Source organism: Microlunatus flavus, assembly GCF_900110855.1.
Classification (GTDB): domain Bacteria; phylum Actinomycetota; class Actinomycetes; order Propionibacteriales; family Propionibacteriaceae; genus Microlunatus; species Microlunatus flavus.
Genome location: NZ_FOFA01000010.1, coordinates 121,862 through 179,532, shown reverse-complemented (window position 1 = coordinate 179,532; position 57,671 = coordinate 121,862). Strand labels below are relative to the sequence as shown.

General features: G+C 73.7%; 51 protein-coding genes and 1 riboswitch (1 of these 52 cut by a window edge). Of the genes, 32 read left to right on the top strand and 19 right to left on the bottom strand.

Going from position 1 to position 57,671, the window contains the following annotated elements; all coding sequences use genetic code 11:
* The 4 genes from BMY04_RS19800 to BMY04_RS19785 all read left to right on the top strand — a co-directional run.
* Window positions 1-269, top strand: partial view of an SGNH/GDSL hydrolase family protein gene (locus tag BMY04_RS19800; RefSeq protein ID WP_170854234.1) — the final stretch only. It extends 901 nt beyond the left edge of the window; 269 of the gene's 1,170 nt are visible here — the last part of the coding sequence; its start codon lies beyond the left edge, outside the window; it ends in the stop codon at window positions 267-269.
* Window positions 270-431: 162 nt separating this feature from the next.
* Window positions 432-845: a YciI family protein gene (locus BMY04_RS19795; protein WP_091185627.1), complete on the top strand. Its 414-nt coding sequence runs from the start codon at window positions 432-434 to the stop codon at window positions 843-845.
* On the top strand, window positions 842-2,035 hold the full coding sequence (locus tag BMY04_RS19790) for an RNA polymerase sigma factor (protein WP_232506529.1): 1,194 nt from the start codon (window positions 842-844) through the stop codon (window positions 2,033-2,035). The genes BMY04_RS19795 and BMY04_RS19790 overlap by 4 nt, the downstream gene beginning before the upstream one ends.
* Window positions 2,036-2,149: 114 nt before the next feature.
* Complete coding sequence (locus BMY04_RS19785) at window positions 2,150-6,013, top strand: ExeM/NucH family extracellular endonuclease (protein ID WP_091185620.1); 3,864 nt, start codon at window positions 2,150-2,152, stop codon at window positions 6,011-6,013.
* Between the two features lie 117 nt (window positions 6,014-6,130).
* Here BMY04_RS19785 and BMY04_RS19780 read toward each other — a convergent pair whose 3' ends face one another.
* On the bottom strand, window positions 6,131-6,553 hold the full coding sequence (locus BMY04_RS19780; protein ID WP_091185616.1) for a hypothetical protein: 423 nt from the start codon (window positions 6,551-6,553) through the stop codon (window positions 6,131-6,133).
* Between the two features lie 27 nt (window positions 6,554-6,580).
* Window positions 6,581-7,099, bottom strand: coding sequence for a hypothetical protein (locus BMY04_RS19775; RefSeq protein ID WP_198410294.1), 519 nt, complete (start codon window positions 7,097-7,099; stop codon window positions 6,581-6,583).
* 113 nt (window positions 7,100-7,212) lie between these two features.
* A riboswitch (SAM riboswitch) is annotated at window positions 7,213-7,324 on the top strand.
* Window positions 7,325-7,340: 16 nt separating this feature from the next.
* On the opposite strand from BMY04_RS19775, the gene thrC reads away from it, so the two are divergent.
* Window positions 7,341-8,627 carry a threonine synthase gene (gene thrC, locus BMY04_RS19770; protein ID WP_091185611.1) on the top strand — a complete coding sequence of 429 codons (1,287 nt, stop codon included), beginning with the start codon at window positions 7,341-7,343 and terminating at the stop codon, window positions 8,625-8,627.
* Window positions 8,624-8,899 carry a ubiquitin-like small modifier protein 1 gene (locus tag BMY04_RS19765; protein WP_091185608.1) on the top strand — a complete coding sequence of 92 codons (276 nt, stop codon included), beginning with the start codon at window positions 8,624-8,626 and terminating at the stop codon, window positions 8,897-8,899. The genes thrC and BMY04_RS19765 overlap by 4 nt, the downstream gene beginning before the upstream one ends.
* A 61-nt stretch (window positions 8,900-8,960) precedes the next feature.
* Here the strand turns inward: BMY04_RS19765 and BMY04_RS19760 are convergent, their stop codons facing one another.
* A complete protein-coding gene (locus BMY04_RS19760; protein WP_091185605.1) occupies window positions 8,961-9,875 on the bottom strand; it encodes a GRP family sugar transporter in 915 nt (304 codons plus the stop codon).
* A 128-nt stretch (window positions 9,876-10,003) separates the two neighbouring features.
* On the opposite strand from BMY04_RS19760, the gene BMY04_RS19755 reads away from it, so the two are divergent.
* Complete coding sequence (locus tag BMY04_RS19755) at window positions 10,004-11,122, top strand: ROK family protein (protein WP_091185600.1); 1,119 nt, start codon at window positions 10,004-10,006, stop codon at window positions 11,120-11,122.
* Between the two features lie 12 nt (window positions 11,123-11,134).
* Here the strand turns inward: BMY04_RS19755 and BMY04_RS19750 are convergent, their stop codons facing one another.
* From BMY04_RS19750 to BMY04_RS23590, 3 genes are read right to left on the bottom strand one after another with little or no spacing between them, the layout of a single operon-like run.
* Entirely contained in the window at window positions 11,135-11,929 is a 795-nt protein-coding gene (locus BMY04_RS19750) for an oxygenase MpaB family protein (protein ID WP_091185596.1), read from the bottom strand.
* Window positions 11,930-11,970: 41 nt separating this feature from the next.
* A complete protein-coding gene (locus BMY04_RS19745; protein WP_091185593.1) occupies window positions 11,971-12,471 on the bottom strand; it encodes a pyridoxamine 5'-phosphate oxidase family protein in 501 nt (166 codons plus the stop codon).
* Between the two features lie 60 nt (window positions 12,472-12,531).
* Window positions 12,532-12,666, bottom strand: a complete 135-nt coding sequence (locus tag BMY04_RS23590; protein ID WP_269766239.1) for a hypothetical protein — start codon at window positions 12,664-12,666, stop codon at window positions 12,532-12,534.
* A 9-nt stretch (window positions 12,667-12,675) separates the two neighbouring features.
* On the opposite strand from BMY04_RS23590, the gene BMY04_RS19740 reads away from it, so the two are divergent.
* A complete protein-coding gene (locus BMY04_RS19740) occupies window positions 12,676-14,730 on the top strand; it encodes a RecQ family ATP-dependent DNA helicase (RefSeq protein ID WP_091185589.1) in 2,055 nt (684 codons plus the stop codon).
* A 151-nt stretch (window positions 14,731-14,881) separates the two neighbouring features.
* Here the strand turns inward: BMY04_RS19740 and BMY04_RS19735 are convergent, their stop codons facing one another.
* Window positions 14,882-16,357, bottom strand: coding sequence for a glucose-6-phosphate dehydrogenase (locus BMY04_RS19735; RefSeq protein ID WP_198410293.1), 1,476 nt, complete (start codon window positions 16,355-16,357; stop codon window positions 14,882-14,884).
* An 84-nt stretch (window positions 16,358-16,441) separates the two neighbouring features.
* Window positions 16,442-17,944 (bottom strand): MFS transporter, encoded by a 1,503-nt coding sequence (locus tag BMY04_RS19730; RefSeq protein WP_198410292.1) that lies wholly within the window; start codon window positions 17,942-17,944, stop codon window positions 16,442-16,444.
* 33 nt (window positions 17,945-17,977) lie between these two features.
* Between BMY04_RS19730 and BMY04_RS19725 the strand changes: the two genes are divergently transcribed.
* Entirely contained in the window at window positions 17,978-18,421 is a 444-nt protein-coding gene (locus BMY04_RS19725) for a DUF1810 domain-containing protein (protein WP_091185585.1), read from the top strand.
* A 6-nt stretch (window positions 18,422-18,427) separates the two neighbouring features.
* Here the strand turns inward: BMY04_RS19725 and BMY04_RS19720 are convergent, their stop codons facing one another.
* On the bottom strand, window positions 18,428-19,939 hold the full coding sequence (locus BMY04_RS19720) for an LLM class flavin-dependent oxidoreductase (RefSeq protein WP_198410291.1): 1,512 nt from the start codon (window positions 19,937-19,939) through the stop codon (window positions 18,428-18,430).
* Between the two features lie 53 nt (window positions 19,940-19,992).
* On the opposite strand from BMY04_RS19720, the gene BMY04_RS19715 reads away from it, so the two are divergent.
* Window positions 19,993-20,376, top strand: a complete 384-nt coding sequence (locus BMY04_RS19715; RefSeq protein WP_091185581.1) for a VOC family protein — start codon at window positions 19,993-19,995, stop codon at window positions 20,374-20,376.
* Window positions 20,377-20,621: 245 nt separating this feature from the next.
* On the opposite strand, the gene BMY04_RS19710 is transcribed toward BMY04_RS19715, so the two are convergent.
* The gene (locus BMY04_RS19710) at window positions 20,622-20,870 is read right to left on the bottom strand and encodes a RuvC family protein (RefSeq protein WP_091185577.1); all 249 of its coding nucleotides are present in this window, start codon (window positions 20,868-20,870) and stop codon (window positions 20,622-20,624) included.
* 72 nt (window positions 20,871-20,942) lie between these two features.
* Between BMY04_RS19710 and BMY04_RS19705 the strand changes: the two genes are divergently transcribed.
* On the top strand, window positions 20,943-21,743 hold the full coding sequence (locus tag BMY04_RS19705) for an HAD-IIA family hydrolase (protein ID WP_091185574.1): 801 nt from the start codon (window positions 20,943-20,945) through the stop codon (window positions 21,741-21,743).
* On the opposite strand, the gene BMY04_RS19700 is transcribed toward BMY04_RS19705, so the two are convergent.
* Window positions 21,668-22,981: an MFS transporter gene (locus BMY04_RS19700; RefSeq protein WP_091185569.1), complete on the bottom strand. Its 1,314-nt coding sequence runs from the start codon at window positions 22,979-22,981 to the stop codon at window positions 21,668-21,670. The two genes, BMY04_RS19705 and BMY04_RS19700, sit on opposite strands and share 76 nt — an antisense overlap.
* A 53-nt stretch (window positions 22,982-23,034) precedes the next feature.
* Here BMY04_RS19700 and BMY04_RS19695 point away from each other — a divergent pair, with 53 nt between their 5' ends.
* Window positions 23,035-23,370, top strand: a complete 336-nt coding sequence (locus BMY04_RS19695; protein WP_198410290.1) for an ArsR/SmtB family transcription factor — start codon at window positions 23,035-23,037, stop codon at window positions 23,368-23,370.
* 22 nt (window positions 23,371-23,392) lie between these two features.
* On the opposite strand, the gene BMY04_RS19690 is transcribed toward BMY04_RS19695, so the two are convergent.
* Window positions 23,393-24,859, bottom strand: a complete 1,467-nt coding sequence (locus BMY04_RS19690) for an MDR family MFS transporter (protein ID WP_232506528.1) — start codon at window positions 24,857-24,859, stop codon at window positions 23,393-23,395.
* Window positions 24,860-25,017: 158 nt separating this feature from the next.
* On the opposite strand from BMY04_RS19690, the gene BMY04_RS19685 reads away from it, so the two are divergent.
* Together BMY04_RS19685 and groL are read left to right on the top strand one after the other, a co-directional pair.
* Window positions 25,018-26,355 carry an MFS transporter gene (locus BMY04_RS19685; protein ID WP_232506527.1) on the top strand — a complete coding sequence of 446 codons (1,338 nt, stop codon included), beginning with the start codon at window positions 25,018-25,020 and terminating at the stop codon, window positions 26,353-26,355.
* 355 nt (window positions 26,356-26,710) lie between these two features.
* A complete protein-coding gene (groL, locus tag BMY04_RS19680) occupies window positions 26,711-28,333 on the top strand; it encodes a chaperonin GroEL (RefSeq protein WP_091185558.1) in 1,623 nt (540 codons plus the stop codon).
* A gap of 211 nt (window positions 28,334-28,544) precedes the next feature.
* Here the strand turns inward: groL and BMY04_RS19675 are convergent, their stop codons facing one another.
* Both BMY04_RS19675 and BMY04_RS19670 read right to left on the bottom strand, forming a co-directional pair.
* Window positions 28,545-29,927 carry a hypothetical protein gene (locus BMY04_RS19675; RefSeq protein ID WP_091185556.1) on the bottom strand — a complete coding sequence of 461 codons (1,383 nt, stop codon included), beginning with the start codon at window positions 29,925-29,927 and terminating at the stop codon, window positions 28,545-28,547.
* Window positions 29,928-29,950: 23 nt separating this feature from the next.
* Complete coding sequence (locus tag BMY04_RS19670; protein WP_170854233.1) at window positions 29,951-31,150, bottom strand: MFS transporter; 1,200 nt, start codon at window positions 31,148-31,150, stop codon at window positions 29,951-29,953.
* 202 nt (window positions 31,151-31,352) lie between these two features.
* Between BMY04_RS19670 and BMY04_RS19665 the strand changes: the two genes are divergently transcribed.
* Complete coding sequence (locus BMY04_RS19665) at window positions 31,353-32,846, top strand: right-handed parallel beta-helix repeat-containing protein (RefSeq protein WP_091185551.1); 1,494 nt, start codon at window positions 31,353-31,355, stop codon at window positions 32,844-32,846.
* Window positions 32,847-32,913: 67 nt separating this feature from the next.
* Here BMY04_RS19665 and BMY04_RS19660 read toward each other — a convergent pair whose 3' ends face one another.
* Entirely contained in the window at window positions 32,914-33,666 is a 753-nt protein-coding gene (locus BMY04_RS19660; RefSeq protein ID WP_091185546.1) for a DeoR/GlpR family DNA-binding transcription regulator, read from the bottom strand.
* 202 nt (window positions 33,667-33,868) lie between these two features.
* Between BMY04_RS19660 and BMY04_RS19655 the strand changes: the two genes are divergently transcribed.
* From BMY04_RS19655 to BMY04_RS19595, 13 genes are all read left to right on the top strand, one after another.
* Complete coding sequence (locus BMY04_RS19655; RefSeq protein ID WP_139210011.1) at window positions 33,869-35,221, top strand: ABC transporter substrate-binding protein; 1,353 nt, start codon at window positions 33,869-33,871, stop codon at window positions 35,219-35,221.
* 5 nt (window positions 35,222-35,226) lie between these two features.
* Entirely contained in the window at window positions 35,227-36,183 is a 957-nt protein-coding gene (locus BMY04_RS19650) for a carbohydrate ABC transporter permease (RefSeq protein ID WP_139210009.1), read from the top strand.
* Window positions 36,180-37,088, top strand: a complete 909-nt coding sequence (locus BMY04_RS19645) for a carbohydrate ABC transporter permease (RefSeq protein WP_091185535.1) — start codon at window positions 36,180-36,182, stop codon at window positions 37,086-37,088. The genes BMY04_RS19650 and BMY04_RS19645 overlap by 4 nt, the downstream gene beginning before the upstream one ends.
* A complete protein-coding gene (locus tag BMY04_RS19640; RefSeq protein WP_091185531.1) occupies window positions 37,085-38,509 on the top strand; it encodes a family 4 glycosyl hydrolase in 1,425 nt (474 codons plus the stop codon). Before BMY04_RS19645 ends, BMY04_RS19640 begins: the two co-directional genes overlap by 4 nt.
* Window positions 38,506-39,711 (top strand): SIS domain-containing protein, encoded by a 1,206-nt coding sequence (locus tag BMY04_RS19635; protein ID WP_091185527.1) that lies wholly within the window; start codon window positions 38,506-38,508, stop codon window positions 39,709-39,711. Before BMY04_RS19640 ends, BMY04_RS19635 begins: the two co-directional genes overlap by 4 nt.
* On the top strand, window positions 39,708-40,712 hold the full coding sequence (locus BMY04_RS19630; protein WP_198410289.1) for an N-acetylglucosamine kinase: 1,005 nt from the start codon (window positions 39,708-39,710) through the stop codon (window positions 40,710-40,712). Before BMY04_RS19635 ends, BMY04_RS19630 begins: the two co-directional genes overlap by 4 nt.
* Window positions 40,713-40,761: 49 nt before the next feature.
* The gene (locus tag BMY04_RS19625; RefSeq protein ID WP_232506526.1) at window positions 40,762-41,952 is read left to right on the top strand and encodes a dipeptidase; all 1,191 of its coding nucleotides are present in this window, start codon (window positions 40,762-40,764) and stop codon (window positions 41,950-41,952) included.
* Window positions 41,949-42,680, top strand: a complete 732-nt coding sequence (locus BMY04_RS19620) for a copper homeostasis protein CutC (protein ID WP_091185517.1) — start codon at window positions 41,949-41,951, stop codon at window positions 42,678-42,680. Before BMY04_RS19625 ends, BMY04_RS19620 begins: the two co-directional genes overlap by 4 nt.
* A complete protein-coding gene (locus tag BMY04_RS19615; protein WP_091185514.1) occupies window positions 42,677-42,946 on the top strand; it encodes a DUF4031 domain-containing protein in 270 nt (89 codons plus the stop codon). The genes BMY04_RS19620 and BMY04_RS19615 overlap by 4 nt, the downstream gene beginning before the upstream one ends.
* 217 nt (window positions 42,947-43,163) lie before the next feature.
* Window positions 43,164-43,424 carry a UBP-type zinc finger domain-containing protein gene (locus BMY04_RS19610; protein ID WP_091185510.1) on the top strand — a complete coding sequence of 87 codons (261 nt, stop codon included), beginning with the start codon at window positions 43,164-43,166 and terminating at the stop codon, window positions 43,422-43,424.
* A 13-nt stretch (window positions 43,425-43,437) separates the two neighbouring features.
* Entirely contained in the window at window positions 43,438-45,207 is a 1,770-nt protein-coding gene (locus tag BMY04_RS19605; protein WP_091185507.1) for an NAD(P)/FAD-dependent oxidoreductase, read from the top strand.
* 61 nt (window positions 45,208-45,268) lie between these two features.
* On the top strand, window positions 45,269-46,783 hold the full coding sequence (locus BMY04_RS19600; RefSeq protein WP_232506525.1) for an ATP-binding protein: 1,515 nt from the start codon (window positions 45,269-45,271) through the stop codon (window positions 46,781-46,783).
* Window positions 46,784-46,862: 79 nt separating this feature from the next.
* Window positions 46,863-47,363: a MarR family winged helix-turn-helix transcriptional regulator gene (locus BMY04_RS19595; RefSeq protein ID WP_170854232.1), complete on the top strand. Its 501-nt coding sequence runs from the start codon at window positions 46,863-46,865 to the stop codon at window positions 47,361-47,363.
* Between the two features lie 95 nt (window positions 47,364-47,458).
* Here the strand turns inward: BMY04_RS19595 and BMY04_RS19590 are convergent, their stop codons facing one another.
* Entirely contained in the window at window positions 47,459-49,537 is a 2,079-nt protein-coding gene (locus BMY04_RS19590) for a HelD family protein (protein ID WP_091185503.1), read from the bottom strand.
* Between the two features lie 148 nt (window positions 49,538-49,685).
* On the opposite strand from BMY04_RS19590, the gene BMY04_RS19585 reads away from it, so the two are divergent.
* Window positions 49,686-50,261: an NUDIX hydrolase gene (locus tag BMY04_RS19585; RefSeq protein ID WP_269766238.1), complete on the top strand. Its 576-nt coding sequence runs from the start codon at window positions 49,686-49,688 to the stop codon at window positions 50,259-50,261.
* 69 nt (window positions 50,262-50,330) lie between these two features.
* Here BMY04_RS19585 and BMY04_RS19580 read toward each other — a convergent pair whose 3' ends face one another.
* From BMY04_RS19580 to BMY04_RS19570, 3 genes are all read right to left on the bottom strand, one after another.
* A complete protein-coding gene (locus tag BMY04_RS19580) occupies window positions 50,331-51,986 on the bottom strand; it encodes a DNA repair helicase XPB (RefSeq protein WP_091185499.1) in 1,656 nt (551 codons plus the stop codon).
* An 86-nt stretch (window positions 51,987-52,072) separates the two neighbouring features.
* Window positions 52,073-54,301, bottom strand: a complete 2,229-nt coding sequence (locus BMY04_RS19575; RefSeq protein ID WP_091185495.1) for a helicase-associated domain-containing protein — start codon at window positions 54,299-54,301, stop codon at window positions 52,073-52,075.
* Window positions 54,302-54,305: 4 nt separating this feature from the next.
* Complete coding sequence (locus BMY04_RS19570) at window positions 54,306-55,292, bottom strand: hypothetical protein (RefSeq protein ID WP_091185492.1); 987 nt, start codon at window positions 55,290-55,292, stop codon at window positions 54,306-54,308.
* 282 nt (window positions 55,293-55,574) lie between these two features.
* Between BMY04_RS19570 and BMY04_RS19565 the strand changes: the two genes are divergently transcribed.
* The 3 genes from BMY04_RS19565 to BMY04_RS19555 all read left to right on the top strand — a co-directional run bounded on the left by BMY04_RS19565 (window position 55,575) and on the right by BMY04_RS19555 (window position 57,502).
* Entirely contained in the window at window positions 55,575-55,958 is a 384-nt protein-coding gene (locus tag BMY04_RS19565; RefSeq protein ID WP_091185487.1) for a cold-shock protein, read from the top strand.
* A gap of 2 nt (window positions 55,959-55,960) precedes the next feature.
* Window positions 55,961-56,863, top strand: a complete 903-nt coding sequence (locus BMY04_RS19560; protein ID WP_232506524.1) for a DUF3027 domain-containing protein — start codon at window positions 55,961-55,963, stop codon at window positions 56,861-56,863.
* A 99-nt stretch (window positions 56,864-56,962) separates the two neighbouring features.
* Complete coding sequence (locus tag BMY04_RS19555) at window positions 56,963-57,502, top strand: MarR family winged helix-turn-helix transcriptional regulator (RefSeq protein WP_198410288.1); 540 nt, start codon at window positions 56,963-56,965, stop codon at window positions 57,500-57,502.
* The last annotated feature ends 169 nt before the right edge of the window (window positions 57,503-57,671 follow it).

Below are 57,671 nucleotides of genomic sequence, written 5' to 3'. Positions count from 1 at the left end.
TCGCCACGGGCGACCCCGCCGAGGTCGCGGCGGGCAAGCTCACGCTCGAGGTGATCCGGCGCGAGCTGGCGTCGCTGGTCGAGCGGCGGTCGGCGGACCCGCACCTGCACTACCTGGACGGGTTCGAGCTGTACGGGCCGGCGGACGCGGAGGCGCTGCCGCTGCCCGACGGGCTGCACCCGGGGCCGGAGGCGCACGTGCGGATGGGGGAGCGGTTCGCCCGGCTCGCGTTCGGGGAGGGTGGGGTGTTCGCCGAGGTTGTCGGCTGAGGGCTGCGGTTCGGCAAGAACGCTGACCTCTTCGAGGCCCTTCGACGAGCTCAGCGAGCCTTCTCCAAAACCGCATCCCCTACCGTGTCGAGGACGCTGAACCGGCTCCGTCTCCTCGGCGAAGGGCCGCGAGAGGCGTGGCCAGCACGAAGGAGCGACGAGATGCCCAAGTACCTGCTGCTCAAGCACTACCGCGGCGGCCCCGAGCTGCCGACGCCCGTGCCGCCGATGCCGGAGTGGGACCCGGCCGACATCGAGGCGCACATGGCGTTCCTCGAGCACGTGAACGTCATGCTCAAGGAGCGCGGCGAGTGGCTCGACGCCCAGGGCCTGTCGATGGACCAGGAGTGGATCCGCTACGGCGGCCCGGGCGCGGCGCCGGTGCGCAGCGACGGGCCGCACCCGGAGACGGGTGACCTCGTCGCCGGCTGGTACGCGATCGACGTCGACTCGTACGACCGCGCGGTCGAGATCGCCGCGTACGTCTCCTCCGAGCCCGGACCCGGCGGCAAGCCCCTCTACGAGTGGATCCAGATCCGCCAGATCATGGAGGCCCCTCCCTCCTACGCCGAGTGAGTGAGGTGATGGACGAGGGCCTGCTGCGGGCCCTCGTCCCCCAGGTGATCACGGCGCTGCTGCGGCGCGGGGCGGACTTCGCGAGTGCGGAGGACGCGGTGCAGGAGGCTCTCGTCGACGCGCTGCGGACCTGGCCGACGGGCCCGCCGCGCGACCCGCGGGCGTGGCTCACCAGGGCGGCGGTGCACCGGCTGACCGACGCCGTCCGCAGCGAGGCCGCCCGGCGTCGTCGGGAGGAGCGGGTCGACGAGGAGCCGGAACCCGGCCCGACCGAGCAGGCCGACGACACCCTGCTGCTCCTCTTCCTCTGCGCGAGCCCGCAGCTGTCGCCGACGTCGGCGGTGGCGCTGACGCTGCGGGCCGTCGCGGGCCTGACGACGCGGGAGATCGCCGACGCGTTCCTCGTGCCGGAGGCGACGATGGCGCAGCGGATCAGCCGGGCCAAGGCGACGCTGCGCGACCGCTCGCTCGACGCCCCGGCCGACGTCGCCGTGGTGCTGCACGTCCTGCACCTCGCCTACACGACCGGGCACCAGGGCGACGAGCGCCACGACCTCGCGCGGGAGGCGATCCGCCTGACCCGCCAGCTGGTGCTGGCGAGCCCGGAACCGGAGGTCCGCGGCCTGCTCGCGCTGATGCTGCTGCACCACGCCCGGCACCGCGCGCGCGTCGTCGGCGGCCGGCTCGTCCCGCTCGACGAGCAGGACCGCGCGCTGTGGGACCACGACGAGATCGCGGAGGGCGTCCGGATCCTGCAGGGAGCGCTGGGGGAGCAGCGGCGGGGACGGTTCCAGGTCGAGGCGGCCATCGCGGCGCTGCACGACGACGCGACGACCGCGGCGGAGACGGACTGGTCGCAGATCCTGTCCTGGTACGACGAGCTGCTGGCCCAGAGCCCTGACCCGGTGCGCGACGACCCGGCGGCGGTCCTGAGCCGGGCCGTGGCGGTCGGCCACGTCCTCGGGGCGTCGGCGGGGCTGCTCGAGGTCGAGCGGGTGGCCCCCGAGCTCAAGGGCCGCTACCGGGTGGACGCCACCCGGGCCTACCTGCTGCGGCTGGCCGGCGATCTGCCGGAGGCCGCCGAGGCGTACGCGCGGGCGGCCGAGCGCTGCACGAGCACGCTCGAGCGCGACCACCTGGTCCGTCAGGCCGCGCTCGCCCGGGCGGCGGCCCGTGTGAACGACGTGTGACGTTTCAGAGGCTCCACCCGCAGGGGGGTTGAGTTTTGTCAGTGCCCCGGGAGACAGTTCTCGCGCCCGCCGACCCTCATCCCGGTCGGCGTCCCCACGAGCGAGGAGACCCCGTTGCCCGTCCCCAGCCCCCATCGCTGGAGCAGTCCCTGGAGGCGGCGCCTGAGCCGCTCGAGCGCCAGCGCCGTCGCCGTCGGAGCCCTGGCGGGCGGTCTGCTGGTCGCCGTGCCGAGCACCGCGTCGGCCGCCACCCCGCTACCGATCGCCATGATCCAGGGCACCGGCCGCTTCTCCGCCTATGTCGGCAAGGACGTCACGACGACCCCGTCGGTCGTGACCGCGGCCTACCCGACCGGCGGTCTGAGCGGGTTCGTGATCCAGACGCCGGGCACCGGCGGCAAGGACCGCAGCCTCAAGAAGGCCTCCGACGCCGTGTTCGTCTACACGGGCAAGGCGGGCGTCGACGTGAAGGTCGGCGACCTGGTCACCGTCAGCGGAACGGTCGCGGAGTTCCCGAGCAGCGACGACCCCGAGGCCGACAGCCTGACCGAGATCGCCGGCAAGGTCACCGTGACCAGGTCGGACGCGTCGTACAAGAAGGTCAAGCCGGTCAGCGGCGTCTCCTGGGCATCGACGTACGACCGCCGCGAGAACCTCGAGTCGATGCTCTTCTCCAGCACGGAGAAGTGGACGGTCAACGACACCTACAACCTGGGCACGTACGGCGAGCTCGGGCTCGCCACCGGCGGCCGCCTGGTGCAGCCGACCGACAAGGCGCGCCTGGGCAGCAAGGCCGAGCGCAAGCAGGCCGAGCGCAACGCCGAGCGCCGGGTCGTGCTCGACGACGGGCTGACGACCAAGTTCGACTCGACAGCCAACCGCGGCACCCCGCCCTACATCACGCGGAGCAAGGACGTCCGCGTCGGCGACACCGCCAAGCTCACCGAGCCGGTGGTCGTCGACTTCCGCAACGACGCCTGGACCTTCACCCCGACCCGCCCGACGGCCGCCGGCGACGAGGTCGCGAAGCTGTCGCGCAAGAGCGTCGAGAAGGTTCCGTCGGTCAAGGGCGACGTCTCGGTCGCCTCGTTCAACGTCCTGAACTACTTCACGACGCTGGGCACGGCGAGCAAGACCTGCAAGTCCAACCCGGTCAGCAGCGACGGCACGCCGAACACGGTCGCCAGCGGCTGCGACCAGCGCGGCGCCTGGGACGCCGCCGACCTCGGCCGGCAGCAGGACAAGATCGTCGACGCGATCAACAGCCTCGACGCCTCCGTCACCGGCCTGATGGAGATCGAGAACTCGGCCAAGCTCGGCGAGCCCGCCGACGAGGCGACCAAGACGCTCGTCGCCGCGCTCAACAAGGCGGCCGGGCGGGCCAAGTGGGCCTACGTCCCCTCCTCCGACCAGCTGCAGCCGGTCGCCGACCAGGACGTGATCACCAACGCGCTGATCTTCCAGCCCGCGAAGGTGACCTGGGGTGGCAAGGCGTACGCCGACGGCAAGGACGCGACCGAAGCCGGTCCGTTCGGCAACGCCCGGACGCCGATCGCGGCGAAGTTCACGCCGATGGGCGGCGGGGCGCCGATGCTCGTCGTCGTCAACCACTTCAAGTCGAAGGGCTCCGCGCCCGACGACCCCGCCGACCCGAACGCGGACCTGGGCCAGGGCGCCTGGAACGCTGCCCGCGTCGCGCAGGCGAAGGCGCTGCTGGCGTGGCTGCCGGGCGTGCAGACCGACGCGCGCACCGACGCCGTCGCGATGCTCGGCGACTTCAACTCCTACACGCACGAGGACCCGCTCGAGACGCTCTACGCGGCCGGCTGGACGAACGCCGCCAAGCAGAAGGACTACTCCTACAACTTCGACGGCCTCTCGGGCTCGCTCGACCACGTGCTGCTCAACCCGGCCGCCGACGAGCGGATGACGGGCAGCGGCGTGTGGAACATCAACAGCATCGAGCCGGTGCTGCGGGAGTACAGCCGCTACAAGTCGACCGCGGTCGACTACTTCACCGACGGCAACCCGTACCGCGCCAGCGACCACGACCCGGTGAAGGTCGGGCTGAAGAAGGGCAAGGCCGGCGAGACCACGCTGACGATGCTCAACTTCAACGACTTCCACGGGCGCATCCAGCCGCGCGGCTCGCGGGACACGGGCACCACGCAGTTCTTCGGCACCGTCGAGCAGCAACGGGCCGTCGGGGGCGAGGGCAACACCGTCCTGCTGTCGGCGGGCGACAGCATCGGGGCCTCGCTCTTCGCCTCGTCGGTGCAGCAGGACCAGCCGACGATCGACGTGCTGAACGCCGCCGACGTCGACGCCTCGGCCGTGGGCAACCACGAGTTCGACCGCGGCTTCGCCGACCTGGACGGCCGCGTGCGGGACGCCGCCGACTGGACCTACCTCGGCGCGAACGTCTACAAGAAGGGCACGACCACGCCCGCCCTGCCGACGTACGCGATCGTCGACCGCGGCGGGCTCAAGGTCGGCGTCGTCGGCGCCGTCACCCAGGAGACCTCCACGCTGGTCTCGCCGGCGGGGATCAAGGACGTCGAGTTCGGCGACCCGGTCACCGCGGTCAACCGCGTGGCCAAGCAGCTGACGGACGGCAAGAAGTCCAACGGCGAGGCCGACGTGGTCGTCGCGGAGTACCACGAGGGTGCGCCCAAGACCCAGCTCGACCCCACCACGGGCGCCCAGGTCGTGAGCCTGGACGACCAGCTCAAGGCGAGCCCGGTCTTCGCCCACCTCGTCAACGACACCTCGTCGAAGGTCGCGGCGATCTTCACCGCGCACACCCACCAGGCGTACGCCTACTCCGCACCGGTCCCCGGTGTCGCGGGTGCGACGCGGCCGGTCACCCAGAGCGGCTCGTACGCGGCGTTCCTCACCCGGGTGACGCTGACGGTCGACACCAAGACGAAGAAGGTGCTCGCCCACACGGAGCAGAACCTCGCACCGACCAAGGTCTCCGACGACGACCTCGTCGCGGCCTATCCCCGGGTGCGTCGGATCGCCGGCATCGTCGACGCCGCGCTGGACCGGGCCGACGAGCTCGGCTCGGTCAAGATCGGCGAGACGACGCACGAGCTGACGCGGGCGTTCAGCGGCGGCGGGGAGGACCGCGGCCAGGAGTCGACGCTCGGCGACCTCGTCGCGGAGATGTACCGCTCGTCGACGTCGTCGCCGGAGCGGGGCAGCGCGCAGATCGGCGTGCAGAACCCGGGCGGGATCCGAACGGATCTCGACGAGGGCGCCATCACCTTCGGCGAGGCGGCGTCGGTCCTGCCCTTCGCGAACTCGCTGTTCACCGTCGACCTGACGGGGGCGCAGTTCAAGACGCTGCTCGAGCAGCAGTGGCAGACCACGACGGACGGCAGCGCGCCGAGCCGGGACTACCTGCAGCTGGGCCTGTCGAAGAATGTGACCTACACCTACGACGCCTCGCTCGCGCAGGGCTCACGGATCACGTCGATCACGGTCGACGGCAAGCCGATCGACCCCACGGTGACGTACCGCGTGGCGACGAACAGCTTCCTGGCGGCGGGCGGGGACAACTTCCGCGTCTTCTCCGAGGGGGCGAACAGCAAGGACACCGGCCTGTCGGACCTCGACTCGTGGACCGACTACATCAAGGCCGAGACGCCGGTCAGCCCCTCCTTCGCCAAGCAGGCCGTGCAGGTCAAGGGCCTGCCCACCGTGCTGGGGACCGGGACGGACGCCAGCGTCGACGTGTCGTCGCTGGACTTCCGCAGCCGCCCGACCGAGGGCGGCGACTTCGCCGGCGCGGACGAGAACCCGACGTCGATCACGGCTTCGCTGAACGGCGCCGAGATCGGGTCGAGCCCGGTCGAGGACGGGTCCTCGACCATCACGCTCGTGGTGCCGCGCGACGCGACGCCGGGAGCGGGGACGCTGGTCCTGACCACGGACACCGGCACGAAGGTCACCATCCCGGTGACCGTGGGCTGACGCCCTCCAGCTGACCCCGGACGGCCCGGCCTGCCTCGTGCAGGCCGGGTCGTTCCGCGTCGGGGGAGGTGCGCCTTGCGGGTGGCGCCTGGTGGGCGGCGGGGTGAGAGGGAGCGGTCAGACGACGCTGACGAAGCCGAGGAAGGTCACGAGCACGCCGATCGAGGCCAGGATGGCGGGCCAGTAGCGCACCGGAACGAAGAACAGCGACGACCGCGGCTGCACCCAGATCGGCTGGCCCGTCTCGGGGTGGACCAGCGGGACCTGCCGGTAGGTCTGCCCGCCCACCGGCTGGGGCAGCTGCTGCATCACGAACTGCTGACGCGGCTTGTCCAGGTGCGGTGTCAGCACGAAGCGGTCGAGCAGGTAGGTGTAGACCGCGCCGATGATCAGGCCCAGGCCGGCGAACAGCCCCTGGGCCGGGCTGCCGGCGAGCCCGGGCACGAGCGCGCCGACGATCGCGCCCAGCAGGAAGCCGGAGCCGGCACCGAGACCGGCCATCAGGACGACGAGGATTCCCCAGCGGGACCAGATGATCACGGTCGAGAACCGTAGCCTCGCGATGGGTCAGGCGAGCCGGTCCTGGAGACCTCTCAGCAGCTTCACGGCCGCTGCGCGCAGGGCGGGGACGACCGGTCGGCGCGGTCGTTCCTCGTAGCCCCCGGCCTCGAGCCCGGCACCGAGCTCGAAGACGTTGCCCGAGGCCCGGTCGCCCGTCCGCAGCACCGACCAGCCCATGGCCAGCGCGTACAACGGCAGGTAGGGCAGGCCGAGGCAGCGGGCGTACTGGCGGGCGTGCCGCTCCTCGTGGACGAGCAGGTCGGGCGTGAGGACCAGCAGCGCGTCGAACCGGTGCGCGGTGATGATCACGTCGCCCACGGTGAAGGCGCTGGCCACCGGGAAGCCGAAGCGGTAGCCCTCGGCGAGCACCAGGCCGTACGGGCCCGGGCGCCGGCGGGCGCGTCCGACGCGGGCGACGAGCAGCCCGAGCGGGGTGGAGAGGTTCGCCAGGTTGGCCCGGCGCCGCCGTCGTTCCGCGGGTGTGGGCGGGACCGGGGTCCACGCCGTCGGGCTGACCTGGGGCACGGGACGAGCGTAGAGCAGGCTCGTTGTCTCACCTGCTGGTCAGCGGGCTCAGCATCCGGACACCATCTGGACCTCGGGTAGGGATCTCCGTCGAGCCTGCCTAGAGTTGTCCCCGTTCATCCAGAGGGGACGAGGGACCGGCCCGACGACTCCCCGGCAACCGGCTGACAGCCAGACACGGTGCCACTTCCGGCTCGGGCGACCGTCGCCCGGGACAGATGATGCGTGAGGACGAATCGTCATGACCGCGGTGCTCGACACCCAGGTTCCCCCGCCCGCCGGCGTCCGCGACGGAGCCTTCGGCAACGCCACCCACCTCGTGTGCCGCGCCTGCGGGGAGAAGTCCCCGCTCGGCCCGTTCTACGCCTGCATGGAGTGTTTCGGCCCGCTGGAGGTCGGCTACGACTTCCCGCGGGTCACCCGTGAGCAGATCGAGTCCGGGCCCAAGAGCATCTGGCGCTACGCGCCGCTGCTGCCGGTGCCGGCCGACATCGCCACGTTCCGCTCGACCGACCCGGGCTTCACCCGGCTCGTCGACGCCGGCAACCTCGCCGCCGACCTCGGCGTCCGCAAGCTGTGGGTGAAGGACGACTCGGGCAACCCGACGCACTCCTTCAAGGACCGCGTCGTCGCCGTCGCGCTGTCCGCGGCCCGCGAGCTCGGCCTGAACGTCCTCGCCTGCCCCTCGACGGGCAACCTCGCCAACGCCGTCGCCGCCGCGGCCGCGCGGGCCGGCATCCGCTCGGTGGTGATGGTCCCGTCGAACCTCGAGCAGCAGAAGATCATCGCCTCGGCCGTCTACGACACGACCTTGATCGCGATCGACGGCAACTACGACGACGTGAACAAGCTCGCGAGCGAGATCGCCGGCGAGGAGGAGGGCTGGGCGTTCGTCAACGTCAACGTCCGCCCCTACTACGCCGAGGGCTCCAAGACGCTGGCCTTCGAGATCGCCGAGCAGCTCGGCTGGCGCCTGCCCGACCAGGTCGTCGTGCCCGTCGCGTCCGGCTCGCAGCTGACCAAGATCGACAAGGGCTTCTCCGAGCTGATCAAGCTCGGGCTGGTCGAGGACAAGCCGGTCAAGATCTTCGGCGCCCAGGCCACCGGCTGCTCCCCGATCGTGCAGGCGTACGAGGCCGGCCACGACGTCGTCGCCCCGGTGCGGCCGAACACCATCGCGAAGTCGCTGGCCATCGGCAACCCGGCGGACGGCCCGTACGTGCTCGACGTCGTGCGCCGCACCGGCGGGCGCATCGCCGACGTCGACGACGAGACCGTGGTGCGCAACATCGTGCGGCTCGCCCGGAACGAGGGCATCTTCGCCGAGACCGCCGGCGGCGTCACCCTGGGCGTCACGGCCCGGCTGCTCGCCGAGGGCGACCTCGACCCGGACGCGGAGACCGTCTTCATCAACTCCGGCGACGGGCTCAAGACGCTCGACGCCGTCGCGTCCCACGTCGGCCCCAAGACGACGATCCCGCCGCGCTACGAGGCGTTCACCGACTTCTGGAGGAGCTACACCGCATGAGCGCCCACGTCCGCATCCCCACCATCCTGCGCACCTACACCGGCGGGCAGAACGAGGTCGAGGCCAGCGGCCACACCGTCGGCCACGTCCTCGAGTCGCTCGACGCCGACTACCCGGGCATCAAGGGCCGGATCCTCGACGACGAGGGCAAGCTGCGCCGCTTCGTGAACGTCTACGTCGGCGACGACGACGTGCGCTTCATCGGCGGCCTCGAGGCCGAGGTCGCCGACGGCGCCAAGGTCTCGATCATCCCCGCGGTCGCCGGCGGCTAGACCACCCCGACGACCGGTCCGTACGCCGCGCGCGTGCGGCCGGTCGCCGGCGGGAGCGTGCTCACCGCATGGCGGCGATGACCCCGCCGCCGATCCCGGCGACGGCGATGCCGGCGAGCACCCGTCGGGCCTGGCTCGTGCCCGGGCGCGGGACGTGGAAGACCCAGATGCCGATGGCGGCGTTCACGGCGAGGCTGAGCTGCGCGATGGTGAAGCCCGTCCCCGTGCCGACGCGGCTGACCAGCGCGAGCAGCGTGAGATTGCCCACCCCGAAGATCACGCCGGCGCCGAGCTGGGCGGCCAGGGCGCGCGGGGCGAGCCGCACCGGTTCGCGGGCCGGGAGGGCCAGGGCCAGCGCGCCCACGAGGATGCCGAGCGCGAGCGGGAAGTTGCTCGCCTGCGCCGACGTCGCCGCCCACTGCGCCGGGATGAAGTAGCTGCCCCACAGGACGCCGGCGCCCATCGCCCAGAGCAGTCCCGACGAGAGCAGCCGGGTGCGTCGCGCGGTGCTCCCGCCCGGGGTGGCCAGGCCCTCCGGCGCCGTCGCCTGCGAGCCCGAGATCAGCAGCACGCCCAGCACCACGGCGACGAAGGCGACCCCGAGGAGAACGAAGCGCAGGACGGAGAAGCCGTCGAGCTCGCCGAACAGCAGCGCGCCCCAGACGAAGGCGCAGACGATGTTGATCGGCGTCCAGGTCCCGGCCGCTCGGGCCAGCCCGATGGTGGCCGAGGCCCGGAAGACGCAGTAGTTGCCGGCCGTCCAGACGACGCCGCCGATCATCGGCAGCCAGAACCCGCGCCACCCGAGGCTCAGGCCGGAGCCGCCGGCGACGAGCAGGGCGGCACCCGCGAAGACCACGTTGCCGACGGCGACGTAGACGAGCCGGGTCCGGTCCGGGGTGCCGGGGAGCAGCTGCGCGAGCGGGATCCAGGTGCCGAGGGCGACGACCATCACGGCCGCGAGCAGCACGCTCACGGCAGCCCCCGCCGGTGGGTCGAGGCCGCCAGCGACGGGCGTGGACGGTCGACGGGCGGACGCTCTGCGAGGCTGGGGCGAGGCACCCTCGAACAATAGACTCTTTTGACGAGTAAAAGGAGTGGGACGTGGCGACGCGCGCAGCCGACCTCCTCGGCGTGGTGCACGCACGCCCCGGGGTGACCCGGGCCGAGGCGACCCGGGTCGTCGGGATGGGGACCGGGGCCGCGGCGGAGGTGGTCGCGCGGCTCGTGCACGACCGCCTGCTGGGTGAGACGCCCGCCCCGCCCAGCGGCTCGCGCGGCCGGCCGACGACCCTGCTCGCCGCGCACCCCCAGGGACCGCTCGTGCTCGCCGCCGAGATCACGCACGCGGCCTGGCGGGTCCGGGCGGTCGAGCTCGGCGGCGGGGTGCTGGCCGCCGAGCAGGGTGAGCACGGCAGCACGACGTGGGAGTCGGTCCGCGCCGAGGTGGCGGCCGCAGCCCAGGCGCTGCGCCGGTCGTACGACGGACGCGTACGGGCGCTGGGCGTGGCGGTTCCCGGCCCGGTGTCGGCCGCTCTGCGGGCCGACGCCGTGTCCCTCGGCTGGCGCGACGTGGACCTGCGCCGTCTCTGGCCCGAGGCGCCGGTCCTCGTCGCGGGCAACGACGCCACGCTGGCCGCCGCGGCGGAGTCGCGCCGTGGGGCCGCGGCCGACGCGTCCGTCGTGCTCCACCTCCGCGTCGAGGCCGGGCTCGGCGGAGCCGTCGTCGACCACGGTGTCCCGCTGAGCGGGGCGACCGGGGCCGCGGGGGAGTTCGGGCACATGCCGTTCGGCGACCCGGCCGTCGCCTGCCCGTGCGGGGCCGCAGGCTGCTGGGGGACCGCCGTCGACGGGACGGCGCTGGCCCGGCTCCTGGGGCGTACGGCGCCGCGCGACCACGTCGCGTACGCGCGCCGGTTGATCCGCGGAGCGGTGCCCGGGTCGCCGGAGCGCGACGCCGTCGAGGCTGTGGCCGCCGCCCTCGGGCGGGGCACCGCCGGGCTGGTCAACGGGATCGACGCCGACGTCGTCACCCTCGCCGGGCTCGGCGTGGACCTGCTCGACGCGGCGCCCCGCGAGCTCGGGGCCGCGTACCGGGCCGGGCTCATGGCCTACCGGCGGCAGAGCCCGCCGCCCCTCGTGCCGGCCGCCCTCGGGGAGGACGGTCCGGTCGTCGGAGCCGCCGATCAGGCGTGGGCGAGCCTCGTGTCGACGCTGGCCTGACCGCGTGCGTGCCTACGCGGCCTGCGGCTCCCGGGTGCGACGGAGCGCCTTGCCGTACGCGGGGTTGCCCGCGATGACGAGCGGGAGGGTTCCGAGGACTCGGCGCAGGGCGAAGCCGTTGAGCGTGGCGAGGACGTCACCCGCCGGGAGCCCGGGCAGGCCGTAGAGGCGGCGGGCCCACGGCGGGAGCATCGCGACGCCGAGCGTGACCATGCCGGCCCACGCCGGGCGCGCGGGCGTGGCCACCCGGACCCAGCGCGGCATCTGCGGCCGCATGAACCGCAGGGTGTTGCGGCGCGCCACCTCGGTCACGTGCAGCTGCGGGCGCACGTCGGCGTAGTAGTCCTCGACGTCGGCCTCGCTGCGCGGCACCGTCGCCGGGTCGATCCCGACGAGGCGGGCGCTGTCGCGCATCTCGTCGACGTAGCGGTCGCCGTCACCGGGTCGCAGGAAGCCGCCGCAGCGGCGGTACGTCGACAGGAAGGACTCGACCTCGGTCACGTGGACCCAGGTCAGCAGGGCGGGGTCGTCGACCTTGTAGGCCAGCCCGGTCTCCGGCTCGACGCCGGGCGGCAGGGCGGCGTGCACCGAACGGAGGATCTTGCCCGCCCGCTCGGCCTCGCGGGTGGTCCCGAAGGTCACCGTGCCGACCCAGTCGCCGGTCCGCTGCAGCCGGCCCCACATGTCCTCGAACCAGACCGTGTTGTCGTCGAAGCCGGCCATCACCAGCGGGTGCACGGCCTGGAGCGACAGCGCGCGAAAGCCCGCCAGCGCCATCGACTGGTCGCCGTGGATGCGCCAGGTCACCGAGTCCGGGCCGAAGAGGCCGGGGTCGGCGGCGTCGGTGCTCAGCTCGACGCCCCGAGGTCGACCTTCTCGTTCTCGCCGCCCGAGTAGCGCTCGCCGGTCACCTTGGCCTTGACCAGGCTGAGGACCGTGGCGACCCGGCCGCCGGGCGTGTCCCAGTACTCGGCCGTCTCCCCGGTGACCTTGATCAGGACGATGGAGTCGTCCTCGGGACCCTGCGGGAACCAGGCCTCCATGCCGGCGGACCAGAGGTTCTTCGCCTGCTGCGCGTCGTCGACCACCTCCGCGGAGCCGTTGATCGAGACCCAGCTGTTCGTGGAGGCGAGCGTCACCGCGACGTGCGGGTTGGCCCGGACGTGCTCGACCTTGCGCGAGTCGCGCGAGGAGAAGAACCACAGGTCGCCGTCGCCCTCGACCTCCTGGTGCTGCATCGGGCGGCTGACGAGCTCGCCGTCGGCGTCGACGGTGGTGAGCATGGCGAACTTGATGTCGGAGGCGAGGTCGGCGACCTTGGCCGGCCCGGGGGTCTCGTGGGAGGTCACGAGGATTGTTTGCCCGTGAAGCCGTCGGCGGACGCCCCGGATGCCCGATTCACGGTCGTTTCACAGGTGCGCACGCATCGGGTCGGCCACTTCGGCCACCTCGGCCGTGCCGGTCGTCCACAGGCCGAGCTCGGGCGGCGGCGACCTGTCCACAACGTCCGCGAGGACCGGCACGTCGGCGTCCCGCCCGAGCACAGTGACAGCATGAGCACGATGACCAGCTCCGCAGCCGCCACCGTCCTCGAGCGCGTGATCGCGTCGATGGCCGGCCCCGACGCCCGACCCCGGCCCGACCAGGTGCGCGCGGTGGAGGAGCTGGTCGAGCGGCACCGCCGGGTGCTCGTCGTGCAGGCGACGGGCTGGGGCAAGTCCGCCGTCTACTGGGCGGCGACGGCTGCGCTGCGCGCCCAGGGCGCCGGACCGACGCTGGTGGTTTCCCCGCTGCTGGCGTTGATGCGCGACCAGATCGCCGCGGCCGAGCGGGCCGGTCTCAAGGCGGCGACGATCAACTCGACCAACCTCGACGCCTGGTCGCAGGTCCTCGCCGACGTGCGCGCGGGGACGGTCGACGTCCTGCTGATCTCCCCGGAGCGGCTGGCCAACCCGGCCTTCGCCGCCCAGCTGCCCGACCTGCTCAGCACGGTCGGGCTGCTGGTCATCGACGAGGCGCACTGCGTCTCGGACTGGGGCTTCGACTTCCGGCCCGACTACCAGCGCCTCACCCGCAGCATGCTCGGCCTCGCGCCCGGCACGCCCGTGCTGGCGACGACCGCGACCGCCAACGAGCGCGTGACCGCCGACGTCGCCACCCAGCTCGGCGACGACACCGTCACGCTGCGCGGCTCCCTCGCCCGGGCCTCGCTGACGCTGGCCGTGGTGCCGACCATGTCGGTGCTCGAGCGCTACGCCTGGGTGGCGGAGGCGCTGCGCTCGATGCCGGGCTCCGGGATCGTCTACGTGCTGACCGTGGCCGAGACCCAGCGCGTGACGGCGTTCCTCACCGAGCAGGGCCTGGACGTGGCGGCGTACTCGGGCCAGAGCGACAACCGCGAGGAGCTCGAGGACCGGCTGCGCGACAACCAGGTCAAGGCGCTCGTGGCGACCTCCGCGCTGGGCATGGGCTACGACAAGCCCGACCTCGCCTTCTGCATCCACCTCGGGTCGCCGAGCTCGCCGGTGGCGTACTACCAGCAGGTCGGTCGCGCCGGCCGGGCGCTCGACGACGCGGTCGCGGTGCTCGTGCCCGCCGAGTCCGACGAGCGGATCTGGGACTACTTCGCGACGGCCGGCATCCCGGACGAGCAGCAGGTCGAGCGGGTCCTCGACGTGCTCAACGCCGAACCGCAGTCGCTGCCGACCATCGAGGCCGCGACGGGCATGCGCCGCGGGCGCCTCGAGGGGCTGCTGAAGATCCTCGCCGTCGACGAGGCGGTCGAGCGGCGTGCGGGCGGCTGGGTCGCGACGGGCCGTCCCTGGTACTACGACGACGCGAAGTGGACCGCGCTGCGCCAGGTGCGTGCGGCGGAGGCCGACCTGATGCGCTCGTACGCGCACGGCGAGGGCTGCCTGATGCAGTTCCTGCAGCAGGCCCTGGACGACCCGGACCCGCACCGCTGCGGCCGCTGCTCGGTCTGCACCGGCCGCCTGCCCGCGCCTGGTGCGCGGCCGTCGCAGGAGACGATCGAGGGGGCCCAGGCCTTCTTCCGCGGCCAGGACGTCGTCGTGGAGGCCCGCAAGCTGTGGCCGAGCGGGGTCGAGCGCAAGGGCCGCATCGGCTTCCTCGAGCCCGGGCGCGCGCTCGCCTTCGCCGACGACCCGGCGTGGAGCGCCGAGCTGGCGCGGCTGTGGCAGGGCGACCAGCCGGCCCCGCCCGTCGTCCTCGACGGGTGCGTGGAGGTGCTGCGGCGCTGGTCGCGGACCTGGCAGCGGCCGGTCGCCGTGGTCCCGATGCCGTCGCGACGGTTCCCGCAGCTGGTGCGCTCGGTGGCCGAGCACCTCGCCCGGGTCGGCCGGCTGCCGCTCGTGGACGCGCTCGAGGTGGGTGGGCCGCCGCCGAGCGCCGACTCCAGCTCGGCCACGCGGGTGCGCGACCTGCTGGTCCGGACGCGGCTGCGGCCGCCGGAGGTCCGCTTCGACGGCCCGGTGCTGCTGGTGGACGACACCATCCGCAGCCGCTGGACCCTGACCGTCGCGGGCGCGCTGCTCGCCGACGCCGGGGCGACCACCGTCCTCCCGCTGGCCCTGCACCAGCTGCCCTGAGGCCGGGTGCCGGCGCCCGTGCCGGGACGCAGGAACCGCCGGCGCGGGCGCCGCGAGCGGGAGGCTCGGAGCGTACGCGGCCGGCGGTCCGGGGCGGGACGGGAGCTGTGGTTCCAGGCTCCGCGGGGTTCTGCGGGGGTCGTGCGGGCGGTCAGCCGATGGAGGGGCTGACCTTGTGCTCGATGAGCCAGCCGACGCCGTTGGTCAGGTCCTCGGCGGCCTGCGGGCCCCACGAGCCGTCGTCGTAGAGCTCGATCTTCGGACGCGCATCGGTGAGCATCGGCTGGAAGGCCTCGAACGCCGACTGCAGGCCCGCCGAGCTGGTGAAGAGCATCCGGTTGCCCGAGAGGACGTCGTGGATCAGCGAGGTGTAGGGAGCCATGGCGCCCTCGGCCACGTTCTGCAGCATGAGCGACGTGGCGCTGGCCGCCGGCACGGCGTCCGGACCCGGCTTCTTGACCGTGAGCTGGACGTCGATCGCGCCGTTGCCCTTGAGGTCGAACACGATCGCGTTCGCGTTCGCCGGCACGTGCTTGAGCGGCCCGTCCGCCGGCTTGAGGATGAGGCTGACCCGCTGGGCGCTCGTCGCCAGCATCTTGCCGGTGCGCAGCAGGAAGGGCACGCCCTGCCAGCGGTCGGTGTCGACCCAGAGGCGGGCCGCGACGAAGGTCTCGGTCTGCGAGTCGTCGGGGACGCCCTCGATGTCGGTGTAGCTGCGGTACTGCCCGAGCACGACCTCGTCGGGCGACAGCGGGCGGAAGGCCGCGATGACGGACTCGCGCGCGTTCTGCACGTCCTCGTCGGCCATGCTGATCGGCGGCTCGAGGGCCACCTCGGCCGCCACCTGGAAGAGGTGCGTGACCAGCATGTCGAGCATCGCGCCGGTGGCGTCGTAGAAGTCGGCGCGGTCGGAGACGTCGAGCGTCTCGGGGACGTCGATCTGGACCTGGGCGATGCTGTCGCGGCACCACACGTCGCCGAACAGGCGGTTGGCGAAGCGGGTCAGGTAGAGGTTCTGCGTCGCCTCCTTCCCGAGGAAGTGGTCGATGCGGTAGACCTGCTCCTCCTCGAAGACGGAGTGCACCAGGTCGTCGAGCTCGTGGAAGCTCTGCAGCGACTCGCCGTACGGCTTCTCGTACACGGCCTTGGCGTTCTTGGCCAGGTCGTGGGCCTTGACCGCCTTGGTGGTCGCCTCGAACGCCTGCGGCGGGATCGCCATGTAGTGGATGAGCGCGACGTCCGTGCCGAGCTCGTCCTCGGCCTCCTTGATCACGTCGAGCAGGCTGCCCGGGTTGTCCTCACGGAAGCCGCCGCCCGCGAACTTCACGTTCTTGGCGAACTCCGCGTACTGCTCCTCGTCCGGCGCGTCCGCGAACTCGGTCAGCACGTCGTGGATGTGCTGCTGGAAGTTCTCGTGCGACACGTCGCCGCGGCCGTTGCCGATCAGCCGGAACTGCTTGGGCAGCAGCCCGCGCGTGTACAGCTCGTAGATGGCCGGCAGCACCATGCGCTTCGCCAGGTCACCAGTGCCGCCGTAGAGGATGATCGCGGTGGGCTCGTCGATGGGGTCGGGCTGCTGGTCCTGCTCGTCCTGGGCGGACTCGGACACGTCGGGCGTGGAGGTCACGCCTCAGTCTCCACCGTGGCGCAGACGCGCCGGTGGGAGACCCCGTGGTCGAGACGGCCGTCCAGCGGATCGGGCCGGCGACGTTCAGGCGGCGTGCCGGGGAGCCGGCTCCTCGGCCGCGTGCTGCGGCTCGGGACTGCGCTGGTGGCTGGTCCGGCGCAGCAGGTCCGCGACGGCGAAGAGCAGGGCCACGCCCACTGCGGCGACCGTCGTGCGCAGGGCCACCGACAACGCCTCGGCGTAGTCGCCGCGGGTGCTGCCGAGGGTCGCGAAGAACTGCGCGAGGATCACCGCCACGCCGATCGCGGACCCCACGCGCTGCGCGGTCTGCAGCATCCCGCCGCCCGACCCCGCCTCGGCCGGGTCGACCTCGGCGAGGGTGAGCGTGACGTTCGGGGTCACGACGAAGCCGCCGCCCAGGCCGGCGACGAGGAACGCGGGGGCGAGCTTGAGCCCGACCATGCCCGACAGGTGCGGGACGAGCAGGTCGATGGCGAGCAGCCCGCCGCCGACCACGACGAGGCCGCAGACGGCGAGCCAGCGCCCGAAGCGCTCGACGAGACGCCCGCTGACGAGGGCCGAGACGGCTGCGCCGACGGCGAAGGGCGTCGTCGTGAGCCCGGCCTGCAGGGCGCTGTAGTGCAGGCCGACCTGGAGGTAGAGCGTCACGATCAGGAAGATCGCGGTGAACCCGGCGAAGTAGAAGGTGCCGAGGCTCAGGCCGAAGATGTACGCGGGGACCTTGAGCAGGCGCAGGTTGATCAGCGTCTCCTTGCCGCGGCGGCCCCACGAGCGCTCCCACAGCAGGAAGGCGACGCCGAGCGCGACCGCGACGCCGAGCAGCCACCACGGCCGGCTCGACAGCGGGGCGCCCTGGGTGCCCTCGACCAGCGGCCACAGCACGAGCAGCACGGCCGCGGCGAACAGCGCCACGCCGACGGGGTCGAGGCTCTGGCCCCGCTTGGCCGGGGCGTCCGCCGGCAGGAGCTTGCGGGCGACGAGGATGACGGCGATGCCGATCGGCACGTTGACGAAGAAGACGAGCCGCCAGCCGAAGGACTCCCCGCCCAGGGCGACCAGCAGGCCGCCGAGCAGCGGCCCCGCTGCCGTGGAGAGCCCGATCGTCGCGCCGAAGATCGAGAAGGCCTTGGCCCGGTCCCGCCCGCGGAAGAGGTTCTGGATGAAGCCCGACACCTGCGGGGTGATGATGCCGCCCCCGACGCCCTGGATCACGCGGGCGACGGAGATGAGGGTGGGGTTCGGGGCCAGACCGGCCGCGGCGCTGGCCAGCGTGAAGAGGGCCACGCCGATCATGAAGACGCTGCGGCGGCTGCGGGCGTCACCCAGCCGGCCCATCGGCACGAGCACCACGCCGAAGGCCAGCGAGTAGCCGGCCACGATCCACTGGATGTCGCTGTCGTCGGCCTGCAGGCCCTCCCGTAGCGTCGGCAGGGCGACGTTGACGATGCTCACGTCGAGCAGGGTCATGGCGCCGGCCGCCATCACGACGGCGAGGGCACGCCACCGCGAGGGGTCGGGCGGCGCCTGGTCGGCGCGTGCGGGATCGGCTGCGGGCGCGGTGGTCACGTCACGGTTGTACCCAGAAGCGGGAGGTCGCGGATGCAGAGCCCGGATATCCACCGGTTCGTCGACGCGCAGGACGCGGGCGGCACGTACGACGCCGCCCTGCGCGAGCTGCGGGCGGGGCGCAAGACGTCGCACTGGATGTGGTTCGTGTTCCCCCAGCTGGCCGGGCTCGGGCGCAGCAGCATGGCCCAGGCGTACGCGCTCGGCTCGCTCGACGAGGCCCGCGCCTACCTGGCGCACCCGGTGCTCGGGCCGCGCCTGCGCGCGTGCGTCGCCGCGGTGCTCGAGCGTCCCGACCGCAGCGCCGAGGAGATCTTCGGCGGCATCGACGCCCTCAAGCTGCGCTCGTCGATGACGCTCTTCACGCGGGCCGCTCCCGACGAGCCGGCGTTCGCCCAGGTGCTCGACACCTTCTACGGCGGGCAGGCCGACGAGCAGACCGACCGGCTGCTCGGGACCGGCGGCAGTGCCGGCTAGGGCCGGCTAGAGGCGGGCCAGCACGGGCTCGAGCCGGGCGAGGTCGTCGGCGTCGACGAGGTCCGGCAGGGCCACGTACACGGTGCCGACCTCCTGCTCGGCCAGGCCGGCGTAGCGCGCGGCGTGGTCGGCCGCCGTGCCCGCGTGGTGCTGCCGGGCGAAGGCGGTCGCCGGGATGCGGCCTCGCAGCCGTTCCACCCGTCGGGCCACGTCCTCCCGGTCGGTGCCGAGCACGGGCACGTCGAGCACGGTGACCTCGACGTCGTCCGGGTCGCGCCCGAGCTCGGCGCAGTGCCCGCGGAGCACCGCGCGGCGCCGGGCGAGGCGGGCCTCGTCGGAGCTGGGCAGGTTCCACGCGTCGGCCTGCTCGGCGACGACGCGCAGCAGCCGGTCGCCGGAACCGCCCACGACGACCGGGACCCGGCCGACCGGACGTGGGTAGCAGGTCGTCTCCGGCAGGTGCACGTGGCGGCCGGCGTACGCCCTGGTCCCCGGCGCCCACAGCGCGCGGAGCGTCTCGATGGTCGCCTGCAGCTGGGCGATCCGGACCGGGGGCGAGGGCAGGTCGAGCCCGAACGTCTGGTGCTCCCGCAGCCACCACCCCGCACCGAGCCCGCAGAACGCACGCCCGCCGCTGAGCACGTCGAGGGTCGCGACGGCTTTGGCGAGGATGCCGGGGGAGCGGAACGTGACGGGGGAGACCAACGTGCCGAGGCGGAGCCGGGTCTCCAGGCCGGCGAGCAGCCCGAGTGCGACGTACGGCTCGGGGATCGGTTCCCACGCGCGGTCGACCTGGGGGATCTGCACGAGGTGGTCCATCAGGGCGATGCCGTCGAGCCCGATCGCGTCGGCGGCCCGGGCCAGGTCGGTGAGCCAGCGCGTCGGGTCGCCGACGCCCTCGCCCCACGGGAACCGGGACACCTGGAGCACGACGCGGGGACCGGCGTGCCGGGGCGGCGGCTCGACGGACCCCGTGTCCGCCGCAGCTGCGGGAGCGACGGGGTCGGCGAACTGCTCGACCACGACGACGGCGTCCCAGCGCTCGGCCTCGTCCTGCTCGGGCGCCCACCGCTCGGGGTCGTGGCTCTCGACGAGCGCGCGGACCCGGCGGAGCTGTTCGGTGAGGACCCGGGCGGGGACCGGGCGGTCGCGCGCACCGTTCCGGGCGCGGCACAGGGCCGGCGCCGTGTCGAGCACGACGAGCACGGCCGGGAGGTCGTGGCTGCGCGCGAGGGCCAGGTGGTGGGCGCGTCGCTTCGGGTCGAGCCCGAGCGTGTCCACCACGACGGTCAGCCCCCGCCGCAGCCGGGCGGCGACGATCTGGTCGAGGAGCGCGAAGGCGTCGTCGCTGGCGTCGAGGTCGTACGGGCCGCTGCCCACCGCTGCGCGCAGGGCGTCGGAGGAGGCGACCTCGCCGGTCAGGTACCGCTGCGCGGCCCAGGTGGACTTGCCCGACCCGGCCGCGCCGGCCAGGACGACCAGCGCCGGTCCGGGCCACACCGGCGTCGTGTCCTCCACGTCTGCGAGTCTGGCAGCATCGCCGGAGCGAGGATCGGGACGAGGAGGGCCAGATGGCGGACGAGCGGCCCGGGCTGCACCTGCGAGGCGTCGTGCTGGACACGCCGGACCCGGTGGCGCTGGCGGCCTTCTACGCGCGGCTGCTCGGCTGGACGTACCGGTCGGAGGCGCCGGAGTGGGTGGTCCTCCGCAACCCGGAGGGTGGGGTGGGTTTGCACTTCCAGCGCGAGGAGCGCTACGTGCCGCCCGTGTGGCCGGCCCAACCGGGGGACGTCGCGATGATGGCCCACCTCGACGTCGAGGTCGACGACCTCGAGGCCGCCGTGACCTGGGCCCAGGAGCGCGGAGCGCGGGTGGCCGAGTTCCAGCCGCAGGAGCACGTGCGCGTCTGCCTCGACCCCGACGGGCACCCGTTCTGCCTGTACGTGGAGGAGTAGAGCGCCGGACGCTCCAAGCCCTTCGACAGGCTCAGGGGGCGTAGCCGAGGTCGTGTTGGAACGTGAGGACGCTCCCTGAGCCTGTCGAAGGGCCTCGAAGAGGTCGGCGTCCTGGCTCCGGCTGAAAAGCGGCACCCAACCCGTTCCGGGCCCTTCGACAGGCTCAGGGAGCGTCTGCCGTGCGGGAGCTCAGGAACGCCAAGGGCGTGGGCGCCACCCGACAGGCTCGGGAGGCGTACCCGCGGTCAGCGGGGGAAGTCCTCCACGTGCACGGTCTTGACCGTGCCCTTCTCGAGGTAGCGGACCGTGAGGCCGTCGCTGCCGGCGGTGCTCGAGCCCGGGTCGATGCCGCTCGCAGTCGGGGCGCTCGAGGGTGCTGCCGGGGTCGGTTCCGGCGCGGACGGAGAGGAGGGTTCGCTGCACCCGGCCAGCGCGAACGCCACGACGGCGAGGGCCGGGAGGCCGAGCCGGAGGGGGCGGAGGAGGGTGCGCATGTCTCCCCCAGCGTACGGAGGCTCCGCAAGACCCCGCAGCCGCTCGCGGAACCGTGCTGCCAGCCTGGACGCATGACCGAACGCCACCACGTCTCCTGCTGGCTGACCGACATGGACGGCGTGCTCGTCCACGAGGAGCAGGCGCTGCCGGGTGCGGCGGACTTCATCGCGGCGCTGCAGGAGAACGACCTGCGCTTCCTGGTGCTGACGAACAACTCGATCTACACCGCGCGGGACCTGCGGGCCCGGCTGCTGCGCAGCGGCATCGACCTGCCGGAGGAGTCGATCTGGACGTCGGCGCTGGCGACGGCGCAGTTCCTGGGCGAGCAGATGCCGGGCGGGTCGGCGTACGTGATCGGCGAGGCCGGGCTGACGTCGGCGCTGCACGAGGTCGGCTTCGTGATGACCGAGCGCGACCCCGACTACGTGGTGCTGGGGGAGACGCGGACCTACTCGTTCGAGGCGATCACCCGGGCGATCCGGCTCATCGAGAAGGGCGCGCGGTTCATCGCGACGAACCCGGACGTGACGGGCCCGTCGCCGGAGGGTTCGCTCCCGGCGACCGGCTCGGTGGCGGCCATGATCCGGCAGGCGACGGGGATCAAGCCCTACTTCGTCGGCAAGCCCAACCCGCTGATGATGCGTTCGGCGCTGAACCGCATCGAGGGCCACTCCGAGACGACGGTGATGATCGGGGACCGGATGGACACCGACGTGATCGCCGGCATGGAGGCGGGCCTGCGCACGGTGCTCGTGCTCACCGGCTCGACCCGGCGCAGCCAGATCGAGACGTTCCCCTACCGCCCGACGCGGGTGGAGGACTCGATCGCCGACGTGGTGCCGCTGGTCTCGGAGCTCGCGCCCAAGGGCTGACCCGAGGGCTGACCCGAGGTCTGACCCGTGGTCTGACCCGAGGGCTGGGCCTCGGCGGCCGTGTGCCCGCGCCCGACGAAGCCGAGCTGGAAGGCCACGAGCGCCAGCGCCGTGGCCGCCGCCCCGGCGAGGGGCAGCTCGACCGCTCCGCCACCGGCCAGCGCCGCGGCGCCGAGCAGCGGGGCGCAGGCGATGCCGACGTACATGGCGGTCGAGTACCAGCCGAGGGTGAGGCCGGCGGTCGCCGGGTCGATCCCGACGAGGCGGTGCTGGAGCGGGACGACGGCCGCGAAGGCGACGACGCCCCACACCGCGAACAGCACGGCGAGGGCCACGAAGGAGCGCTCCTCGAGCGCGAGCAGCACGAACACCGCGACCAGCGCGCCGGTGGCGACCGCCGAGGTCGGCCGGTTGCCGAAGCGGTCCGTGACGGGACCGGCGAGCGCGGTGCCCACCACCCCGCCGGCGCCGTAGAGGAGCAGGAGCAGCGCGAGGAGCCGGCCGTCGCCACCCGTCGCGGCGTGGCTGAGCTGGGCGCTGAAGATGTAGACGACGTTGAAGCCGGCAGTCACGAGGGCGGTGGCGGCGAGCACGAGGACCACGCGGCGGTCACGGAGCACGCCGAGCCTGCGCCCGAGGCTGACCGGCGCGCCGGCCGGCAGGTGGCCGAGGCGCAGCGCGACGCCGCCGGCGAGCAGCACGGCCAGCCCCGCGAGCGCGAGCATCGTGACGCGCCACCCCACGGCGGCGGCCAGGGCGGTGCCCGCCGGGGAGCCGATCGCCGAGGCCAGCGTGAAGCCGAGGCCGGTCACGGCGAGGGCGAGACCCCGCCGCTCGGGCGGGAGCAGGGTCGGGGCGGCCGCCGTGGCGGTCGGAACCAGCGCGGCGCCGCCGAGCGCGGCCAGGACCCGGCCGGCGACGAACACGGTCAGCCCCGGGGCGAAGGCGGCCACCACGGTGCCCGCGGCGACGAGCAGCAGCCCGACCGCGATCAGGGCGGTGCGCGGCGCGCGGGGGAGGAGGACCCCGACCAGCGGGGACGCGACGGCGACCACCGCCGCGTACCAGGTGATCGACGACGCGACGGCGGGCTGCGTCGTGCCGAGGTCGCCGGCGATGGCCGGCAGCACGCCCGCGATCACGAACGCGTTGGTGCCCACCACGAACAGCCCGCCGGCCAGCAGCGCGAGGCGTGCGGCCGTCCGGACCCGTCCGTACGATGGTTCGATCGTCGTCATACCGATGACGCTACCAGATAGTTCGATGGACGTCGAACAATTGAGGAGGACGCGTGGAGCCCGCCGACCGCTACCCGGTGCCCGACATGGCCGACGTGCAGCTGGTCGCGGTGCTGTCGGCCGTCGCCGACCCGATCCGGCTCCAGATCGTCCGCGACCTCTCCGACGGGGAGCCGCACGCCAAGTCGGAGGAGGGCTGGGCGGCGTTCGGGGTGCAGAAGTCGACGCTGTCGCACCACTTCAAGGCGCTGCGCGAGGCCGGCCTGACCCGCACCGTCGTCACCGGTCGTACGCACGCGATCCAGCTCCGGCGCGCCGAGCTCGACGAGCGCTTCCCCGGCCTCGTGGACGCCCTGGTGGCGGGTCAGGACGGCGAGCGCATCTGGTAGTGGGCGGTGCGGCACGAGCGGCTCAGGCGACGGTCTTGACCTGGCGCGGCATGAGGAGCACCGCCACGAGCATCACGGCCGCGCCGAGCACCGAGGCCAGGAAGACGTGCTGCAGCGCGTTCGCCATGACCGACGGGGCGATCGAGCTGGCCGTCGTGGTGTGGCCGCCGACCTTGGTGCCGAGTCCGGCGTTGGCGATGGCGCCGAAGACGGCGATGCCGAGCGCGCTGCCCATCGAGCGGGCGAACATCGAGGTGCCGGTGACGACGCCGCGGACGTTCCACTCGACGGACGACTGCGCGGCGACCAGCGTCGGGGCGGCGATGAAGCCCATGCCGATCCCGATGACGAAGCACGTCGCGCCGACCTGCCAGATGGAGGTGGTCGGGCGCAGCAGGGTCAGCCCGGCCACGCCGACGAGGGCGATGACCGTGCCGAGCAGCGCGGTCGAGCGGAACCCGATGCGCAGGTAGACCCGGCCCGACAGCGACGCGGCGATCGGCCAGCCGAGGGTCAGCGCGGCGAGCGCGAAGCCGGCGACGAGCGCGTTGTGGCCGAGGACGTTCTGGGCGTAGAGCGGGACGTACGAGGTCAGCCCGATCAGCACGGCGCCGACGGCGAGGCTGGCGATGCTCGTGCTCACCAGGAGGCGGTTGCGGAAGATCCAGGTCGGCAGGATCGGCTCGGCCGCGCGCCGCTCGACGAACGCGAAGGCGACGACGAGGGCCACGCCGAGGAGCGGGAGGCCGAGGCCGGGCAGGGTCAGCCACGACCACAGGACGCCACCCTCGAGCAGGCCGAGGATCAGCAGCGACGAGCCGAGCGTCAGCAGGACCGCGCCCGCGACGTCGACCTGGTGCCGCACGCGCTCGACCCTCTCGTGGAACCGGCGCGAGATCATCACGAAGGCCAGCAGGGCGAGCGGGATGTTGATGAAGAAGATCCAGCGCCAGTCGAGCGTCTCGACGAACACGCCGCCGAGCGTCGGGCCGACGACGGAGGAGATCGCCCAGACGCTGGCCAGGTAGCCCTGGACCTTGGCCCGCTCCTGCAGGGAGTAGATGTCGCCGACGATGGTCATGCAGGTGGGCTGGATGGCGCCGGCGCCCAGGCCCTGCAGCGCCCGGAAGGCGATCAGGGCGGGCATGCTCCAGGCCGCGCCGCAGAGCACGGAAGCGACGCCGAAGACCGCGATGCCGGCCAGGATGACCGGCTTGCGGCCGTACGAGTCGCTCAGCTTGGCGAAGATCGGCACCGTCACGGCCTGCGTCAGCAGGAAGATCGAGAACAGCCAGGGGAACTGCGAGAAGCCGCCGAGGTCGTTGACGACCGAGGGCACCGCCGTGGCGAGGATGGTCGCGTCGATGGCGATGAGGCCCATGCTGAGCATGACGCCCAGCAGGATCGGGCCGCGCTCGGAGCGCAGGCCCACCGAGGCCCGCGTGATCGCGGGTGCTGCGTCGACAGAGGTCTGGGTCTGGCTGGCCACGTCTGGTCGGAACTGCACGTGTAGCCGGTCCATTCCTCGCGAATGTTTCTTTACGGTCACGAGTTGCCGAGCGCCTCTCAGGAATGCGGGCAGCGTCGCCATGGTTGCCGTCGCTGCGCAGGGGTCTGCGCGGAGTCCGACGTCGACGAGGAGCCCTCGTGAGCGGTACGAGCACGGTGTCGTCAGCCCCATGGTCCCGGACGTCCCGGGTGCACCGCGCCTGGGTCGTGGCCGGGGTGGCCTTCGCCGCCCTGGTCGGAGCGGCGGCGTTCCGCGCCGCGCCCGGGGCCCTCATGGTCCCGCTGAACACCGGCCTCGGGTGGTCGATGGTGACGATGTCGGCGGCCGTCAGCGTGAACCTCGTCCTCTACGGGCTCACCGCACCGTTCGCGGCCGCGCTCATGCAGCGCTTCGGGCTTCGCCGGGTCACGGGCGTCGCCCTCGTCCTGGTGGCGGCGGGCGCCGGGCTGTCGGTCTTCGCCCGGGCCGCCTGGCAGCTCACGCTCACCTGGGGCCTGCTCGTCGGGCTCGGCACGGGGTCGATGGCGCTGGTCTTCGCCGCGACCGTGGCGAACGCGTGGTTCGTGCGGCGCCGGGGCCTGGTGCTCGGGATCCTCACCGCCGGGGGCGCGGCCGGGCAGCTGGTGTTCCTGCCCGTCGTGGCCTACCTCGCCGAGGTGACGAGCTGGAAGGTCGCCTCGCTGGTGATCGCCGGCGCGGCGCTGGCGGTCCTGCCCCTGGTCCTGGTGGTGCTGCGCGACCGCCCCTCCGACGTGGGGCTGCCGCCGTACGGGGGTGCCGAGGTCCTCCCGCCGCCACCCCCGCCGACGCGCAACCCCGCGGTCGTCGCACTCACCGCGCTCCGGCAGGCCGCGCGGGTCCGGGCGTTCTGGGCGCTCGCCGCGGCGTTCGCGATCTGCGGCGCGACGACCAACGGGCTGATCGGGGTGCACTTCATCCCCTCCGCGCACGACCACGGCATGGCCACGACCACCGCCGCCGGCCTGCTCACCGTGGTGGGGGTCTTCGACATCGTCGGGACCATCGCGTCGGGCTGGTTCACCGACCGCGTCGACCCGCGGCTGCTGCTGCTGGCCTACTACACGTTCCGTGGCGTGGGGCTGCTCCTGCTGCCCTGGCTGCTGTCGGCCTCGGTGCACCCGAGCATGGTGGTCTTCATCGTCGTCTACGGGCTCGACTGGGTCGCGACGGTTCCGCCGACGGTCACGCTCTGCCGCCGGATCTTCGGCGAGCAGGGGACGATCGTCTTCGGCTGGGTCTTCGCGAGCCACCAGCTCGGGGCCGCCACCGCCGCGCTGGCCGCCGGCATCGTACGCGACACCTTCGGCACCTACACCTTCGCCTGGTTCGGTGGTGCGGCGCTCTGCGCGGTCGCCGCCGTCCTCTCCATCGCGCTCGGGCGGCCACCCGCCGAGCCGCAGCCCGTACGCAGCCCCGTCGCGGAGGCGGAGGCGGCCGCCGAGCTCACGCCCTGAACGCCGCGGGCGGGTGCCACCTCCGCGACGGTTCCGCGGAATTCTGACCCCTCGTCGGGCAGGTCGGTCGACCCTCACGCTCTGCGGTGGCGTCCTCGTCCGACGAGCGGTCAGAACTGCGCGCCGCCGTCCCGGAGCCGGAACCAGAGCCGCCGTTCGGGACGGTCGCCCCGGGCTCGCGCGGGCGCGGGGGAGTGTTTGCACTCACCCAGGGCGAGTGCTAAACATGGGGTTAGCACTCGGCAGGTGAGAGTGCCACCTCTCCGCCCGGCGAGGCCCCCATGGGTCGTCCGTCGCGGGCGTCGGTCGGGGAAGCAGCAGGAACCACTCACGTCCAGCAGAGGATTCGCCACACATGCCGAAACTCATCTCATTCAACACCGAGGCCCGGCGCGGGCTGGAGCGTGGCATGAACACGCTCGCCGACGCCGTGAAGGTGACCCTCGGCCCCAAGGGCCGCAACGTCGTGCTCGAGAAGAAGTGGGGCGCCCCCACGATCACCAACGACGGCGTCTCGATCGCCAAGGAGATCGAGCTCGAGGACCCCTACGAGAAGATCGGCGCCGAGCTCGTCAAGGAGGTCGCCAAGAAGACCGACGACGTCGCGGGTGACGGCACCACCACCGCGACCGTCCTCGCCCAGGCGATGGTCCGCGAGGGCCTGCGCAACGTGACCGCCGGCGCCAACCCGATGAGCCTCAAGCGCGGCATCGACAAGGCCGTCTCGGCCATCGTCGAGCAGCTGCAGAGCGCCGCCGTCGACGTGGAGACCAAGGAGCAGATCGCCGCCACCGCGTCGATCTCCGCCGGGGACAGCACCGTCGGCGAGATCATCGCCGAGGCGATGGACAAGGTCGGCAAGGAAGGCGTCATCACCGTCGACGAGTCGAACACCTTCGGCCTCGAGCTCGAGCTCACCGAGGGCATGCGCTTCGACAAGGGCTACATCTCGCCCTACTTCGTCACGGACACCGAGCGCATGGAGACCGTGCTCGACGACCCGTACGTCCTGATCGTCAACAGCAAGGTGTCGGCCCTCAAGGACCTGCTCCCGCTGCTCGAGAAGGTCATCCAGGCCGGCAAGCCGCTCGTGGTCATCGCCGAGGACGTCGACGGCGAGGCCCTGGCCGCGCTGATCGTCAACAAGATCCGCGGCACCTTCAAGTCCGTCGCTGTCAAGGCCCCGGGCTTCGGTGACCGTCGCAAGGCCATGCTCGGCGACATCGCCATCCTCACCGGTGGCCAGGTCGTCTCCGAGGAGGTCGGCCTCAAGCTCGACGGCGTCGGGCTCGAGCTGCTCGGCCAGGCCCGTTCGGTCGTCGTCACCAAGGACGAGACCACGATCATCGAGGGCGCGGGCGCGTCGGACCAGATCGCGGGCCGGGTCAACCAGATCCGCACCGAGATCGAGAACTCCGACTCCGACTACGACCGCGAGAAGCTGCAGGAGCGCCTGGCCAAGCTGGCCGGCGGTGTCGCGGTGATCAAGGTCGGCGCGGCCACGGAGGTCGAGCTCAAGGAGCGCAAGCACCGCATCGAGGACGCCGTCCGCAACGCCAAGGCTGCGGTCGAGGAGGGCATCGTCGCCGGCGGCGGCGTGGGCCTGCTCCAGGCGGCCAAGGACGCCAAGGTCGACCTGTCCGGCGACGAGCAGATCGGCGCGGAGATCGTCTTCACGGCGGCCTCGGCCCCGCTGAAGCAGATCGCCTTCAACGCCGGCCTCGAGGGCGGCGTCGTGGCGGAGAAGGTGCGCAACCTCCCCGCCGGCGAGGGCCTGAACGCGGCCACGGGCGAGTACGTCGACCTGGTCAAGACCGGCATCATCGACCCGGTCAAGGTCACCCGCTCGGCGCTGCAGAACGCGGCCTCCATCGCGAGCCTCTTCCTCACCACCGAGGCCGTCATCGCCGACAAGCCGGAGAAGGCCGCCCCGGCCATGCCCGGTGGCGACGGCGGCATGGGCGGCATGGACTTCTGAGTCCCTGCTCCACCCGCACCACCAGCACGACCTGACCGAGAGGCGGTCCCCCGCGAGGGGGGCCGCCTCTTGGCGTTCCTGGGGGCGCCCGGGCCCCAAGGACGCCCGCTGGCACCCGCCCTCGCCCGTACTTGTCCGACCCTCGCCGAGCGGTAGGTTGCCGCGCGCTTCCCGGCCAGAAAGGCGCGGCAACCTACCTCTCGACGGGAGGTCAGGCGCCGGGCAGGGCGGCGAGCAGGCGTTCCGGGCGGCTGGCGTAGTCACCCAGCTGCCGCTCGTCCGGCAGCGGCGTCGGCCACCGGTCGGCCGACCAGCCGCTCGGCGGGTCGGCCTCGTCGTAGGTCCAGGTGGCGTCGGGGCTGGGCTCGACGGTCTGGACCCGGCCGGTGACGTCGGTCCGCCAGGTGACCGGGACGTCGGTGAACGCGGGCAGGCCGGGGAACCGCACGTCCACGCGGCGGGTGCCCGGCGGCAGCGGGCCGACGTGGGTGGCCAGGTGCGCGGACCCGCCGCCGTAGCGCAGCCCGCGCGACCACAGCCCGAGCCCGGAGCAGAGGCACTCGTACGCCGGACGGTCGGCGAAGGTCGCGGTCGTCCACCGGACCCGCACCGGGTCCTTCCGGCCCTGCACCCGCAGCTGCGGGCCGCTCGCCGGGTTGTCGGTGAGGACCCTGACACCGGCGGGCGGCGGCGTCGACAGGGGCGGGCCGGGCTGGCTGCCGAGCCCCGGCTGGTCGTCGACGGAGTGCAGCGTCCAGACGACGGAGGTGAGGCCGCGGCCGGCGACGACCGCGTTGACCACGACGGTCTGCTGGCGCCCGCCGGCGTCGCGCGCCGTCCACGTCTTCGCGCCGGTCTCCGGGTTGCCCGCCACCGGCGGGCGGGTGAGGTCGGGCGTCTGCTCCGCGACGGGCGTGATGCCGAGCGGGGAGACCGGCACCCCGGGGACGACGGCGACGTTCGGCAGCACCACGTCGAGCCGGCTGGTGCCCTCCGCCAGCGGCGGGAACGCGAGCTGCAGCAGGGTCGTCTCGCCGAACCGCAGCTGTGGTGCGACGACGAAGAGCGGCGTGCACAGGCAGCGTCGGAACCGTTGCCGGACGACGTCGGCCAGCGGCCGGTAGACCCGGCCTCCCTCGACGTCGAGCAGGGCGACGGCCTGCTCCGCGGCGAGCGTGCGGGTCAGGCCCAGGTCCGTCCCCGAGGGCACCAGGTCGCCCGCCCGGCGCCCGGGCCCGGCCAGCGGCGTCACCGACCAGTCGAGGACGGTGACGCCGGTGCTGCGCCGGATCGCGTGCACGGCGAAGCGGACGGTGACGCCGTTGCCGTCGGCGGTGGTCCACAGCGCCTCGGCGAGGACGGGGAGGCGGGGCCGCGCGGCGGGAACGCTGCTCGAGGGCTCGGTCGCGGACGGGGCCGGCTCCGGCACGGGTGCGACGCTCGGCGCCGGGGTCGTGAATAGCCCCGGCTCCTGCCCGCCCCAGCTGCAGCCGGCCAGCAGGACCAGGACGAGCACGGCGGCGAGCGCCGCGGCGCGTCGACGGCGCCGGGCGTGCCTGGACGCGACGACCGGTCCGCGCAGCGCCCTCGCCACGCCCGAAGCGTAGACGGCCGCGCTCAGGCCCCGACCTGCGTGACGGCCCGTCCCGGGGTCGCGGCGGCGCCGGCCCAGCGGCTGCAGGCGAGCGCCGTGCCGAGCAGGGCCAGGACGCCGGCGGCGCCGAACAGCAGCACCGGGGCGACGCGGCCGTACGCGAGCCCGCCGAGCGAGGCGCCGGCGATGGGCGCGACGCCCATGAGGACGGTCTGCAGCAGCGCCTGCCCGCGGGCCTGCAGGTCGGCCGGGAACGCGCGCCGCACGCTCACGACCAGCCCGACGTAGACCAGGGCGTACCCGCCGCCGCGCAACGCGCTCACCGCGACGAGTCCCCAGGCGTCGCTGACCGCGCCGTAACCGACCAGCGCCACCGCGAACATCACGCCGCCGAGCAGCACCGCCGGACGCCCTCCCATGTGCGCGGCGAGCCACGAGCTGCGGTGCATCAGCGGGATCTCCGCCAGCGCCCCGACCACGGAGGCGGCGCCGACGACGGCCACCGCGCCGCCGACGTCGACGATGCGCAGGGGCAGGACCGTGAAGGACGTCGCCATCGCCACCCCGAAGACGAGCACCCCCGCGAGCAGGACGAGCACGCGGGGCGGCAGCAGCCGCGCGGCCGAGGCCGGCGCGTCCGCAGCAGGCGCAGCGGGCCCGGTGGTGACGCTCGCGGCGGCCGACATCCCCCGGGTGCCGAGCGCGGCGACGACGCAGGTCGCCGCGTACGCGGGCAGGACCAGCCACAGCCCCGTCCGCTGGAGCACGAGGCCCCCCACGCCGACGGTGAGGGCGAAGCCAGCGCTGGCCCACATCCGGATGCGGCCGTAGTCCGCGGCGCCCGTCCGGGTCCGGACGGCCAGCGCGTCGGACAACGCCTCGCCGGGCGCGCGCGCCGCCGCCAGCAGCAGGGCGCAGACGACGACCGCGACGGGCGACGACCCGGCGCCGAGCAGGGCCAGGGCGGTGAGCGCGGACAGCACGAACGACCAGCGCAGCGCCCGGACGACCCCGAGCCGGCCGTCGGCCAGACGTCCCCAGAGCGCGATGACGCCGACGCCGACACCCGACATGAGCCCCGACACGAGACCTGCCGCGGCGGGGGAGAGGCCGCGGCCGGTGAGGTAGAGGACCAGGTACGGCAGCAGGGTGCCGATCCCGCCGCCGACGGAGGCGTAGAGCAGACGCAGCCTCCGGCCCTCGTGCAGGGCGTCGGGGGTCACGACGAGCCACGCTAGGAAGCGCGGCGGTGCCCGGCAAGCGATCGGTCACCCGCGCTGAGCGGATCGGCCGAACCGCTCAGCGCCGCTGAGCACCTTGCGCCGGACACGTGCCAGCCGGGGTGCGACCGCCGCAGGATCGTGCCGAGCCGGCCCGACGCCCCGAGGTGGTGGCGCCGCGCTGACCGGCCGGTGAGGACACGCCATGCCCGACGTCCCGTACGCCCTCCCTCGCTCCCCACGCTCGCCGCGCCGCCGACGCACGGCCGCCCTCGGCGTCGCGCTGCTCCTCGGCGTCGGGGCGAGCGTCGCCGCGACCGCACCGGCCTCGGCCGACCCGGGGCGTACGCCCGCGCGCACGCTGGTCGTCTCGACGCACGGCGACGACGCCGCGTCCGGCTCGGCCCGTCACCCGCTGGCCAGCGTCGCGGCGGCCGTGCGCCGCCTCCCCGCCGGCGGCACGGTGCTGCTGCGCGGCGGCCGCTACGACGAGCGCATCAGCCTCGGTGCCGCGGTCCACGACCTCGTGATCAAGCCCTACCGGCACGAGCACCCGGTGCTCGACGGCACGGGCCTGGCCGTGCCCGACGGCCGCAGCGCGATGGTGGCGCTCGACGGGAGCCGCGACGTCACGGTGGAGGGCCTCGAGGTCACGGGCTACCGCACGACGGCGATCGACGCGATGCCGATCGGCGTCTACGTCCACGGCGCCGCGCGCGACGTCACGCTGCGCGGCCTGCACGTGCACCACCTCGGCAACGACAACGGCACGCTCGGCAGCTTCGACCTCAACGCCCACGGCATCGCCGTCTACGGCGACTCGGTGGACCACCCGATCACCGGGCTGCGGATCGAGGACAACGAGGTCGACCACCTCGTGCTGGGCGCCAGCGAGTCGGTCGTCGTCAACGGCAACGTGGACGGCTGGCGGGTCAGCCGCAACGACATCCACGACAACAACAACATCGGCATCGACGCGATCGGCTACGAGCCGACGCTGCCCGAGCCGTACCGCTACAGCGACCGAAACCGCGCCCGCAACGGCGTCATCGACCACAACACGGTGCGCAACATCATCTCGAAGGGCAACCCCTCGTACTACGAGGACGGCGGCTGGTGCAACTGCGCCGACGGCATCTACGTCGACGGCGGCACCCGGATCCGGGTCGAGCGCAACCGGGTCTCGGGCAGCGACATCGGCGTCGAGGTCGCGGCCGAGAACGCCAAGGGGAGCGCGGACCACGTGCTGGTGTCGCGCAACGTGATCACCCGCAGCGCGTACGTCGGGATCGCGACGGGCGGCTACTGCAACGGTTCCGAGGCCTGCGGCGGCGAGCAGACCGGCCGCTCCCACGACAACCGCTTCGAGCGCAACACGCTGTACGCCAACAACCAGCTCGACGACGGCTCGCCGGAGGTCCTGGTGCAGTACTACGCCTACCGCAACACGTTCTCCCGCAACCGGGTGTGGGCGACGAACGACGCCCACGCGGTGCTCGGCACGGTGGACGGTGCCGGGGACGACGGGCTGAGCACGCCGCTGCGCGCCGACCACAACCGCTACTGGACGACCGGCGGCCACCGGCGGGAGGCGACGTTCGGGTCGTTGGGGACGACGTACACGGGCTTCGACACCTACCGCAAGGCGACGGGGCAGGACCGGCACAGCCGCTTCGCGAAGTTCCACCTGCCGCGCTGAGAACTTCTGCAGGGTTGACCACCTGACAGGTGGTCAACCCGGCAGAAGTTCGGTCCGGGTCGGCGCATCAGACCGCGATCACGGCGACGCCGGCCTGGCGGATCGGCTCGAGCGCGTCGGCGGGGGCGCCGCGGTCGGTGACGAGGTCGGTGATGCCGGCGAGGGGGCTGATCCGGGCGAACGTCACCTTGCCGATCTTGGAGCTGTCGGCGACCACGATCCGGCGGCGGGCCTGCTGCAGGAAGGCCGCGTCGGTCGTGGCCTCCATCTCGTCGTACGTCGTGCAGCCCTCGGCGGAGAGCCCGTCGACGCCGATGAAGGCGAGGTCGAGGTGGTAGTTGGCGAGCATCGTCTCCGCGGCCGGCCCGACGAGCTCCCGGGAGCGGCGGACGATGCCGCCGATCATGACCAGCCGGATCCCGGCGTTGCCGGCGAGCTCGGAGGCGACGTCGAGCGAGTTCGTCACGACGGTGAGGCCTCGGCGTCCGACGAGCACGCGGGCCAGCTCGAGGGTCGTCGACCCGCCCGTGATGCCGAGCACCGCGCCCTCGCCGACGAGGCGGTCGGCGGCCCGGGCGATGCGGCGCTTCTCCGGCTGCCGCAGCACGGCCTTCACGCGGGCCGGCACCTCGGCGTCGGTCTGCTGCGAGACCGCGCCCCCGTGGGTGCGGACGAGCAGCTGGTTGCGGCTGAGCGTCTGCAGGTCGCGGCGCACGGTGGCCCCCGACACGCCCAGACGGCCCGCGAGGTCGGCCACGTCGACACGGCCGGAGGAGCCCACCTGCTCGAGGATCGCGTTGAGCCGCTCGCCGCGCTGCACGTGCGGACTGTAGCAGCAGCCGTGTGCGTGTTCTTAACAGTCTTGATGCGCGAGTGCTCATTGTCGTGCGCATTTGCGCTGATCTGTTGACCTCGGCGGGACCAACTGCTTGATTCTGCTCCACGAACGCGCAGCGCTGGGCGAACTGCTCATGTGTGCGCACATGGGCACGACCTGGTCGACGAAGACGTGGAGGAGTGACATGGGAGCAGGACGAGGCACGGGGACGACCCGGCGCAGGGCCCTCCAGCTGGTGGCGGGGGCGTCGCTGAGCGCGCTGCTGCTCGCGGGCTGCGGCGGGGGCGGCGGCGGCGGCCAGGCGGGCGGTGGGTCGACGCAGACCAGCGGCGTGACGATCACGGTGGCGCTCGCGGCGGACCCGCCGCCCAAGGCCGCGCTCGACGACTTCACCAAGCAGACCGGCATCACGGTCAACTGGGTGAACATCGACTGGGACAGCCTGCAGACCAAGATCAGCGCCGCGGCGACGGCCAAGACCTACTTCGCCGACGCGACCGACGTCGACTGGTCGCGCGTCGGCCAGCTGGGCAAGCTCGGCTGGTTCTACCCGATGGGCGACTACCTCGACGTCGAGTCGATGAAGGCCGACATGCCGCAGCTCGCGTCGTTCACGAGCGACGGCAAGGTCGTCGGCATCCCGTACGACGCCTCGTTCATGGTCACGACCTACAACAAGAAGCTCTTCGACGCCGCGGGCGTGACGAAGGAGCCGACGACGATGGACGAGTACACCGCGGCGCTGCAGAAGGTGAAGGCCAAGGGCGACGTCGAGCACCCGCTGGACATCCCGTTCGCCGCGTCGGAGGGCCTGTCGACGTACTGGTACGAGACCACCGGCGCCTTCGGCGGGAGCGTGCTCGACGAGTCGGGCAAGCCGCAGTTCACCGACCCGGGCTCGCCCGGCTACAAGGCCGCCCAGTGGATGGTCGACGCGATGAAGAACGGCCTCGTGCCGCCCGGGAACATCAACGTCACCGACAGCCAGGGCCAGCAGACACTGATGGCCAAGGGCGAGGTCGCGAGCATCTTCTCCGACTACTCCGGCACGGTCGGCACGCTCTACGACCTGCCCGACCAGAGCTCGGTCAAGGGCCAGGTCCGCTACCTCGCGACGCCGGGCGTGACGGGCCCGACGGCCAACCTCAGCAACCCCGACGGCGTCGGCATCCCCAAGGAGGCCAAGTACCCGCAGGCGGCGGCGAAGTTCATCGAGTGGTTCACCTCCGAGCAGCAGCAGGTCGACTTCGCCGGCGTCAACGGCCCGGAGAAGGCCTTCACGGCCTTCCCGATCCCGTCGCGGCTCTCGGCGGTCGAGAAGATGACGGCCAGCGGCAACCTCGTCTACGGCGACCAGCTGTCGACGATGCTCGAGGGCTCCAAGCCGGTCTTCCCCGGCGGCGCTCCGACCTGGTACCCGCAGTTCTCCAACGCGGTCTACACGAACCTGCACGCCGCGGCCACGGGGTCGATGAGCGTCGACGACGCCATCAAGGCGATGGGCGACACCGCGACCAAGCTCTCCAGCGGCCAGTGAGCTCGGTGAGCGCAGCGGGGTCCGCGGGCCTCGCGGAGTCGCCGCGGGGCGGTTCCGGGGGCGGCACCACGCCGTCCCCGGCCCGCCGGGGCCGCTCGACCGGGGCGGGGCCGCTGCCGTACGTCCTCGTCGCGCCCGTGATCGTCTTCATCGCCGGGCTGGCGTTCGTCCCGGCGGTGTTCACCATCGTGCAGTCCTTCTTCACGGTGAACGCGCTCGACCCGCCCACGCGCTTCTCCGGGCTGCGGAACTTCCGCGCGCTGGCGGAGAGCGACGCGATCCGCAGCAGCCTCGCGAACACCGCGCTCTACGTCGTGGTCGGCGTCGTGCTGTCCACGGTGCTGGGCATCGTCATGGCGATCCTGCTGCAGCGCCCGTTCCGGGGGCGCAGCCTGGTGATCGCCGTGCTGATCCTCCCGTGGGCGCTGCCGGGCGTGGTCGAGGGCATCCTCTGGAGCGGCATCTTCGACCCGAACGCCGGGCTGGTCTCGGCCGTCATGAACGACGTCGGGCTCGGCGGCGGCCACCTGCTGCTCGGCGAGAACCGGGTCCTGACGATCGTCCTCATCGAGCTCGTCCAGGTCTGGCAGATCACGCCGCTGTCGGTGCTGCTGGTGCTGGCCGCGCTGCAGCTCATCCCCGACGAGCTCTACGAGGCCGCGCAGATCGACGGCTGCAGCCGGTGGGGCGCGATTCGCCAGATCACCCTGCCGCTCGCCCGGCCGGGCATCGCGGTGTGCATGGTCCAGGCCCTGGTGGCGACGCTCAACGTCTTCGACCAGCCGTACGTGCTCAACGGGGCGGCGGCGACGGGCGCGACGGTGACCATGCAGACCTACTTCGTCAGCTTCCAGAACCTCGACTTCGGGCAGGGCTACGCGCTGAGCCTGTTCATCACCGTCCTCACGCTCGTCGGCTCCCTGGTGATCGTGAAGGCCGTCTACCGGAAGGTCGAGCTGTGAGCGCCGCCGTCACCACCCGCTCCGGCACCACCGCCGCCCCGGCGACCGTGCCGGCCCGGCGCCGCCACCGGACGGACCGCATGGGGGCCGGCCGCGTGGTCGGGCTCGTGCTGGCCGTGCTGTGGTCGATCGTCCCGATCTACTGGGCGGTCAAGACGAGCCTGCAGACCGAGGCGGACGCGCGGTCGGCGGACACCCAGTACGTGCCGCTGCACCCGACTCTGCACAACTACGCCCGGCTGCTCACCGACGACAGCGACGTGCCCGGGCAGATCCGCCGCTCGGCGCTGAACATCGTCGTCGAGTGCGGGCTGGCCACGATCGTCACGGTCGTGCTGGCGACGCTCGCGGCGTACGCGTTCGCGCGCTTCAGGTTCCGCGGGCGGAACGTCTTCTTCTACGCCGTGCTGGCCACGATGGCCTTCCCGCCGTACACGACGCTCATCCCGCTCTACCGGATCATGAGCCTCTTCGGGCTGGTCAACACCTACGCCGGCATCGTGCTCGTCTACGTCTCGGGCTTCCTGCCGCTGGCGACCTGGGTGCTGCACAACTACTTCGCCTCCATCCCGCAGGGGATCGAGGAGGCCGGGCTGATCGACGGGGCCGGGCGGCTGCAGGTCCTGCGCCACCTGCTGCTCCCGCTCGCGGTGCCCGGGATCATCTCGACCGCGCTGATCACGTTCCTCTTCGCGTGGGGGCAGTTCCTGTTCCCGCTGGTGCTGTCGAGCGACCTGTCGACGCAGCCGCTGACCGTGGTGATCGCCGCGCTGCAGGGCCGGCACGTCGTCCCCTCGACGCTGCTGAACGCGGCTGGCGTGCTGGCGATCGTCGTCCCGGCCGCCCTGGCGCTGGTGTTCAACCGCTACATCGTCAACGGGCTGCTCGCCGGGAGCGCCAAGTGAGCACCGCGGACCGCTCGGTCGTGCTGGTCGGGGCCGGCAGCACCGTCTTCACGCCAGGTCTGATGGCCGACCTCGTCGGCAACCGGACCTTCGAGGGCTGGACGGTGCACCTGGTCGACCTGAACGCGGAGGCGGCGGAGGTCATGGCCCGGGTCGGCCGGCGGCTGGCGCAGGCGCGCGGCGTGGACGTCACGTTCGTGCCGCACACCGACCGGCGCGAGGCGCTGCCCGGCGCGCGGATCGTGACGACGACGATCGCGGTCGGCGCCGCGGAGGGCTGGCGGCTCGACCTCGAGGTCCCGGGCGCGTACGGGATCGCGCAGACGGTGGGCGACAGCGTGGGTCCGGGCGGGGTGCTGCGCGCGCTGCGCCACGTGCCCGAGCTGGTCGCCATCGCCCGCGACGTCGCCGACCTGGCACCCGGGGCGCAGCTGGTGAACTACTCCAACCCGCTCACCGCGAACGTCCGCGGCGTCACCGCCGAGACCGGCGTCCCGACGATCGGGCTGTGCCACGGCACCATGCACACCCTCGCCAAGCTCAACGCCGACCTCGGCCTGGCCGACCGGGCCTCCGAGGTGCACGCCACCTTCGCCGGGCTCAACCACCTGTGCTGGCTGCTCGACTACCGGCTGGGCACGGAGGACCTCTACCCCCGCCTCGCCGCGCTCGTGGCCGAACGCGCCGGAGGCCGCGACGCCCCGACCTCCGGGGAGGAGGGCGTGCACCTGCCCGTGTCGGCCGACCTCTTCGGAACGTTCGGCCGCTACCCGGCGCCCGGTGACCGGCACGTGGCCGAGTTCTTCGGCTGGTACCTGCGCTCCACCGACGGCGCGGGGGTGGACGAGGACCACCTGCCCTGGGGGCTGCAGCAGGGCCGGGACGACACCCTGCGCTACATCGACCAGAAGTCCGACCTCTGGCAGCGGCTGCACGACCAGGCCGACGGCCGGGTGCCGGTGGGGGAGGCCCGCCGCGACCAGGAGGCCGAGCGGCTGGTGTCCATCGCCGAGGCGCTGGTCACCGGGCGCGAGCACGTCGAGCTCGCCGTCAACGTCCCCAACCGCGGCGCGATCACCAACCTCCCGCCGGACGCGGTCGTCGAGGTCCCCGCCGTGGTCGGCGCGCGCGGCGTGGTCCCGCTGGCGGTCGGCGCGCTGCCCACGGCGATCGCCGCCGTCCTCACCGCGCGGGCGCAGCAGCAGGAGCTGACGGTCCGGGCGGCGCTGCGCGGCGACCGGGACCTCGCCGTGCAGGCGCTCGCGCTCGACCCCCTCGTGCCGAGCCCCGAGGTGGCGCGCGCGATCCTGGACGACGCGGTGCGCGCGCACCCCGGCACGCTCGCGTCCTTCGCCGGGCGGCCCGCGACGGGCACCGCCGCCGACCCCGCAGCCACCCCCGTACGGACGGAGAACGCATGACCACCGCGACCACCTCGGCCAGCGCGGCCCACGACGCCGGTCTCGGGGGCAGCCCCGCCGGTCTCGAGGCGATCGACCCCAGCGGGTCGGCCACGGCGCGCGAGATCGCCCAGCAGCCGCGCGTCTGGCGCGAGCTCGGCGACCTGCTCACGGGGGTCGGTGCAGAGGTCGACGCCTTCCTCGGCCCGCTGCTGGCGCGGCCCGACCTGCGCATCGTGCTGACGGGCGCGGGCTCGTCGGCCTTCGCCGGGGAGCTGCTGGCGCCCGCGCTCGCGCTGGCCACCCGCCACCGCGTGGAGGCCGTCGCCACCACGACCATCGTCAGCGGCCCGGCCGCCGTGTTCGCCGAGGACGTGCCGACGCTGCTCGTGTCCTTCGCGCGCTCCGGGGACAGCCCCGAGAGCGTGGCGGCCGTCCGGCTCGCCGACGCCCAGCTCGGCGCCGTGTGGCACCTGCTCGTCAGCTGCAACGCCGAGGGCGAGCTGGCGCAGACGTTCGCCGGCGACGAGCGGGCCCTCGTCCTCCCGCTGCCGCCCGCGACGCACGACGCCGGGTTCGCCATGACCTCGAGCTTCACCTCGATGGTCCTCGCGTGCTGGTTCGCCCTGACCGGCGTCGACGCGGCGCCCGCCGCCCTCGACCGCCTGGCCGGCGAGGCCGAACGCCTGCTGACCGCCGCGCCGGACGTCGCCGCCCTCGCCGAGAGCCGGCCGGGACGGGTCGTCTACCTGGGCAGCGGCCCCCTGACGGGGATGGCCCGGGAGTCGGCGCTCAAGCTGCTCGAGCTGACCGCCGGCGACGTCCTCGCCTACCACGAGAGCCCGCTCGGCTTCCGGCACGGACCCAAGGCGCTGCTGACCGACGACACCCTCGTCGTCGTGCTGCGCTCGACCGACGCCTACACCTCGCGCTACGACGACGACATCGTCGCCGAGCTGCGCCGCGAGCTCGACCCGCAGCAGGTCGTCGTGCTCGGCGCGGACGCCGCGGCCGGGGGTGGGGCGTCGGCCGGGTGGTCCTGGTCGACGGAGGGGCTCGACGACCTCGGCGACGCGCTGGCCGCGGTCGTCTTCGCGGTCTTCGCCCAGATGTTCGCGCTGCGCAGCTCGGTCGCCCGCGGGCTCACGCCCGACAACCCGTTCCCCTCCGGCGAGGTCAACCGGGTCGTCCAGGGCGTGGTGCTCCACCCCTACCCGGCGTGAGCGCTGGCGTGACGCACGCGCCGGCGTACCTCGGCGTCGACGGCGGCGGCACCAAGACCGCGCTCTGCGTCGTCACGGCGGACGGCCGGCTGCTCGCGCAGCACGAGGCGCCCAGCGTCTACTACCTCGGCGCCGGGCAGGCGAGCGGGCCCGGGCTGGTCCGCGCGCTGCTCGCCGAGGCGGTTCCCGCGGTGTGCGCGGCGGCCGGGGCCTCGCCGGCCGACCTGGCCGGCGCGTTCTTCGGGCTGCCGGCGTACGGGGAGGCGAGCGCGGACACCGCCGAGCTGGACGCGATCCCGGGCGAGCTGCTGGGCCACGACCGATACCGCTGCGACAACGACATGGTGTGCGGCTGGGCCGGTTCGCTGGCGCTGGCCGCCGGGGTCAACGTCATCAGCGGCACGGGCTCGATGACCTACGGCGAGCGGGCCGGACGCCACGTCCGCGTCGGCGGCTGGGGCGAGCTCGTCGGCGACGAGGGCTCGGCGTACTGGCTCGGCATCCGCGGTCTGCAGGCCTGGACGTGGATGTCCGACGGCCGCGCCCCCGTCGGTCCGCTGCACGCGCTGCTCGGCGATCGGCTCGGGCTCGCCGCGCCGCTGGACCTGGTGAGCCTGGTCCACGACACCTGGGGCGGCGACCGCAGCACCATCGCCGCCCTCGCCCCCGTCGTCACCGCCGCCGCCGACGCCGGGGACCCGGTCGCCGCGGAGGTCGTGGACGAGGGCGTGGCCGAGCTCGTCCGCCTGGTGCGGGTCACCGCCGAGCGGCTGGGCTTCGGGCCGGGGGAGGTCGTGCCCGTGTCCACCTCGGGCGGGGTGTTCCGCGCCGGGCGGGTGCGTCGGCTCTTCGCCGAGCGGCTCGCCGCGACGGGGTCGTACGCGCTGCGGGCGCCCCGGTTCAGCCCGGTCGTGGGCGCTGCCCTGTACGCGGCCCGCGAGGCCGGTTCGCCGCTGGACGACGCGGCGCTGGCGCGGCTCGGGGCCGGGAGCGCCCGCTAGGGTTCCGACGAGACGCGCTCGCCGCTCGGCGACGTCGCAGGAGGTGTGCGTGCCCCAGCCGCTGGTGGTCGACGGGCACAACGACCTGCCCTGGGCGCTGCGGCCGGGCGGCTACGACTTCGACGCCGTCGACGTGGCGCGGTCGCAGCCGCAGCTCCACACCGACCTGCCGCGGCTGCGTACCGGTGGGGTCGGCGGGCAGTTCTGGTCGGTCTACGTGCCCTGCGGCTTCCGCGGGGCGGCGGCGGTGACGGCCACGCTCGAGCAGGTCGACGCGGTCCGCACCATGGTCGAGCGCTACGCCGACGACCTCGTCCTGGTCGGCGACGCGGACGGGCTCGAGGCGGCGCTGGCGTCCGGGCGCATCGCCAGCCTGATGGGCGCCGAGGGCGGGCACAGCATCGACAACTCCCTCGGCGTGCTGCGGACCCTGCACCGGCTGGGCGTCCGCTACCTGACGCTCACCCACAACGCCAACACCGACTGGGCCGACGCCGCGACCGACGTGCCGCGCCACGCCGGGCTCACCCGCTTCGGGCGCGAGGTGGTCGCCGAGATGAACCGGCTCGGGATGCTCGTCGACCTCTCGCACGTGGCGGCGACGACGATGGACGACGCCCTCGACGTCACCGCGGCGCCGGTGGTCTTCAGCCACTCGAGCGCCCGCGCGGTCGCCGACCACCCGCGCAACGTCCCCGACGACGTCCTCGCCCGCCTCGCCGACAACGGCGGGGTGTGCATGGTGACCTTCGTGCCCCGCTTCGTCAGCCCGGCCGCGGCCGCCTGGGCGGCGGAGGTGCACGAGGCCGCGCTGGCGGCGGGCGTCGACCCGCGTGACCTGGAGGCGCTCGACACCTTCTCCGACACGTACGCCCGCCCCTGCCCGCCCGCGACGCTCGCCGACGTCGTCGCCCACGTGGAGCACGTGCGCGAGGTCGCGGGCCTGGCGCACGTCGGCCTCGGCGGCGACTTCGACGGCACCACGGAGACGCCGGTCGGGCTGGAGGACGTCTCGCGCTACCCGGCGCTGCTCGACGCCCTGCGCGGGCACGGCTGGTCGGAGGACGACCTCGTCGCGCTCACCCACGGGAACGTGGTCCGCGTGCTGCGCGAGGCGGGTTCCGTGGCGGCCGGGCTCCAGACGGTACGGCCGCCGTCGACCGCCACGATCCAGGCCCTCGACGGACCTGCGGACGCCGCCGCCGACCAGGCGCCGACGACGGGGGAGGAGCCCGCGTGAGCGCCCTGCTCGAGGTCGTCGTCACCCACGCGGCCGACGCGACGCGCGCGGAGGCCGGCGGGGCGGACCGGGTCTGCCTCCTCGGCGACCCCCTGACCGGCACGGAGCGGGAGGCCGGCGCGCTCTCGCCCGCGCCCGACCTCGTCGCCGCGGTGCGCGCCGCGACCAGCCTGCCGGTGCGCCCGCTGCTGCGCCTGCGCGACGGCTACGGCACCGACGGCGGGGAGGTGGCGCACCTGCACGGGCTGCTGGCGGCGTACGCCTCTGCCGGGGCCGACGGGGTGGTGATGGGCTTCCTCAACGCGCTCACCGAGATCGACCTGGAGGTCGTGGCCGAGCTGCTCGGCGGGGGCGGGGACGTGCGGTGGACGTTCTCGCGGGCCGTCGACGCCTGCATCTCGACCGACCGGGCCTGGCGCGAGCTGCCGCACCTGCCGGGTCTCGACGCGGTCGCGACGGCCGGTTCCGCCCGCGGCGTGGCCGAGGGGCTCGACGAGCTGGTCGCCCGGGCGGAGGACGACCCGGCCGCGCGGCGGTTGATCATGGCCGCCGGCGGGCTGGCGCCCGAGCACGTGCCGTGGCTCGTCCGGGCCGGCGTGGGGATGTTCCAGGTGTCGACGCAGGTGCGCCCGCTCGGCTCCTGGAAGGCGTACGTCGACGCCGACCTGGTCGGGACCTGGCGGGCGCTGCTCGACAGCGAGGCCGGCGGGCGGCCCGGCGCGCGGTGATCCTCGTCGACGAGCCGACCTGGCCGGCCCACGGGCGGCTGTGGTCGCACCTGGCCAGCGACACGTCGTTCGCGGAGCTGCACGCCTTCGCGGCCCGGATCGGCCTGCCGCCCCGGGCCTTCGACGGCGACCACTACGACCTGGTCGAGGACCGCCACGCCGAGGCCGTCGCCGCCGGCGCGGTCCCGACGACGTCGCGGGCGATCGTCGCCGCCCTGCACGCCGCCGGCCTGCGCCGCCGCAAGACCTCGCGGCTCGCCCGCTGACCCCCGTCCCCGCCGCTGCCCGCTCGTCCGGCCCCAGCCCAGTGGTAGGTTGCCGCGCCTCCGGCACGGCGTGTCGGCGCGGCAACCCACCTCTCGAGGGTCAGTCGGGGAACGGCCCGAGGCGGGCGGTGTGTCAAGGCTCTACGCCGCGTGCGAACTCCTGGGGACGAGCACTTGTGCGCGGGGCAGGATGGGGGCCGACCCGAGAGGATCGCCCATGCCTTGCGCCCATCTCGAGGCCCAGCCGCTGACGCCCCGTCCGGCCGGGTTCGAGCCCTTCTGCCTCGACTGCGCCCTCACCGGCGACCAGTGGACGCACCTGCGCCGCTGCCTGACCTGCGACCACGTCGCCTGCTGCGACGACTCCGTGAACCGTCACGCCTCACGCCACTTCGAGCAGACCGGACACCCGGTGATGACCTCGGAGGAGCCGGGCGAGGACTGGCGCTGGTGCTTCGTCGACGCGCAGACCGCGTGAGGACGGACCACCCATGACGACACCCCAGACCCCGACCGACCTCACCGGCGGACCCACCCGCGGCGAGGGCGAGCCCGGCGACCGGCCGGCCCTGCGCCCGCGCCGCGACCCCGACGTCCCCCGCGACGCCAAGCCCGTCATCCTCACCGTCGACGACGACCCGAGCGTCTCCCGGGCCGTCGCCCGCGACCTGCGACGCCGCTACGCCGAGGACTTCCGCGTCGTGCGCGCCGAGTCCGGCTCCTCGGCGCTCGACGTGGTCCGCGAGGTCGTGCTCCGCGGCGAGCAGGTCGCGGTGATGCTCGCCGACTACCGGATGCCGCAGATGAACGGCGTCGAGTTCCTCGAGGCGGCCATGGACCTCGTGCCGCAGGCCCGCCGCGCGCTGCTCACCGCGTACGCCGACACCAACGCGGCCATCGCGGCGATCAACGTCGTCGACGTCGACCACTACCTGCTCAAGCCGTGGGAGCCGCCGGAGGAGAAGCTCTACCCGGTCGTCGACGAGATGCTGGCGAGCTGGCGCCGCGACGGCAAGGCGCCCGTGCACAAGATCAAGATCCTCGGTCACCCGTGGTCGCCGCAGTCGTACGAGGTCCGCGACTTCCTGGCCCGCAACCTCGTGCCCTACAAGTGGTACAACGTCGAGGAGCCGGACGGCTCCCGGCTGCTCGCGGCCGCCGGCAAGGCCGCGGCCGACGTGCCGGTGGTGGTCACCACCTCCGGCGAGCCGCTGTCGCGGCCGACCCTCACCGAGCTGGCCAACGCGGTCGGGCTCGACACCACCCCGCGCGGAGACTTCTACGACGTCATCGTCGTGGGCGGCGGCCCCGCCGGGCTCGGCGCCGCGGTGTACGCGGCCTCGGAGGGGCTGAAGACCGTGGTGCTCGAGCGGTCGGCGGCGGGCGGCCAGGCCGGCCAGAGCTCGCGGATCGAGAACTACCTCGGCTTCCCCGACGGCGTCGCCGGTGCGCAGCTCACCGACCGGGCCCGACGCCAGGCCGTCCGCCTGGGCGCCGAGCTGCTCACCGCACGGACCGTCACCGGGCTCACGGCGAAGGGGCCGGCGCGCGAGATCACGTTCGACGACGGGCAGACGCTGCTGGCGCACACCGTGGTGCTGGCGACCGGGGTCTCCTACCGCCAGCTCGACGCGACCGGCGCCGACGACCTGCTCGGCCGCGGCATCTACTACGGCTCGGCCTCGACCGAGGCGTCGGCCTGCGACGGCGAGCACGTCGTCATCGTCGGCGGCGCGAACTCCGCCGGCCAGGCCGCCGTGTTCTTCTCGACGCACGCCGCCAAGGTCACCCTCGTCGTCCGCGGGGAGAACCTCGAGCGCTCGATGTCGAGCTACCTCATCGACCAGGTGCGCTCGCGCGACAACATCGAGGTGCGCACCTGCACCGTCGTCGAGGACTGCCAGGGCGAGGAGCACCTGCGCTGCGTCACGCTCTTCGACCGCAGCTCCGGCGAGCGCGAGGTCGTCCACGTCGGGCACCTGTTCGTGTTCATCGGCGCGGCGCCGCTCACCGACTGGCTCGACGGCGAGGTCGTGCGCGACAAGGCCGGCTTCGTGGTCACGGGCCCGGAGCTGGTCGTCGAGGGCCGTCGCCCCGAGGGCTGGGACCTCGACCGCGACCCGTACCTGCTCGAGTCGAGCCTGCCCGGGGTGTTCGTGGCCGGCGACGTCCGCTCGGCCTCGGTCAAGCGGGTCGCCTCGGCGGTCGGCGAAGGTGCGTTGGCGGTCACACTCGTGCACCGCTACCTCGCCGAGCAGTGAGCGGGCGCACCATGGGAAGAGAGCACCTCGCGTCCACGTTGGACCAGGTGGAGGAGACACGGTGACCGACACGGTGACGCAGGCGGCGCGCAGCGCCGAGGAGCAGGGCCCGGGCGACGGGGCAGACCCGGGGAGCGACCGGCTGACCCCGCAGGAGCTGGCGACGCTGTTCCTGTTCGAGTCCCTGGACGCCGACCAGCTGGCCTGGCTGAGCGAGCAGGGCCGGGTCGAGACCCGCCTCGAGGGCGACGTCGTCTACGCCGAGGGCGACCCGGCGACGTGCTTCTTCGTGCTCGTCGAGGGCTGCGTCGCCATGCGTCGCTGGGTCGAGGGCACCAACGTCGAGGTCACCCGCACCGACCAGCGCGGCGTCTACTCCGGCGCCACGACCGCCTTCGTCCGCTCCGAGACCGACAAGCGCTACGCCAACAGCCTCGTCGCCGTCCACGACTCGCGCTTCTGGGTCATCGACGCCAACGCGTTCGGGGAGAAGATCCGTGCCTGGTTCCCGATGGCCATGCACATGCTTGAGGGCCTGGCGACGGGCATGCGGAACAGCCAGCTCGTGGTCGGCCAGCGCGAGCGGCTGCTGTCGCTCGGCCGCCTCGCCGCGGGCCTGACCCACGAGCTGAACAACCCGGCCTCCGCCGCCGTTCGCGCCACCGCCAGCCTGCGGGAGCGTGTCAGCAAGATGCGCGGCAAGCTCAGCCACCTGGCCTCGGCCGAGATCGACGGGCACGAGTTCGCCGCGATGGTCGACCTCCAGGAGGCGGCCGTCGAGCGGATGGCCAAGATCACCCGCGACCTCAGCCCGCTGGAGACCTCGGAGGCGGAGGACGAGCTCGCCGACTGGCTCGACGACCACGACGTGCAGGGCGCGTGGGACGTCGCCCCCGTGTTCGTGGCCGCGGGCGCGGACGTCGAGTGGCTCGACGAGCTGGCCGGGAACGTCTCGCCCGAGGTCCTCTCCGACGCCGTGCACTGGATCGCGTACGCGCTCGACACCGAGCAGCTGATGAACGAGATCGAGGACGCCACGACGCGCATCTCGACCCTCGTCGGCGCGGCCAAGCAGTACTCGCAGCTCGACCGCGCGGCGCACGCCGACATCGACGTGCACGAGGGCCTCAAGAGCACGATCATGATGCTCAAGCACAAGATCATGAGCAGCGGCAAGATCACGCTGGTCAAGGACTTCGCGACCGACCTCCCTCGCGTCCCGGCCTTCCCCGCCGAGCTCAACCAGGTGTGGACGAACCTGATCGACAACGCGGTGCAGGCCATGCCCGACGGCGGCACCCTGACGATCCGCACGCGCCTGGAGCGCGATGACGTCCTGGTCGAGGTCGCCGACACCGGCACCGGGATCCCGCCGGAGATCCAGGAGCGGATCTTCGAGCCCTTCTTCACCACGAAGCCCGTGGGGGAGGGGACCGGCCTCGGGCTCGACATCTCCTACCGCGTCATCGCCCAGCGCCACGGCGGCGACCTGCGGGTGGAGTCGGTGCCCGGCAGCACGCGCTTCCAGGTCCGGCTGCCGCTGGTCACCCCGGAACGGCTGCGCACCAGCGAGTGACCCCGTCCGCCGGGGGTGCTCGTCGGTCGCTGTCCGGTCAACCCCCGGCCGCGGGCCCGAACTTCGTTAGCCTGAGCAGATGGACGAGCAGGCAGCCGACGCCGCCGTGCCCCCGGTGACCCCCGAGGAAGCCGCCGCGATCGCCCTCGATGAGAGGTTGTGCCTGGCCCTCTACACGGCCTCGCGGTCGATGACCGCGCGCTACCGCGTCGCGCTGGAGGACCTGGGGCTGACCTACCCGCAGTACCTGGTGATGGTGCTGCTGTGGGAGGAGGGCTCGGTGCCCGTCGGACGCATCGGCGAGCGCCTCTCGCTGGAGTCCAGCACCCTCTCCCCGCTGCTCAAGCGCCTCGAGACGGTCGGGCTGATCAGCCGTACGCGCGACCGCACCGACGAGCGTCTGGTCATCATCGGCCTCACCACGGCGGGCCGCCGCATGCAGGAGCGGGCCGGCCGCGTGACGCTCGACGTCTGCGAGGCCTCCGGCCTCACCATCGCCGACCAGCAGGCCCTCGTCGCCGACCTGCGCGCCCTCGACGAGCGCCTGCGCACCTCGACCCGCGAGGCCAGATCGGCGTGACTGGCAGACGCCACCACAGCGCCTGAGACCCGACGATCCGGATCAGGCGCCGGGTCAGAGCCTGATCCGCGTCCGAGCGGAGCGAGGACAGACGGCTACGCGGCTAGGGCGAGAGGTAGCTCCGCGCTGTGGACGACCACCAGGCTCGTCACCGCGCGGGTGAGGCAGACGTAGAGGCGGCGCAGGCCGGTCAGCTCGTCGGCCTCGGCGGCGACGAGCTCGGCCGGTTCGAGCAGGACCACGTGGTCGAACTCGAGCCCCTTGACCAGCGAGGCCGGCACCAGGTCGACCCGCCGGCCCTCGCTCTCGTCGGCGAAGTCGCGGGCCTCGCCCAGCAGGTCGTACGGGACACCGGCCGCGCCGAGCGCGGCGGCGACCTCGGCGATCCGACGGTCGGCGACCACCACGCCCACGGTGCCCTCGTGGCCCAGGGCCTCGCGGACGCCGTCGACCGTCGCCCGAAGGGCGTCGGCGGTCGAGCGCAGGTCGAGCTCGCCGGCCGAGCGGCGCACCGAGCGCGGCGGCACCAGCGTCGGCGCGATGACCGGCAGCAGCCGGGCGGCGTACTCGATGACCTGCCCGGGGACCCGGAACCCGTCGACGAGCTCGGTGACGACCGCGTCGGGCTGCCCGAGGTGGCCGAGCGCCTCCGCCCACGAGCTGACCGACCAGGGCGTCGTGGCCTGGGCGAGGTCGCCGAGCACCGTCATCGACCCCGTGCTCGCACGGCGACCGACCGCGCGCAGCATCATCGGCGACAGGTCCTGGGCCTCGTCGAGCACGACGTGGCCCAGGCTCGGTGTGCGGGCGAGGACGTCGCCCGCCTCGTCGACCAGCGCGAGGTCGGCCAGCGTCCAGCGGGCGGTCTTGGGCGTACGCCCCGGGCGGCTCGCCAGGAGCTCGGCCTGCTCGTCCTCGTCCAGCAGCCCGTCGGCGGCCCGCGCCAGGAACGGCGCGTCCGTCAGCAGCCGCAGGACCAGCCGGGCCGGGTCCAGCGCGGGCCACAGCCCGGCGACGTACGCCTTGACCTCGCGGCTGCGCGCGACGGCGGCCTGGACGCGGTCGTCGGGGGAGTCCCCGGCGGCCTCCATGCGCAGCAGCACCTGGTGTGCGAGGCGCTGGGCGAGCATCGTGCGCCCGGCCTCGTAGCGCACGCCGCGGGCGCGCAGCTCCGCGACCGACTCGTCGGCCAGGTAGGCGGCGACGCGCCACTGGCGGATGCCGCGGGGCAGCACGAGGTTCTCGCTCGCGGGCGCCAGGTGGCCCCAGACCGCGCGGCGCACGACCTCGGCCATCCGGGCGTCGCCCTTGAGGCGGGCGCGGGGCGTGGGTTCCGTGGCGCGGACGGCGAGCCCCGCGGCGTCGGCGAGCATCGACTCGACGGTGGCCTGGGCGGCGTCGATCTCGCCGAGCGCGGGCAGGACGTCGCCGATGTAGGACAGGAAGCTGGCGTTGGGCCCGACGACCAGCACGCCGGAGCGGGCGAGCTGCTCGCGGTGGGCGTAGAGCAGGTAGGCGGCGCGGTGCAGCCCGACGGCGGTCTTGCCGGTGCCGGGGGCGCCCTGCACGCAGACGGAACGTCCGAGCCCCGCACGGACGATGACGTCCTGCTCGGGCTGGATCGTCGCGACGATGTCGCGCATGGGACCGGTGCGGGGACGCTCGATCTCGGCCTGCAGGATCGCGGACCCGGTGCCGGCCCCGGGCGCGTCGGCGGCCAGCTCCTCGTCCTCGTAGGCGGTCAGGGCTCCGGTCGAGAAGCCGAACCGGCGCCGGCGGCGCACGTGCATCGGGTCCGCCGGGCGCGCCCGGTAGAAGGGCAGGGCCATGCCGGCGCGCCAGTCGATGACGAGCGGTTCGCCGCCGGCCTCGCCGGTGATGTGGCGCCGGCCCACGTACAGGGTCTCGTCGTGCTCCGCCCCGAGGGCGACGGCGTAGTCGAGCCGGCCGAAGAAGAGCGGCACGGTCGGGTCGTCCTGCAGCGACACCATCCGGCGGTGCAGGACCTGCTTGAGGTGCTCGGTCGAGACGCGGTCGCCGCCCTGCGCGGTCAGGCCGGCGGTGGTGGCCCGCATGCGGCCGAGGGCCTCGCGGGACTCGACGAGGTGGTCCTGCTCGGCGCGCAGCACCGGATCAGGAGGGTGGTCGGACGGGGTGGAGGGTTCGGTGGGCATGGGCGAGCTCCGATCGTGGATCGGCGGGGTGGGGAGGGCGAGGGGACACGGTAGGCGCCCGGGGCGCAGGCGTCCAGGGGTTTGCCGCAGGCCGACCTCCCGGGCCCCCGGCGACATCACGCCGGACGGCTCTTCTTAGGGTTGCTCTGTGACCGACGCCAGCCAGCCGCCCGCCCGGACCCGCTCCTTCGCGGCCGTGGAGAACCCGGCCGACCGCCCGCGCACGTCGCGCAAGACCGTACGGGTCCTGCTCCTCAACCCGGAGGGCAGCACGCTGCTCTTCGAGGACAGCGACCCGGGCCTGGTCGACGCCCGCTGGTGGGTGACCCCCGGCGGCGGCATCGACCCGGGCGAGTCGGAGACCGAGGCGGCCGTGCGCGAGGTGCGCGAGGAGACCGGCTTCGACCTGGACCCCTCGGCGCTGCTCGGACCCGTGGCCCGGCGCCACGTCGTCCACGGCTACTCCGACCAGGTGATCGAGCAGGACGAGTCCTTCTACCTGGCCCAGGTCGACACGTTCGACGTGGACGTCTCCGCGCACACGCCGGAGGAGCAGATCACGTTCAAGGGCCACCGCTGGTGGTCGACCGAGGACCTGCGCGGCAGCGACGATTGGGTCTGGCCGCGTGAGCTCGAGGAGATCCTGCTGCTCATCGACCAGGCCGACCGCTGGCCCGTGGAGCTCGGGTTCCAGGAGGAGTCGACGGTTCCCGACGTCGGCTGAGCGGTCAGTGGGGGTGATCGTGCACCACCGTGGTGCAGGATCCCACCCACTGCGCGGGAAGGTGCCGCCTCACTCGGCCGCGAGCGCGTCCTCGGCGTCCATGATCGTGTACGCGTAGCCCTGCTCGGCCAGGAAGCGCTGCCGGTGCGCCGCGAACTCCGCGTCGACGGTGTCGCGGCTGACCACGGCGTAGAAGCGCGCGGTCAAACCGTCGGCCTTGGGCCGCAGCAGCCGGCCGAGGCGCTGGGCCTCCTCCTGCCGCGAGCCGAACGCCCCCGACACCTGGATGGCGACCTGCGCGCTGGGCAGGTCGATGGAGAAGTTCGCGACCTTGCTGACGACCAGCAGGTCGATCTCGCCGGACCGGAAGGCCTCGTACAGCCGCTCGCGCTGCCGCACGGTGGTGTCGCCGGTGATCAGCGCGGCGTCGAGGCGCTGCGCGAGGTCCTCGAGCTGGTCGACGTACTGCCCGATCACCAGCGTCGGCTGGCCGGCGTGCTTGCGGACGAGGTCGACGACGACGTCGGTCTTGGAGTCGGCGGTCGACGCCAGGCGGTAGCGCACGTCGGGCTCCGCGACCGCGTACGTCATCCGCTCGGCCTCGCTCAGGGTCACGCGGACCTCGACGCAGTCGGCCGGGGCGATGTAGCCCTGCGCCTCGATGTCCTTCCACGGCGCGTCGTAGCGCTTGGGGCCGATGAGGGAGAACACGTCGCCCTCGCGGCCGTCCTCGCGCACCAGCGTGGCGGTCAGGCCGAGACGGCGCCGGGCCTGCAGGTCGGCCGTCATCCGGAACACGGGGGCGGGCAGCAGGTGCACCTCGTCGTACATGACCAGGCCCCAGTCGCGGGCGCCGAAGAGCTCGAGGTGCGGGTGCACGCCGCCGCGCTTGGTGGTGATGACCTGGTAGGTCGCGATGGTGACCGGCCGGATCTCCTTCTTGGAGCCCGAGTACTCGCCGATCTCCTCCGGCGTGAGGCTCGTGCGCCGGATGAGCTCGTCGCGCCACTGGCGCGCGGAGACGGTGTTCGTCACCAGGATGAGCGTCGTCGTCTTGGCGGTGGCCATGGCGGCCGCGCCGACGATGGTCTTGCCGGCGCCGCAGGGCAGCACCACGACGCCCGAGCCGCCGTGGAAGAACGACTCCGCCGCCTGCGCCTGGTAGGGCCGCAGCTCCCAGCCGGTCTGGTCCAGCTCGATCGCGTGGGCCTCGCCGTTGACGTAGCCGGCGAGGTCCTCGGCCGGCCAGCCGAGCTTGAGCAGCACCTGCTTGAGGTGGCCGCGCTCGCTGGCGTGCACGACGACCGTGTCGTCGTCGACGCGGTTGCCGACGAGTCCCTTGACCTTGGCGCTCTTGAGCACCTCGGCGAGCACGGGCCGATCGGTCGTGACGAGCACGAGGCCGTGCGTCGGGTGCTTCTCGATCCGCAGGCGGCCGTAGCGGTCCATGGTGTCGGCGACGTCGACCAGCAGGCCGTTCGGCACCGGGTAGCGGCTGTAGGTGAGCAGGGTGTCGACCACCTGCTCGGCGTCGTGACCGGCGGCGCGGGCGTTCCACAGGCCCAGCGGCGTCAGCCGGTAGGTGTGGATGTGCTCGGGCGCGCGCTCGAGCTCGGCGAACGGCGCGATCGCGATCCGGCACGCCTCGGCGTCGGGGTGGTCGACCTCCAGCAGGAGGGTCTTGTCGGACTGGACGACGAGGGGCCCAGGGGCGTCAGCAGACATCCGCAGAAGCGTATGCGGAAGCCGAAGTGCGCGGGTCGGGTCAGGTCCGACCCGACCGCCGCGTCGGAGCGAAGCGGAGACAGAAGTCAGACCAGCTCGACCGCGGCGATCCGGCTGAGGGCGATGGTGACGATCTCGGCGTTGGTGCGGTCGACGGCGCGGACCAGGCCGGCGGAGAGGTCGAGGGGGGCGAGGTCGCGGGAGGTGGAGCGGCCGTCGTTGCCGACCCAGGTGACGCGGACGGGCAGGCCGTCGCGGGTGGCGACGCGCAGCTCGTCGAGCGCCGCGGCGGCGGTCGACGCCGTGGCCGCGCGCTGGTCGGCGGCGACGATCGCCGAGGCGACGTCGGCCGTGCGCGGGGGCACCGGGGTCGGCGTGAGGCGGGCGGCCGGCGCGCGGGGGACCGGCGGGGCGGGGAGCCCGCGGCCGTGGGCGTCCTCGGCGACGGGGCTGAGCCCCACCTCGCGCAGCGCCTCGAGGAGCTCGTCGGACTCCGCGGCGGCGATGACCACGCCCGGCGCGAGCCGACGCAGGCCGAGTGCGGCCGCCTGCGGGTGACGCAGCAGGACGCTGAGCTGCGCGTCGTCCTCGCTGGTCACGAAGCTCAGCGCGGGCCCGACACGGACGGCGCCGTGGCGACGCGCGACGTCGCCGAGCAGGTACGCGAGCGGCTGCGGGACGGGCGTCGTCGCGTGCGTCCGCAGCCACTCCAGCGCCTGCTCCGCGCTCCACCCGGCGTCGAGGGCGCGGCGCACGCTGTCGGCGCTGAAGCGGTAGACCGCCCCAGCGCCCCGCGACTCCTGGGTCGCGAGCAGCCGCAGGTCGGCGGCGACGTCGTGGCGCAGCGGGCCCGGGGCGACCGCGGTGAGGTCGGCCTGCAGCACGAGGTGGCCGACCGGCTCGGGGAACAGCGCCGCGAGCTCCTCGGGGACCACCTCGCCGGCGAGCAGCGGCGGCATGAAGCCCGACACCGCGTCCAGCGCGACGAACCCGAGCCAGCTGGCCTCGCGCCACAGGTCCCGGGTGAGCTCGACCGCCGCCTCCGGCGTCCGCGCCAGGCGCGGACGCTCCCAGGCCAGGGCGGCGCCGAGGTCGGCGGGGTCGAGAACCGTCCCGGTGCCGGCCCGCGCAGCCAGGCCGAGCGTGACGCGGCGCAGCGCCGGCGCCGACGGGGACTCCGCCTCCGGACCCAGGGCGTGGCCGCCGTTCGTGGCCGACCGCGCGAACCACCGCGGCGCGGCCAGCCAGGCCTGGGCGAGCAGGGTCCAGCGCTCGGCCGCGGGGCGGGTCGACCACCGGTCGTACGCGGCCGTGGGCAGCACCCCGTGGCTGCTGCCCGGCGCGACCAGGCCGGCGGCGGCGGCGAGCTCGACGAGGAACGTCGCGTACGCGGCGTCGGTCCCGAGCGCCCGGGCGAGCCCGCTGAGGTCGCGCGCCGAGAGGCCGCCGGTCCGCAGCGGACGGAACGGCGAGTCCTCCAGCGCGCGGGCCACCAGGTCGAGGTCGTCCAGCCCGCCGAGCACCGCCCCGGCGGCCGCGCGGTCGACCAGCGTCGACGAGCGGCTACGTCCGGTCAGCGCGGGACCCCGCGTGGCGACCGGGTGCGGGGTCAGGCGCCCCGCCCGCAGCCGCAGCGCGATCTCGCGCGGCAGCACGACGGTGTCGCCGTCGAGCGGGCGCAGCAGGCGGGCGGCGACGAGCGCCCCGACCGGTGACCGTGCAGGGTCGGCACCGACGCGGTCGGCCTGGCGGGAGACCCCGCTCGGCGACCAGAGCAGGCGGTCGAGGACGGCGCGCATCGCCGGCGTGCAGGCCTCGAGGGCGGCGTCCACCTCGGCGTCATCGAGCGCCTGGCGCGAGGGTGCGGCGAGGCCGAGCGGGTACGGCTCGAAGGCCTCGCGCACCGTTCGCACCAGGTGCAGGGCCTCCGCGTCGCCCCAGACCAGGGCACGCCGGCGCAGCACGTCCACGGCGTCCTCCACGACGGCGGCCTGGTCCTGCCGGTCCTCCGAGGACGCGTCCGTCGACCCGTCGGCCGGCGACTGCTCAGAGGCCACCAGCGCCTGCAGCTCGGCGAGCGTCGTCGGGTCGGGCAGGGCGGCGAGCGCCTCGGCCACGAGCCGCTGCCAGGCGTCGAGGTCGTCGAGCGCGCGGGCCGTGGAGGCCGACGTCGTCGCGCGGGAGGCCAGCTCGGACAGGTCGCGGGGCATCGGGACGGTCAGGTCCGGGCGCGACCGCAGGAGGTCCTCGACCGCGTCGACGGGCCAGCGACGCAGGCTCTCGGTGAGCGTGCGGGGGCGGGCGGGTCCGGCCACCCGCTCAGCCCCAGGGGCCGGCGGACGGCGGGCCGACCGGCGGCTGACCGGCGGACGGCGGGCCGGAGCGGCGCAGGGTCTGCCACACGATCAGGAGCAGGACGCCGAGGGAGAGCCAGCAGATGGCGACCGACCAGCCGGAGACGAACCCCCACCACGAGTCGCCCGCGATGGCCGCGCGGGCCACGCCGATGACGGCGAAGAAGGCCACGGCGCCGGCCGCGATGCGGAACAGCATCCGGACGGCGGCCTGCGCGACGGCGACCCGCGTCGCGAGGAACACCGCCACCACGAGCATCACCGGCGCCAGCGGCAGGATGACCCCGCCGATCGCCAGGCAGATGCACAGCCCCGGCGTCGCCGCCTCGAAGACCGCCCGCGCGCTGGTGCGCCCGCCCTGGGGCTGCTCCCCGTACGACGTGGGGGGTGGCGCGAACCAGCCCGGCGTACCGGGCTCCGGGTACGGGCCGCGCGGTGCGGCGTGCGGGAACGCGCCGGGCTGCGTGGCCTGAGGATCCGCCGGGGGGAAGCCGGCCGGGCCGGGCGGCGGCTCCAGCACCGGCCAGGGAGCGGCGGCGGCCGGGTTCGGCGCCGCGGTCGGCGGGGCGGCCAGGGCGGTCGGGGCGGTGGAGGGGTGCCCCGGCGTGACCGTGGGTGCCGTCGGCAGGGTCGTCGCCGTCGGCGCAGCGGCCTCCGGCGCGGACGACCCCCAGGCGCCGGGGGCGGAGGTCCACAGCGACTCGCTGGTCAGCGTCGCGGTCACGACGTCGAAGGGCTGGCTCGGGTCGCGCTCGTCCGGCGGCTGGGGCACGAGATCGGCGAGCGGGGCGACCGGCGCCGACGGCTGGTCGAACCGTGGACGCACGGCGGGCAGCCCGTCCGCCGGACGTCCGGGCGGCGGGGCCTGCTCGAGCGGCGGCACCGGCGCGTCGGCGAAGTACTGCGGCCGCTCGAGCGGCGCGTACTCCGGTCCGTCCTCCCAGGTCGCCACCCCCCGAGTCTAGTGAGCGGGGGGCGCGCCCACCGGGCCGACGACGCAGCGGCTCGGAGCGAACCCGGTTGGGCCCCCACGGCGTTCCCGCTAGGCTTGGCGGGTTGCCCGGCGAGGGTGACCTGGACGCGCCGCGGCGTTGCCGCACCAGCGGGCAGCCTGCCGGCGCCAGGTCGCACCGCGGACGACAGACGTCTCCGTTCGACCCGTGGACCTCGTCCGCGACACCCCAGATCACCCAGACAGCTGATCCGTACGGATCACGAGCAAGCGAGGTTCGGCGTGCCGACTGGCAAGGTCCGTTTCTACGACGCCGAGAAGGGCTTCGGCTTCCTGACCAAGGACGACGGCGGCGACGTCTACGTCCGTTCGAACGCGCTGCCCGCCGGGACCACGAGCCTCAAGGCCGGGCAGAAGGTCGAGTTCGGCGTCGTCGAGGGCCGTCGCGGCGAGCAGGCGCTGTCGCTGCGGCTGCTGGAGGCCCCGCCCTCGCTGTCCAAGGCGCACCGCAAGCCGACCGACCAGATGACGCTGATCGTCGAGGACCTGATCAAGACGCTCGACGGCGTGGGCAACGGCTACCGCCGCGGCCGCTACCCCGACGCGCGCACCTCGGAGAAGCTGGCCTCGGTGCTGCGCGCCGTCGCCGACGAGCTGGAGCTCTAGGCGTGAGCGCACCGGCGCCCGGGACGACAGACGTGGCGGACCCGGCGGAGGACGCGGTCGCGAGCGAGCCGCAGGAGGGCGCGGAGCGGGAGGCCGGCGCCGTCGCGCCGACCCGCAGGACCACCCGCGCACCCCGTGCGCCCAAGCCCGACCAGGCGTGCCTCGACGCGGTCGATCTCGCCCGGTCCGCCGCGGAGGAGACCGCGGGCGTCGTCGGCGTCGGGGAGCACCTCGGCGCGGTCGCCGAGGCGGAGCGCGTCCTGACCCACGTCTTCGCGGCCACCCACCCGGGCTACGCCGGCTGGCACTGGTCGGTCACGGTCGTGCGCGCCTCCCGCGCCAAGACGGTGACCGTCGACGAGGTCGTCCTGCTGCCCGGCGACGGGTCCCTGCTGGCTCCGCGCTGGGTCCCGTGGGCCGAGCGGGTCGGTCCGGGCGACGTCACCGCGGGGCTGCTCATGGCGGCGCCCGTCGACGACCCGCGCCTCGAGCCCGGCTACACCGGCGGCGAGCGTGCGGCGGACACCGACCCCGCCGACGCGGAGCTGGCCCGGGTCGTGGTGGCCGAGCTCGGTCTCGGCCGCGAGCGCGTGCTGTCGCGCGAGGGCCGCGACGAGGCGGCCGAGCGCTGGCTCGCCGGCCCTCCCGGGCCCGACAACAACCTGACGCGGCAGGCGCCGGGCGTCTGCGAGACCTGTGGTTTCTTCACGCGGCTCCAGGGTGGCCTGGGCGTCCTGTTCGGGGCGTGCGCGAACGCGTACTCCGCCTCCGACGGCCGCGTCGTCAGCGTCGACCACGGGTGCGGTGCGCACTCCGACGTCGTCGAGGAGGACCACGCCGAGGAGCTGCCGCGGCCGGCCTGGGAGACCATCGACTGGGAGCAGCCCGGCAGCCTGTTCGACTGAGGGCGGCTGCCCGTCCGGCGCCCTCGCGCGCCGTTCTCGTACGCCGACCTCACCACCCGCACGCGGACGGATCGGGACAGACTGTGATCATGGCTGCCCATGAGTGACGCGACCGGACCTGCCGCCGAGCAGCCGGTCGCCGCCCCGATGACCGACGCGGCCGAGCTGCGGCAGGCCGTGGCGACCTTCGTCGAGGCCGGGGCGGACGAGTCGGTCCAGCGCGTGACGACGGCCGTGCACCGGCTGTCCCGGCGGCTGAACCAGTGGTACGACCGCCAGCTGGTCGACCTCGACATCTCTACGAACGAGTACCTGGTCATCAGCGAGCTCGCGCGCAGCCCCGGCCACGCCCCGCTGACGCCGTCGCAGCTGGCCGCTGCGACGAACATCGCGCCCTCGTCGATGACGCACCGGCTCGACCGCCTCGTCGAGCGCGGTCTGATCACCCGCGAGCAGGACCCCGACAACCGCACCCGCGTGCTGATCCGGCTGAGCGACGCCGGCTACGCGCTGTTCGTCGAGGTGATCCGGCAGTCCGACATGCTCGAGTCCGACGTCCTCGGCGACCTGAGCGACGACGAGATCGAGACCATGGCCTCCCTGCTGGAGAAGGTCATCTCCCGCCTCGAGGACATCTGACCGTCCGCTGAGCCGAGAACGCTCCCTGAGCTTGTCGAAGACCGAGAACGCTCCCTGAGCCTGTCGAAGGGCCCGGAACGGGTTGGCGTTGTGCCCCGAGGAGGACGCCGACCTCTTCGAGGCCCTTCGACAAGCTCAGGGAGCGTTTCCTGCGAGGCCCTTCGACAAG

Bases quoted from the DNA above. Each gene is read 5' to 3' on its own strand.
- BMY04_RS19795 (WP_091185627.1), top strand. From the start codon at position 432: ATGCCCAAGTACCTGCTGCTCAAGCACTACCGCGGCGGCCCCGAGCTG.
- thrC (WP_091185611.1), top strand. From the start codon at position 7,341: ATGACCGCGGTGCTCGACACCCAGGTTCCCCCGCCCGCCGGCGTCCGC.
- BMY04_RS19765 (WP_091185608.1), top strand. From the start codon at position 8,624: ATGAGCGCCCACGTCCGCATCCCCACCATCCTGCGCACCTACACCGGC.
- BMY04_RS19740 (WP_091185589.1), top strand. From the start codon at position 12,676: ATGAGCACGATGACCAGCTCCGCAGCCGCCACCGTCCTCGAGCGCGTG.
- BMY04_RS19725 (WP_091185585.1), top strand. From the start codon at position 17,978: ATGCAGAGCCCGGATATCCACCGGTTCGTCGACGCGCAGGACGCGGGC.
- BMY04_RS19715 (WP_091185581.1), top strand. From the start codon at position 19,993: ATGGCGGACGAGCGGCCCGGGCTGCACCTGCGAGGCGTCGTGCTGGAC.
- BMY04_RS19710 (WP_091185577.1), bottom strand. From the start codon at position 20,870: ATGCGCACCCTCCTCCGCCCCCTCCGGCTCGGCCTCCCGGCCCTCGCC.
- BMY04_RS19705 (WP_091185574.1), top strand. From the start codon at position 20,943: ATGACCGAACGCCACCACGTCTCCTGCTGGCTGACCGACATGGACGGC.
- BMY04_RS19700 (WP_091185569.1), bottom strand. From the start codon at position 22,981: ATGACGACGATCGAACCATCGTACGGACGGGTCCGGACGGCCGCACGC.
- groL (WP_091185558.1), top strand. From the start codon at position 26,711: ATGCCGAAACTCATCTCATTCAACACCGAGGCCCGGCGCGGGCTGGAG.
- BMY04_RS19665 (WP_091185551.1), top strand. From the start codon at position 31,353: ATGCCCGACGTCCCGTACGCCCTCCCTCGCTCCCCACGCTCGCCGCGC.
- BMY04_RS19655 (WP_139210011.1), top strand. From the start codon at position 33,869: ATGGGAGCAGGACGAGGCACGGGGACGACCCGGCGCAGGGCCCTCCAG.
- BMY04_RS19635 (WP_091185527.1), top strand. From the start codon at position 38,506: ATGACCACCGCGACCACCTCGGCCAGCGCGGCCCACGACGCCGGTCTC.
- BMY04_RS19610 (WP_091185510.1), top strand. From the start codon at position 43,164: ATGCCTTGCGCCCATCTCGAGGCCCAGCCGCTGACGCCCCGTCCGGCC.
- BMY04_RS19605 (WP_091185507.1), top strand. From the start codon at position 43,438: ATGACGACACCCCAGACCCCGACCGACCTCACCGGCGGACCCACCCGC.
- BMY04_RS19595 (WP_170854232.1), top strand. From the start codon at position 46,863: ATGGACGAGCAGGCAGCCGACGCCGCCGTGCCCCCGGTGACCCCCGAG.
- BMY04_RS19590 (WP_091185503.1), bottom strand. From the start codon at position 49,537: ATGCCCACCGAACCCTCCACCCCGTCCGACCACCCTCCTGATCCGGTG.
- BMY04_RS19580 (WP_091185499.1), bottom strand. From the start codon at position 51,986: ATGTCTGCTGACGCCCCTGGGCCCCTCGTCGTCCAGTCCGACAAGACC.
- BMY04_RS19555 (WP_198410288.1), top strand. From the start codon at position 56,963: ATGAGTGACGCGACCGGACCTGCCGCCGAGCAGCCGGTCGCCGCCCCG.